Below are 55,860 nucleotides of genomic sequence, written 5' to 3'. Positions count from 1 at the left end.
ATCTACGACTACATGCGCCTGCTATGGGCGCGGGTCGGCATTCCCTATTCGCCCGCGACCGGGCTCCCGATCGAGAGCCAGACCGTGTCGCAGATGGTCGACCGGGTGCTGGCGCTGCCGGAGAAGACCCGGGCGTACCTGCTCGCGCCGGTGGTGCGCGGGCGCAAGGGCGAGTACCGCAAGGAGATCGCCGAGTTCCAGAAGAAGGGGTTCCAGCGGCTGCGCATCGACGGCGAGTACTACCCGATCGACGACATCCCTAAGCTCGACAAGAAGCTGAAGCACGACATCGACGTGGTGGTGGACCGGATCGTGGTGCGGCCCGACATGGCCTCGCGGCTCGCGGATTCCTTCGAGACCGCGCTCGAGCTGGCGGACGGCATCGCGGTGATCGAGCTCGCCGATGCGCCCGAGGGCGAGGCGCCGGAGCCGATCGTGTTCTCGTCGCGCTTTGCCTGCCCGGTCTCGGGCTTCACCATCCCCGAGATCGAGCCGCGGCTGTTCTCGTTCAACAACCCGTTCGGCGCCTGCCCGACCTGCGGGGGCATCGGGCACGAGATGCGCATCGACCCGACGCTGGTGATCGCCGACGAGGCCCTCAGCCTCGACCGCGGCGCCGTCGCGCCCTGGGCGAAGTCCACCTCGCCCTATTACGGTCAGACCCTCGACGCGCTCGCCCGGCACTACCGCTTCCGGACCGACGTGCCCTGGTCGAAGCTGACCGCGGCCGCCCGGCAGGTGGTGCTGTTCGGCTCCGATGGCGACCCGATCCGCTTCTCCTACAATGACGGCCTGCGCGCCTACGAGGTGACGAAGCCCTTCGAGGGCGTCGTGCCGAACCTGGAGCGGCGCTACCGCGAGACCGAGAGCGATGCGGCCCGCGAGGACATCGCCCGCTTCATGGCGGAGACGCCCTGCCACGCCTGCGGCGGCAAGCGGCTGAAGCCCGAGGCCCTCGCCGTGAAGGTGGGCACGCGGGACATCGCCGAGGCGGCCTCGCTCTCCGTGCGGGAGGCCCACCGCTGGTTCTCGGATCTGCCGGAGCGCTTGAGCCCGAAGCAGAACGAGATCGCGGCGCGCATCCTCAAGGAGATCCGCGACCGCCTGACCTTCCTCATCGATGTCGGCCTCGAATACCTGACGCTCGCCCGCGGCTCCGGGTCGCTCTCGGGCGGCGAGAGCCAGCGCATCCGCCTCGCCTCGCAGATCGGCTCCGGGCTGACGGGCGTCCTCTACGTCCTCGACGAACCGTCGATCGGCCTGCACCAGCGGGACAACGAGCGCCTGCTCGGCACCCTCAAGCGTCTGCGCGACCTCGGCAATTCGGTGATCGTGGTCGAGCACGACGAGGACGCGATCCTCCAGGCCGACCATGTGGTGGATGTCGGACCCGGCGCGGGCATCCACGGGGGCCGGATCGTGGCCCAGGGCACGCCGCAGGAGCTCCTCGCCGATCCGAACTCGCTGACGGCCAAGTACCTGACCGGCGAACTCGCCGTCCGCATGCCGGGCTCGCGGCGCAGGATCCGCAAGGACAGGATGCTCCGGCTCGTGGGCGCCCGGGGCAACAACCTCAAGGACGTGACCGCCGAGATCCCGCTCGGCACCTTCACCTGCGTGACCGGCGTGTCGGGGGGCGGCAAGTCGACGCTGGTGATCGACACCCTCTACAAGGCGGTGGCCCGCAGGCTGAACGGCGCCCTGGAGCACCCCGCCCCGTTCGAGCGCATCGAGGGACTGGAATTCCTCGACAAGGTCATCGACATCGACCAGTCCCCGATCGGCCGCACGCCGCGCTCCAACCCCGCGACCTATATCGGCGCCTTCACGCCGATCCGCGACTGGTTCGCGGGGCTCCCCGAGGCCAAGGCCCGCGGCTACCAGCCGGGGCGCTTCTCGTTCAACGTCAAGGGCGGGCGCTGCGAGGCCTGCTCGGGCGACGGCGTCATCAAGATCGAGATGCACTTCCTGCCGGACGTCTACGTGACCTGCGACGTCTGCAAGGGGAAGCGCTACGACCGCGAGACGCTGGAGGTGAAGTACCGCGAGCGCTCCATCGCGGACGTCCTCGACATGACCGTCGAGGAGGCGGCCGAGCTGTTCAAGGCGGTGCCCTCGATCCGCGAGAAGCTCGAGACGCTGGCCCGCGTCGGGCTCGGCTACGTCCATGTCGGCCAGCAGGCGACCACGCTCTCGGGCGGCGAGGCCCAGCGGGTGAAGCTCTCCAAGGAGCTGTCGAAGCGCGCCACCGGCCGCACCCTCTACATCCTGGACGAGCCGACCACCGGCCTGCACTTCCACGACGTCGCCAAGCTGATGGAGGTGCTCCACGAACTCGTCGACCAGGGCAACACGGTCGTGGTCATCGAGCATAACCTCGAGGTCATCAAGACGGCCGACTGGGTGATCGACATGGGGCCCGAGGGCGGCGACGGCGGCGGCACCATCGTGGCGCAGGGCACGCCCGAGGCGATCGCCAAGGCCAAGGGGAGCCATACCGGCCGATTCCTGCGCGAGGTTCTGGCCCGGCGCCCGGCCCGGACCGGCAAGCAGGCCGCAGAGTAGCGGGGCGGCCCGATTCGGCCCGGCCGGAGCCGCGGGGGTCATCGCGAGAGCCCGCCTGCGGTCCGGAGCGCGGCGGCGGCCGATTGCCGGCCAGAATCCAATTTGCCGCGAAAACACCGCCGAATGACGGATTTTTCGGGCACAGCGGCTCCATTCTGACCACAAAGCGGCCGCTTTTCATCAACTTCCGCGGCGGCTGGAGCAGTGCAACCCTGGCCTGCCTGTGTCGGAATTGCGACTTTTGCGCAACGGTTGTGGCGCAAGTGCCTGAGCGGCGGGCATTCCGCTGGCGTTCCGAGCGTGGCTGTAGAAGACTGATTTCGTTCAGACTGTGTCGGGGCTGGAGAGGGCGCTCGAGGCGGCGGCGGCGGAAGTTTGCAGCAAAAGCAGGCGGTGCCGACGACAGGCGCGAGAGGGGCTGAACACCAGCCTGCACCGGCGGGAAGGAAACACTAAATGGTCAAGCAATGGCTCGCCGCGGGGGCGGCTGCTCTGTCCTTGGGCTTCACGGCGACCGGCGCGTTCGCACAGACGACGACGGTGCCGGGTGAGCAGGTTGGTCTGGCAGTCGGTGCGCCGCTGCCGGAAGGTGTCTATGCGATCGACACCTTTACGTACCAGCGGGCCGACCAGCCCGGCGCGGCGGATCTGGGCGTGAACATCCCGGTGCTCGTCTGGTCGACGCCCTGGAAGGTTCTCGGCGCGCGTTTCGAGGCTGTGGTCGCTCCGCCGACCTTGTTCAGCTTCAGCCGCACCGGCGGCCGTGACATCAGCGCGAATGTCGGCACGTTCATCGGCGGCATCTTCGCCTGGGATCTCGGCAACAACGTTGGCGTCAGCTATCTCGCGGGTGTGTACCTCAACGACCTGAATGCCGGCCGTTTCGGTGGTCTTAACCAGCTGGCCTCGAATACGTACCGCCAGGGCTGGGCGATCAGCTACACCGGCGATGGCTGGAACCTGACCGCGAACCTCACCTACAACTTCTATGACGTTCCGGCCCGCTTCGAAGGTCCTGGTCTGATTCCGGCCTTCTATGGCGCACGGTTCCCGTCGGACGCCCTCAACCTCGATCTGACGGCGACGAAGAAGTTCGGCAACTTCGAGTTCGGCGCCATCGGCTATGGCACGACGAACCTGCGCAACAACGCGTTCCGTGCCTTCGGTCCGAGCTGCGTCGGCCTTTCGCCCGCCATCTGCGGCTCGGTCGGCCCGAGCGGCGGCGGCCGCTTCGCCCTCGGCGGCCTGATCGGCTACGACTTCGGCAAGTTCTCGGTGCAGGCTTACGTCGCCCGCGATGTTGCGACCTCGGCTCGTCAGACGATCAATATCGGCGGTGTGCCGGTTGTGACGAATCGCGCGGATTACCGCACCGAGGGCTGGTTCCGCGTCATCGCGCCGCTCTACACGGTGGCGGCGGCGCCGGCGCCCGAGCCCGCTCCGATCATCCGCAAGTATTGATCCGCGTGGACCGGCGCCGCGGCGCCGGCTCCTCGTCCCGATCGGTCCGACCGCCCGGCCTCGCGCCGGGCGGTTTCGTTTTGCGCGTGACCGCCTCGGCAAAAGCCGTCGGGCTCGGGTGTTGCTTGGGATCCGGCGACCTATAACCGCACGAGGCGGGGCGCCGATCGCGCCGCCTGCACGCGAGGAGGCCACGGGATGGCGTCGTCGGGCGATTGGAGGATTCCCGCCGCGGTGCAGCCGCGGCCCGCGGACTACGTCTACGACCTCGACCGTGCGCTGTCCGCCGTCGTCTCGCTCTCGTCCCGGGTGCCGGAGAGGGCCTTCACCGCCGAGGCGCTCGGCACCGAGCGGGCCGGCAACGGTGTGTTGATCGATGATGACGGTCTCGTCCTCACGATCGGCTACCTCATCACCGAGGCCGAGACCGTCTGGCTCACCACCCAGGAGGGCCGCAGTGTCCAGGGCCACGTCGTCGGATTCGACGCCGCCACCGGCTTCGGCCTCGTGCAGGCCCTCGGCCGCCTCGATCTCCCGGCCCTGCGGCTCGGCCGGTCCGGCGATGTCGCAGTCGGGGATTCCGTGGTCGTGGCCGGGGCCGGGGGACGCTCCCACTCCGTCGCCGCCCGCATCGTCGCCCGGCAGGAATTCGCCGGCTACTGGGAATACGTCCTCGACGATGCGATCTTCACCGCTCCGCCGCATCCGCATTGGGGCGGAGCCGGCCTGATCGGCCCCGCCGGCGATCTCCTCGGCATCGGGTCGCTGCAGCTCCAGCAGGGCAGCGGCGAGGCCCGGGCGATCAACATGATGGTGCCGATCGATCTCCTGAAGCCGATCCTGGCCGATCTCACCACCCAGGGCCGTGTCGCTCGGCCGGCGCGCCCCTGGCTCGGGCTCTACGCGACGGAGATCGACGGCAGCGTTGTGGTGATGGGCCTCGCGAGCCGCGGCCCCGCGGCGGCGGCCGATCTGCGGGCGGGCGACACGGTGCTGGAGGTCGCGGACGCGGCGGTGACCGATCTCGCGAGCTTCTTCCGGCGCGTCTGGTCCCTCGGCGAGGCCGGCGTCGCGGTGCCGCTCACCATCCTGCGGGACGGCCGGACGATCTCCGTCACCGTGCACTCGGCCGATCGGGAGCGGTTCCTGGTGACGCCCCGGCTCCACTGAGCCGCCGGTCGCGGCACCGGCTTCTCGCAGCTGCAGCATGCTCCGGGCCGCGGGCGCCACTCCACACACGCATGGCTGATGCCAGGCTGATCACCCTGCTCAATCTCCGGGCAGCACAGAAGGTTGACAAAATCCTGCGCTGACCATGCGAGACGTGCATATCTGGCTTACGGAGTTCCGACTCCTCAGGCGGGCCAGCACCACCATATGGTGCGTTGCAACAGAAACAGGCGCCGGTGCCCCCTTCCTCGGCACGGGTTGCCCGCCAGAAGGTCAGTTCCGATGTTCGTGTCGCTCATCCTGAGCAAGATCCGCTCCTATCTCCGCTACCGGGAGACCGTCACCGAGCTGTCGCGCCTCAGCGACCGCGAGCTCGACGATCTCGGCATCAGCCGCTACGAGATCCCCGGGATCGCCCGCGCCCACGCGGCGTAGTCACCGCCTCAGCGACATCTATCGCTCTTGCGCGCCCGCCCTTCGGCGGGCGCTCGCGTTTTCACGGTCCGCGTTGATTCGCGGTGGACGGATCCGATATGCCAGGGCATGTCCGGAACCTCTCCCATCCACATCATCGGCGGCGGCCTCGCCGGGTCGGAAGCCGCCTGGCAGATCGCCGAGGCCGGCATTCCGGTGGTGCTGCACGAGATGCGGCCTGTGCGCGGCACCGAGGCGCACCGCACGGATGGCCTCGCCGAGCTCGTCTGCTCCAATTCCTTCCGGTCCGACGACGCGGAACTCAATGCCGTCGGCCTGCTGCACCAGGAGATGCGCCGCCTCGGCTCGCTCATCATGCGCTCCGGCGATGCGCATCAGGTCCCGGCGGGCGGAGCGCTCGCGGTCGACCGGGAGGGCTTTTCCCGGGCGGTGACGGCGGCGCTCGAAACGCATCCCCAGGTCACCATCGCCCGCGAGGAGATCGACGGGCTTCCGCCCGCCTCCTGGGACAGCGTGATCGTCGCGACCGGGCCGCTCACCGCGCCGGGCCTGGCGGAGGGCATCCGCGGGCTGACCGGCGCCGACTCGCTCGCCTTCTTCGACGCGATCGCGCCGATCGTGCACCGCGATTCGATCGACATGGGCGTGGCGTGGTTCCAGTCGCGCTACGACAAGGCGGGGCCGGGCGGAACCGGAGCCGACTACATCAACTGCCCGCTCGACCAGGAGCAATACGCGGCCTTCGTGGCGGCGCTGACGGCGGGCGAGACCACCTCGTTCAAGGAATGGGAGGCCTCGACCCCCTATTTCGACGGTTGCCTGCCGATCGAGGTGATGGCGGAGCGCGGCCCGGAGACCCTGCGGCACGGGCCGATGAAGCCCTTCGGCCTGACCAACCCGCACAATCCCACGGTCAAGGCTTACGCGATCGTGCAGCTGCGCCAGGACAATGCGCTCGGCACGCTCTACAACATGGTGGGTTTCCAGACGAAGCTGCGCCACGCGGAGCAGGTCAGGATCTTCCGCACCATCCCGGGCCTGGAGAAGGCCGAGTTCGCACGGCTCGGGGGCCTGCACCGCAACACCTATCTCGATTCGCCGCGCCTGCTCGATGCCACGCTGCGGCTCAAGGCTGATCCGCGCCTGCGCTTCGCGGGCCAGATCACCGGCTGCGAGGGCTATGTCGAGAGCGCCGCGGTGGGGCTGATGGCGGGCCGCTACGCAGCGGCCGAGCGGCTCGGCCGGACGTTGGCTCCCCTGCCCCCGACCACCGCGCTCGGCGCCTTGATCGCCCATATCACGGGCGGGCACGTCTGCGCTGAGGAGGCCGGCGCGCCGCGCTCGTTCCAGCCGATGAACGTGAATTTCGGCCTCTTCCCGCCTCTTGAGCGGGCACCCAAAGCCCCGGACGGCAGGCGGCTGCGCGGAACCGAGAAGGCGCAGGCCAAGAAGCGGGCGCTGACCGACCGTGCCCGCGCCGACCTTGCCGCCTGGCTCGGCGAGCCGGCCCTGCCCGCTGCCGCCGAATGATAGAGGCCCGCCGGAAGGCCGAGGGCCCCGGCGGGTTCGGGCGGAGCCCGACGGCTCAGCGAAAGTCCCGCGATGCGCGCCAGAGCCGCAGGACGCGGCGCCAGCGCGGGATCTCCACCACCGTCCGCAACGGGTCGTAATCCGCCCGCTCCATGGCGCGCAGATAGGGTGCGACGAGAGCCACCGGCAGGAAGGCCGGTCCCGCCGCAGCCGCGATGGCGGCGCGGGCGCCCGCATAGGCGTCGAGGTGCCGGCGGGCGAGCGCCCGCAGATCCGCGCAGGCGCCCTTGAGCCCCGGGCCGCCGCGCCCCGAGACGATGTCCTCACGGGTGACGCCGTGCCGGACGAGGATGTCGCCCGGCAGGTAGACCTGTCCCCGCCGCGCGTGCCAGGGCAGCGCCCGCAGCAGGCCTGTCACCGCGTAGGCCACGCCCGCATGGCCGGCCGCCGCGGCGCCACCCGGCTCGCCGCCATCGGCCAGGACGAGGCCGCCGAGGCGGATCAGGCTGGAGGCGGTCTCCCCGCAATAGCCTTCGAGGTCGCCGGTCGAGGGCATCGGGTCGTCGTAGAGGTCGAAGACGCGGGCATCCACCAGCGCCACGAGGGGCTGGCGGGGCAGCCGGTGCCGCACGAGCGTGTCGTCGAGCGCGGCGGCCACCGGATGGGCGCGGACGTCGCCGCGCGCCTCGCCCTGGAGCGCATCGCGCCACCATTGCAGCCGCAGCTCGCCCGGCATCGGGCTCGACACGGCGTCGCGCACCCGGGCGACCTCCAGGCTGAAGGCGTGGAGCGCGAACAGGTGCGGGCGCTTGGCCGGCGGCGCGAACAGGGTGGCGAAGTAGCGGTCCGGATCCCCGTCCCGCACCAGCGCCTCGCAATGCGCATAGGCCCAATCGAGGCCGCGGCCGGCCGTCTCGGCGCTCATGCCGTCCTCATCATGCCACCGCGATGAGCGCCGCCGCGACCTTGCGGTTCTCAGCCGCCAGGATGTTGTAGGTCCGGGCCGCCGCGCCCGTCTGCATGACATCGAGGCCGATCCCCGCCGCCTTGAGGCGCTGGCGGAGGGCGTCGGGCAGGAAGACGAGCTCGGGGCCGGTCCCGATCAGCAGGAGATCCACCTCGGCCGCGGCGGCGAAGACGGGCGCGAGGCTCGCCGCATCGATCCCGGCGGGCTCGGTGACGTCCCAGGCGTGGATGCCGGAGGGCAGCGCCAGAATCGAGCCGCGATGCGACATCTCGGCGAAGCGGAAGCCCCCGCTCCCATAGGCGTCGATCAGGTGGCGCCCGGGAACGAAGCCTTCGTAGTGGCGGCCGCCCCCGCTCATTCGGCCGCCTGGGGCAGCGCGGTCGATTCACGGCCCGTCGCCCGCAGACCGCCTCCCGCCTGCAGGCCGATATAGATCAGGAAGGGCGAGGAGACGAAGATCGCCGAGTAGGTACAGATCAGCACGCCGATCAGCATCACCACCGAGAAGCCCTTGATCGCCTCGCCGCCGAACAGGACCAGGGCCATGAGCGACAGCGCGGTCGAGGTGGCGGTCATCACCGTGCGCGACATGGTGGTGTTGATCGAGAGGTTGAGGAGCTGCTCGGTCGGCATGGTCTTGTAGCGCCGCATCAGCTCGCGCGTGCGATCGAACACCACCACTGTCTCGTTCAGCGAATAGCCGACGATGGTGAGGATGGCGGCAATCGAGGTCATGTTGAACTCGATACGCGAGATGACGAAGACGCCGACCGTGAGCACGATGTCGTGCAGCGTGCCGACAATGGCGCCGAGGGCAAGTTCCCGCTCGAACCGGAACCAGAGATAGAGCAGCACCGCCACCACCGAGAGCACGACGCCGATCGTGCCGGACTGGACGAGCTCGCCCGAGACGCGCGGGCCGACGGTCTCGACGCGGTCGAAGACGTAGTCCTTGTCGAAGGCCGCGTGCGCCTTCTGCATCACCAGGGTCTGGCCGGTCTCGCCGCCGGCCTGGAGGGGGAAGCGGATCGAGATCGAGCCCTGGTTGCCGAATTCCTGCACCTCGGTCTCGCCGAAGCCGAAGCCGTTGGCGGTGTGGCGCACGGCGGCGACATCGGACTGCCCGGACTTCGGCCGCAGCTCGATCAGGGTGCCGCCCTTGAAGTCGATGCCGAAGTTCAGGCCGATCATCAGGAACAGCACCAGCGTGCCCACCGACATCAGCGCCGAGAACGGGAAGCTGAAGCGCCGGAAGCGCATGAAGTCGAAATGGGATTCGTCGGGCCAGAGGCGGAGGAGGCGCATCGCGGGTCTCGCGGAATTCGGCATCGGGCGGGACGGCGCGGCCGCCCCGGCGGGCGCCGCCCGGGCGGCGGCGCGTGGTCGGGATCAGATCGGCAGAACCTTCGGCCGGAAGCGGTGATACCAGACCGCGATCATCATCCGGGTCAGCGTGACGGCCGTGATCACGGTGGTCATGATGCCGAGGATGAACACCACCGCGAAGCCGCGCACCGGACCCGAGCCGAGGAAGAACAGGATGATCGCGGCGATCGCCATGGTCGAGTTCGAATCGACGATGGTCGCGAAGGCGCGGTCGAAGCCCGCCTGCAGGGCCGAGGGGATGGAGCGGCCCGCCCTCACCTCCTCGCGCACGCGCTCGTAGATGAGCACGTTCGAGTCGACCGCCGTGCCGATGGTGAGCACGATGCCGGCGATGCCGGGCAGCGTCATCGTCGCCTCCAGCACCGACATCAGGCCGAGAATGAGCCCGACATGGACCAGGAGGGCGATGTTGGCGAAGAGGCCGAACACGCCGTAGCAGGCGAACATCATGGTGACGACGAGGAGCGTCGCCGCCAGGGTGGCGTGCTTGCCGGCCTCGATCGAGTCGCGGCCGAGGCCCGGGCCGACGGTCCGGCGCTCGATGATGTTGAGCTTGGCCGGCAGCGCGCCCGCCCGCAGCAGCACCGAGAGGTCGTTGGCCTGCTGGACCGTGAAGCGGCCGGAGATCTGGCCCTGGCCGCCGGTGATCGGCTGCAGGATGCGCGGCGCGGAGACCACCTCGTTGTCGAGGACGATCGCCATCGGCCGGCCGACATTCTCGCTCGTCGCCTGGCCGAAGCGCTGGGCGCCGCGCAGGTTGAACTTGAAGTTGACGATCGGCTCGTTGGTCTTCTGGTCGAAGCCCGGCTGCGCGTCGGTGAGGTCGGCGCCGTCCGCCATCACGCGGCGCTCCACCGGCACCTTCTGGCCGCCGGCATCGCGGGAGGGCAGCATGTCGACGTCGCCCGCCGGGCTGTCGGCGAGCATGCGGAATTCGAGCTTGGCGGTCTTGCCGAGCTGCTCCTCCAGGCGCTGCGGATCCTGCAGGCCCGGCACCTGGACGAGGATACGGTCCGCCCCCTGCTGCTGGATCGAGGGTTCCGTTGTGCCGCCGAGGTCGACGCGGCGGCGCACCACCTCGATCGCCTGCGAGACGGCGCGGCGGATGCGGGCATTGATCCCGGCCTCCGTGAAGGCGAGCTGGATGGAGCCGTTCGGCTCCTCACGCAGCTCGAGCGTGCGGGCGCCGGTCTGGCCGAGCACCGCGTCGGCGACCGGCTGCGACAGGGCCTGGAGCTTCGGCATGGCCTTGGCGCGATTCGCCGCGTCGCCGATGCGCAGCTGCACGCCGCGGGGCGTGAGCTGAATGCCGCCATCGGCCTGGACGCCCTCCTCGCGGAGCGCCCGGCGCACGTCGTCGCGCAGCTGCTGCGCCATGGTGCGCTGCAGATCGGGCCGGTCGACCTCCAGCACGATCTGCGAGCCGCCCTGCAGGTCGAGGCCGAGCACGATCGCGCGGGTCGGCACGATTGCGGTCAGCCAGGAGGGCGCCGAGGCCACGAAGGCCTTGCGCTGCTCGGGCGAGAAGAAGCTCGGGATCGCGAGGGCGAGCCCGACGATGATCACCGCCAGCGTCCCGACGATCTTCGAGGTGGAGAAACGGAGCATCGGCGCGATCCTACCCGTGCGTTTGGCCGTCGCTGGCCCGGTGTCAGGCCGCCTTGACCGGCTCGCCCTTGGCGCGCACCTCGGCGATCATGGTGCGGACCACCTTGACGCGCACGCCCTCGGCGATCTCGACCTCGATTTCGCTCGCATCGTCGGTCACCCTCGCGACGCGCCCGACGATGCCCCCGGTGGTGACGATGGTGTCGCCCCGGCGGACATTCTTGACCATGTCCTGATGCTCGCGCGCCCGCCGCTGCTGCGGGCGCAGGATCAGGAAGTACATGATCACGAAGATGAGGACGAAGGGGACCACCTGCAAGATGATATCCGTGCCGCTGGCCGCGGCCCCCGTTCCCTGCGCGAAGGCGGGCGTGATCACTCTGGAGGTCTCCCGGTTCAAGACGAAAACGGGCCGCGCGGGCATCCGGCGGCCTTGCAAAAGCGGGCGGACTATAGCCAGGGGCGACCCGAAAGCAACGCCGGTGGCGGGCCGCGACGGTTTGGCCACCGGCCGGCGCGCCGCCTGCGGGACGTCGCGCGGCGGCGCGGGATGCATGATGGCCGGGCACGATCCCCCCGCCTTCTCAGGGCTTCTGCCCGCGGAAGGCTTCTGCTAGCTCGCCCGCATGACTGCTTTCGCCGACCCGACCCTCGCCTCCCTTCTCCCCCTCCTGAGCCGGATCGCCGACGCCCTGGAGCGCGCCGCCCCCGAACCCCCGGCCGCGCCGGACTTCACGGTGGCGGACGCCTTCGTGTGGCTCTCCGAGCGGCGCCTTCAGCCGGTGGCGAAGGTGAACCGCGTGGAGATGGGCCTTTTGCGCGGCATCGACCGCATGCGCGACACCCTGTTCGACAACACCGACCGCTTCGCCCGGGGGCTGCCCGCCAACAACGCCCTGCTCTGGGGCGCCCGGGGCATGGGGAAGTCGTCGCTCGTGAAGGCGGTCCATGCCGAGATCAATGCCCGCCGCAGCGGGGGAACCCGCCCGCTCAAGCTGGTGGAGATCCATCGCGAGGACATCGAGGGGCTGCCGGAGCTGATGGGCCTGCTGCGGCCCGATCCGCACCGCTTCGTCGTGTTCTGCGACGACCTCTCCTTCGACGGACAGGACACCTCGTACAAGTCTCTGAAGGCCGCGCTCGACGGCGGCATCGAGGGGCGGCCGGAGAACGTGCTGTTCTACGCCACCTCCAACCGGCGCCACCTCCTCGCCCGCGAGATGGTTGAGAACGAGCGCTCGACGGCGATCAACCCCGGCGAGGCCGTGGAGGAGAAGGTCTCGCTCTCCGACCGCTTCGGCCTCTGGCTCGGCTTCCACAAGTGCTCGCAGGACGAGTATCTGGCGATGATCGACGCCTATGTCACCCGCTACGGCCTGGAACTGGAGCCGGCGCAGCTGCGGGCCGAGGCGCTGGAATGGGCGACGACAAGGGGTTCGCGCTCGGGCCGCACCGCCTTCCAGTACATTCAGGATCTCGCGGGACGGCTCGGCCGGCGCCTCGACGACGCCTGAGGGCGCCAAAGCCCAATCGGCCTCGGCCGGTGGCTAACACATACGACGTCCGTCCGGTTGCTTCCTTCCGAGGCGGGAGGCGCGGGGAACCCCTCTCCCGACGGGAGAGGGGTTCCCCGCGCCCTCTTGTCTCCGAGCGGATTAACCGGACGTCGTATCACTCCGCGACGGCAGCCTCGGCGCGGCGGCGGCGCTTCTCCATGGTGCGGACCGAGATCACCGAGGCCTCGTAGAGGAGGAGCATCGGCACTGCGAGGGAGAGCTGGCTGATCACGTCGGGCGGCGTCAGCACGGCGGCGGCGACGAATACCAGCACGATCGCATAGCGCCGCCGCTCGGCCAGGAACTTGGAGTCGATCAGGCCGATCTGCGCCAGCAGCGTCAGGATCACCGGCATCTGGAAGGCGATGCCGAAGGCGAAGATCAGCGTCATGATGAGCGAGAGATACTCGTCCACCTTCGGCAGAAGCTCGATGGTGGCCTCGCCCGGCTGGCCGATCTGCTGCAGGCTGACCGAGAACTTGATCAGGATCGGCATCGCCACGAAGAACACGACGAGAGCGCCGAGCACGAAGAAGATCGGTGTGGCAATGAGGTAGGGCAGGAAGGCGCGCCGCTCGTTGCGGTAGAGGCCCGGCGCCACGAAGGCGTAGATCTGCGTCGCGACGATCGGGAAGGAGAGGAAGGCCGCCCCGAACACACTCAGCTTGATGTTGGTGAAGACCTGTTCGAGGAAGTGCGTCGCGATCAGCCGCGCCTTCTCGGCCCCCACCACCTGCACATAAGGATGGACCAGCACATTGTAGATGTGCTGGGAGAAGAAGAAACAGACGAAGAACATCACCGCGAAGGCGATGAGCGACTTGATCAGCCGCGCCCGCAATTCGATGAGATGGTCGATGAGGGGTGCGCGCGAGGCCTCGATCTCGGCCTCGTCGGCCTCGGTGGTCATGGCGTCTGGCCTGTGGTGGGCGGTGCCGGGGGAGCGGGGGGCTCGGCGGTCGCTTCCGTCTTGGCTTCCGACGCTTCCGTCTCGGCCTCCGACTTGGGCGGCAGCGCGGGCGGCACCGCGGCCTCGGCCTGAAGCTGCGCGGTTGCGGCGGCGAGCGTCTCGTTCGACGGCGGCGCGGGCGGAGTCTCGACGGCGCTGCGGATCTCGTTGCGGATCGACTGGATCGGGTTGAAGGACGTGCTCGCCGACGAAACGGAGCGGTTGATGCCGTCCACCTCGCGGCGCACCTCGTCGAGTTCCGCCTCGCGCATGGCCTCGTTGAACTGGGCCTGGAACTCGCCGGCCATCCGCTTGAGCCGGGCCGTCATCTGTCCGACGGTGCGCAGCGCGCGGGGCAGATCCTTCGGGCCGATGACGATCAGCGCGACGCCGCCGATCAGCATCACTTCGCCCCAACTCATATCGAACATGGCATCACGGCCCTGCAGCTTGCGCGACAGCCCTGCCCGGGCAGCGCGCGGCGGGCTCTCTCAAGCACGGATGGGCGCAAGAGGCCACGGTTCCGTCCCGAGATCGCCTCGATCCCGCATCCTCTCTCCGGCGCTCCCGCGCCGCTGCCGGCCGTCCCGACGGATCAGCCGACCTTGCGGTCCACAGACGCGTTCGCGGCCGGTGCCGGCTCGCCCTGATGCGGGGGCAGAGTGCGGACCGGCTCCGTCGCCGACACGGGCGGCGGCGATTGGTTCGCGACGGGGGCCTGCGGCTGGTCCTCGTCGGCCATGCCCTTCTTGAAGGCCTTGATGCCCTTGGCCACGTCGCCCATCAGCTCGGACACCTTGCCGCGCCCGAACAGCAGCATGACGATCACGCCAACGACGATCCAGTGCCAGATGCTTGCGCCACCCATGGCTGTCTCCTGCACCGCGCCGAAACAAGGGGCGCGGCGTGGTATTTTTGAAGCTGGCCGGAACCTAAGGAGCGCGGGGGGCGAAAACAAGCGCTTCCTCGGGCCGCCAACAGCCGCAGGGCCTTGTTCAGTCCTCGTCGGGCCCCTCGGCGAGCGGCTCTTCGTCCAGGTGCAGGGCGGTGGCATCGGAGGGCATCGGGATGCTGAAGCCGGCGGGCAGCCGCCCGTCCATCAGGCCGAGGCCCTTGAGCTCGTCGAGGCCCGGCAGGTCCGACACCGCGTCGAGGCCGAAATGCTCCAGGAAGGCGGGTGTCGTCCCGTAGGTGACCGGCCGCCCCGGTGTGCGGCGGCGCCCGCGCAGGCGCACCCAGCCGGTCTCCAGCAGCAGGTCGAGGGATCCCTTCGAGGTCGAGACGCCGCGGATCTCCTCGATCTCCGCCCGGGTCACGGGCTGGTGATAGGCGACGATCGCCAGCGTCTCGATGGCGGCCCGTGAGAGCTTGCGGGGCTCCGGGGCATCGCCGCGCAGGGCCGCGGCAAGATCGGGCGCGGTGCGGAAGACGTAGCCGCCCGCGACCCGCACGAGGTTGATGCCGCGGGGCAGATAGATCCGCCGCAGCTCGGCGAGCACCGCCTCCACGTCGCTGCCGGCAGGCAGGCGCGCGGCAAGCGCCGCGGATTCGACCGGCCGGCTCGCCGCGAAGATCAGCGCCTCGGCGAGGCGCAGGACCTCGGCGTCCGGCGCGGGGGCGGCCTCCGGCAGGAGGGCAAGCGGGGAGCGGCGGGGCATCGGCTCAGCCGAGATCGGTGGGGCGCAGCCAGAGCGGCGCGAAGGGCGCGTCCTGGCGCAGCGCGATGCGGCCCTCGCGGGCGAGTTCGAGCAATGCCGAGAGCGAGGAGGCCCGCACGCTCGCGCGCTGCTCCGGCTCCGCGAGATAGGCTTCCAGACAGGCGTCGAGGGTGGTCCAGTCGTCGCGCGGGCCGATCAGGCGCTCCAGCGCCGCCCGCGCCTCGACCAGCGACCAGACCTGGCGCTGGCGCAGGGAGACCCGGGCCAGCGCCCGTTCCTGCCGCTGGCGCGCATAGGCCGCCAGAAGATCGTGCAGCGTCGCCGTGAACGGGCCGCCGCCCGCCGGGCGCGGGGGGGCCTCCGGCTCACCGCGCGCAAAGACCTCGCGGCCGAGTTGCGCGCGGGCGAAGAGCCGGCCGGCCGCGGCGCGGATCGCCTCCAGGCGGCGCAGGCGTAAGGCGAGCACGGTAGCGAGTTCGTCGGCGCTGGGCTCCGGGCCGCGGGGCGGCGCCGGCAGGAGCAAGCGCGATTTCAGATAGGCGAGCCACGCCGCCATCACGAGGTAGTCGGCCGCGAGTTCGAGGCGCAGCCGCCGCGCCTCCTCGATGAAGGCAAGGTACTGCTCGACGAGCGCCAGGATCGAAATCCGGGAGAGGTCGACCTTCTGGCGGCGGGCCAGTTCGAGCAGGAGATCGAGGGGCCCCTCGAAGCCGTCGACGTCGACCACCAGCGTCGGCCCGTCCGGCACGGCATCCCCGTCGAAGGCGCTTCCCTGCCCTGCTGCCATGGCCGGGTGATCAGGCTGCAGCGATGGACCGCGCCAGCCCGGCCTCGAAGCGGGCGCGGGCTTCGTCTGCGTCGAACCCGGTCGCGGGACGCAAGGAGGCGAGCGCCGCCTCGGCGCGGCGGAGCGCCTCGCCCGCAAGGGCGGGGGTGCTAGACGCGACCTCCTCCATCTCGCTTCGGTCGCCGTTGCAGTGGAGCGCCACGTCGATGCCCGCCCGGAACGCGGCCTCCGTCCGGGCGCGGAAGCTGCCCGTGAGGGCTTTCATCGACAAATCGTCGGTCATCAGCAGGCCGTCGAAGCCGATCGCCCCGCGCACCACCTCGCGGATCACCCGCGCGGAGGTCGTTGCCGGATGGTCGGGGTCGAGGGAAGTGAAGACCACATGGGCCGACATGCCGAGGGGCAGGTCCGCCAGGGCCCGGAAGGGCCGGAAGTCGTGGGATTCGAGGCTGTCGCGGTCCGCCTCGACCACCGGCAGCGCCAAGTGGCTGTCGGCATTCGCGCGGCCATGGCCGGGCATGTGCTTCATGACCGGCAGGACCCCGCCCTCCATCAGCCCCTCGGCGACGGCGCGGCCGATCGCCGCCACGGCCTCGGGCTCGGTGCCGTAGGCGCGGTCGCCGATCACCTCGTTCGCGCCCGCCACCGGCACGTCGAGAACCGGGGCGCAGTCGACGTTGACGCCGACCGAGGCGAGATCATGCGCCATCAGCCGCGCGCCGAGACGGGCCAGGGCCGGGCCGTTCTCGCGGCCGCCCACCTGCAGGTAGCGGCTGCCGGACGGGTAGGCGCGCCAATGCGGCGGCCCCATGCGCTGCACGCGCCCGCCCTCCTGGTCGATCAGGATCGGCGCCTCGGCGCGGCCCACGGTCTCGCGCAAGGCGGCGGTGAGGGCCCGCACCTGCTCGGGCGATTCGATGTTGCGCTTGAACAGAATGAAGCCCCAGGGCCGGGTGTCCCGGAAGAAGGCGGCCTCCTCGGGGCTCAGGGTCGGTCCGGTGCAGCCGAGGATCAGGGCAAGGCTCGTCATCGACGGCGGGTCTCGTCTGTTCGCGGTGGGCTCGAATCCGTCCGGAGGGAGAACCGGATTCCGTTTCTCCGGGACGGGCTCCGGGAGGAGGCCGGTCCGATCCGGCGCCTCCCGGGGCGTCAGTTCTTCGCCACGAAGCAGGTGCCGCCGGACGCCTGCAGCTTGCTGCAGAGGCTGTTGGCGCTCTCCTTCGACATCGGGCCGACGCGGACGCGGAAGATCGTCTTGCCGTTCACCTCCGCCTGACGAATCAGCGCGGACTGGCCGGCGAGTTCCGCGTGGTAGCGCTCCTGCGCCTGAGCGAAGGCCGCGCGGGCCTCCTTCTCGGTGGCGCGGACCGAGAGCTGCACCGAGAAGCCGCCGACCGGAGCCTGCGCGTCGGGCGTGGCGGCCGGTGTCGGCTTGGCGGGAGGCGGCTCGGCCGAGGCGACCCGCTGCGGGGCGGGGTTGGATTTCGGCGCGGCGACGGTGGTCGAGGCGACCGTGTCGGGGGCCTGCGGCTCCGGAGCCGGAGCCGGAGCCGGGGTCGTGGCGGCCTGGATCGAGCGGCTCGCCGAGCGCGGCGTCGCGGCGGCGGGCGTCGCCTCGGGCAGCGTCATGGTCGGGATCGGCGCGGCCTCCGGCCGGGCCGGGGCCGGCCCGCCCTGCGTGCCCTGCGCGGCCCGCTGGGCCTCGACGGGCGGCGGCTCGGGCCGCACGCTGACCGTGCGGACCCGGCGCGGTTCGCCGAGGGATTCGGTGAGGAGATTGACCGGCGCGCCCGGAGCCGGGCCGGGCGTCCCGGCGGTCGGGGCCTCGCTGGTGAGCGCGCGGGCCGCCTGCTTGACGTCGAGGGGCTGCTCCTCGCGGTTGACGATCTTGATCTGGCCGTCCTTGGCGTTGCGCTCGTAGATCTGCTTGTTCTGATCCGGGATCTCGACCCCGCCGGCATTCTGGGGCGCGATCTTCAGCGGCGCCTGATCGGCCATCACGACGATCGGCGTGCCGGAGCCGCGATGCGGATGCAGGGCCTTCCAGGTCAGCGCGCCGCCGACCGCGACGGCCACGATGCCGAGCGCGGTGCCCACGAGGGCGAGCCGGCTGCGGCCGCGCGGGCGCTCCGGCGCGACCTCCCCGGCCGGTTCATCCAGCGGTTCCGGCTGCGGCTCGGGCGCAGGGTCCGGCTCCGGCACGGATTCCCGCTGCACGGCGGAAAGATACTGGTTGAAGGCATCCATCGACGGGCCGGGAGCCGGCTCAGCCGGCGCGCCGGCATAATCCGGCAGCTGCGGCTCGACCCGCCCGCCCCCGCCCTCCGGGCCGCCTGCCCGGCGCGAATCCTTGGCGGCGAGCAGGGCCCGGAACGGATCGTCCTGCCCGACGATGCGGGCGAGTTCGGCCAGAGGGTCGCTCCTCGCCTGGTCGCCCTTGGCCTGATCGCTCCTTGCCTGATTGCTCTTGGCTTGGCTCGGGCGCTCGGCGGGCTGCTGCTGGTCCGGCTCGTACCCGTCATAATCGACGGGGATCCGGGAAGCGTTGGTCGTCATGGCAGCCCCATCCTGTTCACGCCTGCGTCACCTCACCGCGATCCCTCGATCCCGGCGCGGCGTCACAGGCCGCCGCTCCCCTCCGGGTCGTGGCGTATCCTACCATGCCGGCGTCCGGCCCCGCATCGCGGCGGGGGCCCGACGGGTCACCGCATCTCGTCGGGCGCAGTGACTCCGAGGATCCCGAGGCCGGAGGCGAGAACGCCTCGCAGCGCCGCGACGAGGGCCAGCCTCGACAGGGTGGACATTCGGTCGGTTTGATTAACAAACCGTAATTGCGGCAAGTCTTTGCCCTTGTTCCAAAAACTATGGAAGGCGCTGGCGAGTTCGTAGAGGTAGAAGGCCAGCCGGTGCGGCTCGTGGGCGCTGCCCGCCGATTCGACGACGCGCGGATACTGCGCGATGAGCCGCATGATCTCGGCCTCGCCCGAATCGGTGAGCAGCGACAGATCGGCGCCCGCGAGCGCCTCCGCCGACAGATCCTCGCCCGGAAAGGCCTCCCGGGCCTGCCGGAACACCGAGGCCGTGCGGGCATGCGCATACTGCACATAGAAGACCGGGTTGTCCTTCGACTGCTCCACCACCTTGGCGAGGTCGAAATCCAGGGTCGCGTCGTTCTTGCGGTAGAGCATCATGAAGCGGACGGGGTCGCGCCCGACCTCGTCGATGACCTCCCGCAGGGTGACGAACTCGCCCGCGCGCTTGGACATCTTCACCGGCTCGCCGCCGCGCAGAAGGCGCACCAGCTGGCAGAGCTTGACGTCGAGGCTGGCGCGGCCGTCGGACACGGCGCGCACCGCCGCCTGCATGCGCTTGACGTAGCCGCCATGATCGGCGCCGAGAACGTCGATGAGCTCGGTGGCGCCGCGCTCCACCTTGGAGGCGTGGTAGGCGATGTCCGACGCGAAATAGGTGTAGGAGCCGTCGGACTTCAGCAGCGGCCGGTCGATGTCGTCGCCGAAGGCCGTGGAGCGGAACAGCGTCTGGTCGCGATCCTCCCAGTCCTCCGGGAGCTGGCCCTTCGGCGGGGGCAGGCGGCCGACATAGACGAGGTCCCGGGCCCGCAGCGCCTCGATCAGGCGCGCGACGGCGCCGCCCTCGCCGCCCTCCTTGCCGCCCTCTTGGAGCGTGCGCTCGGAGAAGAACACGTCGTGACGGATGCCGAGCGCCGCCAGATCCTCGCGGATCCGCTCCATCATGGCGCCGATCGCCGCCTCGCGCACCAGGGGCAGCCACTCGGCCTCCGGCTTGCCGAGGAGCGAGCGGCCATGCGTCTTTGCGAGCATCGCCCCGACCGGCTTGAGGTAGTCGCCCGGATAGAGGCCCTCAGGGATCGTGCCGATCTCCTCGCCCAGGGCCTCCCGGTAGCGCAGGAAGGCCGAGCGGGCGAGCACGTCGACCTGGGCGCCCGCATCGTTGATGTAGTACTCGCGCACCACCTCCCGCCCGGCCGCGACGAGGAGATTCGCGAGCGCATCCCCGAACACGGCGCCGCGGCCGTGGCCGACATGCATCGGCCCGGTCGGGTTCGCCGAGACGTATTCCACGTTGACGAGGCCCGGCTGTTTTGCGCCGCGCCCGAAGGCCTCGCCCGCGCGCAGGGCCGCCCGGACCACGTCGCCGTAGACCTGCGGCGCGAGCCGCAGGTTGAGGAAGCCCGGCCCGGCGACGCTCGCCTCCGTGACCCGGGGATCGCTGCGCAGCTCCGCGGCGAGGCGCTCGGCCAGCGCCTTCGGGTTGGTGCGCGCCTCCTTGGCGAGCACCAGCGCGGCGTTGGTGGCGAGGTCGCCGTGGCTCGGATCGCGCGGCGGCTCGACCACCACGCGGCCGAGATCCAGGCCCTCGGGCAGCTGCCCGGCGCGTGTGAGGCTGGCGAGCGCCTCGCCGATGCGCTCCTCGAAGGCGGCGAAGATGTTCATGATGCGACCGAAGATGGGACCGGGCTGGGCCGGCGCGCGAAGGATCGCGGCGTCGGCGCTTAAAGCCGGGCTCATCTCACGGCGCGGCCCCTCCCCGCAAGCGTGAGGGGACGAGGCATTTTCGTGACCTCAGCTCTCCCGGTGCATCTCGCGCAGGTACCGGATGATGCCCGAGAAGTCGGTGCCGCCCTGGCCCGCCGCCTCGAAGGCCGCATAGAGCGCCTCCGCATGCGCCCCGAGCGGCGTCGCGGCCCCGGCCGCCTGTGCGGCCTCCTGCGACAGGCGCAGATCCTTCAGCATCAGCGCGGCGGCGAAACCCGGCCGGTAGTCGTTGTTGGCGGGCGAGGCCGGGACCGGCCCCGGAACCGGGCAGTAGCTAGTCAGCGACCAGCACTGGCCCGAGGAGGTGGAGGCAACGTCGAACAGGGCCTGATGCGAGAGGCCGAGCTTCTCCGCGAGCACGAAGGCCTCGGCGACGCCGATCATCGAGATGCCGAGGATCATGTTGTTGCAGATCTTGGCCGCCTGCCCGGCCCCGGCCTCGCCGCAATGCACGACCTTGCGGCCCATCCGGGCGAGGAGCGGCTCGGCGCGGGCGAAGGCCTCCGGGCTGCCGCCGGCCATGAAGGTGAGCGTCCCGGCCCTTGCGCCGCCGACCCCGCCCGAGACCGGGGCATCGAGGCTCGCCAGGCCCCGCTCCGCCGCCTTCGCATGCGCCGCGCGGGCGCTCGCGACATCGATCGTCGAGCAGTCGATGACGAGGGCTCCCGCCGGCACCTGCGGCAGGATCTCGTCGAGCAGGCCGAGCACGTGCCGGCCGGCCGGCAGCATGGTGATCACCGCCTCGGCCCCGGCCAGAGCCGCGACGGCGGATTCCGCGATGCGCACCCCCTCCCCCTGCGCGGCCTCGCGGGCCGCCGGAACGAGGTCGTAGCCGGCAACCGTGTGCCCGGCCTTCACGAGATTGGCCGCCATCGGCCCGCCCATGTTGCCGAGGCCCAGGAAGGCGATCTGTGTCACGTCCGCTGCTCCCTCGATCGATTGGAATGGTGATGCGGCCTGCTTTGAGGCCGCGGTCACGGCTGCACCAGCCCCCGCGCCACGATGAGGCGCATGATCTCGTTCGTCCCCTCCAGGATCTGGTGAACGCGCAGATCCCGGACGATCTTCTCGACGCCGTATTCCGACAGGTAGCCGTAGCCGCCATGGAGCTGGAGCGCCTCGTTGGCGACCTTGAAGCCGACATCCGTGGCGAAGCGCTTGGCCATCGCGGCGCGCTGCGTCGCATCCGCGTCGCCGCGGTCGAGGCTGGACGCGGCCGCGTAGATCATCAGGCGGGCCGCCTCCAGCTCCGTTGCCATGTCGGCGAGGCGGAACTGCAGGGCCTGGAATTCGTCGAGGCGTTTCCCGAAGGCGCGGCGCTCGCGCGTATAGGCGAGAGCCTTGTCGAGGGCGCTCTGCGCACCACCGAGCGAGCAGGCGCCGATGTTGAGCCGCCCCCCGTCGAGGCCCGCCATGGCGATCCTGAAGCCGGTTCCCTCCTCGCCGAGGCGGTTGGCCACCGGCACCCGGCACTCCCCGAAGATCACCTGCCGGGTCGGCTGGGCGTTCCAGCCCATCTTGCGCTCGTTCGGGCCGAAGGAGAGGCCGGGCGTGGTCGCCGGCACCACGAGCGTCGAGATGCCCCGCGGGCCCGCCTCGCCGGTGCGCGCCATCACCACGTAGAGGTCGACGGCGCCGGCCCCCGAGATGAACTGCTTGGTGCCGTTGAGGACGTAGTCGTCGCCCTCGCGCCGGGCGGTGGTGCGCAGAGCCGCCGCATCGGAGCCCGATCCCGGCTCGGTGAGGCAGTAGGCGGCCAGCGTCTCGGCCCGGCAGAGTTCCGGCAGCCAGCGCTCCCGCTGCTGGCCGGAGCCGTAGCGGTCGATCATCCAGCTCGCCATGTTGTGGATCGACAGGAAGGCCGAAACCGTGGGGCATCCCGTCGCCAGCGCCTCGAAGATCAGGGCCGCGTCGAGCCGCGTGAGCCCCGAGCCGCCGTGCTCCTCGCGGATGTAGATGCCGCCCATGCCGAGCGCCCCGGCCTCGCGGAGGACGTCCACGGGAAAGTGCTTGTCGGCGTCCCAGTCGAGGGCGCGGGGGGCGATGCGCTCCGCCGCGAAGTCCCGCGCCATGTCGCGGATGGCGATCTGGTCCTCGGGCAGCGTGAACAGGCTCACGGCGGCCTCCCCTCGTCCGGCGGTTTTTCGTCCCGGCTGTCGTGGTGTGGCGCCATCCCGCACGGGGCGCGGGGATCCCCTCTCCCGCACGGGAGAGGGGTTTTCCGCGCTTCGGCGTGCGGCGCCGGCGGCCTCAGTGCATGATCGGCATCGAGAACTGCGCGCCTTCCTTGACACCCGAGGGCCAGCGCGCCGTGACGGTCTTGGTCTTGGTGTAGAATCGGACCGAATCCGGGCCGTGCTGGTTCAGGTCGCCGAAACCAGAGCGCTTCCAGCCGCCGAAGGTGTAGTAGGCGAGCGGAACCGGGATCGGCACGTTGATGCCGACCATCCCGACATTGACCTTCGCGGCGAAGTCGCGGGCGGCGTCGCCGTCGCGCGTGAAGATCGCGACGCCATTGCCGTATTCGTGCGCGGAGGGGAGCCGCAGCGCCTCCGCGTAGTCCTTCGCGCGCACCACGGACAGGACCGGCCCGAAGATCTCCTCCTTGTAGATGCGCATCTCGGGCGCGACGTGATCGAACAGGCAGCCGCCGAGATAAAACCCGTTCTCGTAGCCCTGCATCTTGAAGCCGCGCCCGTCCACGACGAGCTTGGCGCCTTCGCGCACGCCGATATCGACGTAGTTGCGCACCCGCTCCAGCGCCGCCCTGGTGACGAGCGGGCCGTAATCGGCGCTCGGATCCGTCGAGGGGCCGATCTTGAGGGATTCGACCCGCGGCACGAGCTTGCTCATCAGCGCATCGGCGGTGTTCTCGCCGACCGGCACCGCCACCGAGACGGCCATGCAGCGCTCGCCGGCCGAACCGTAGCCCGCGCCCATGAGCGCGTCGACCGCCTGGTCCATGTCGGCATCCGGCATGATGATCATGTGGTTCTTGGCGCCGCCGAAGCACTGGGCGCGCTTGCCGCTCGCCGTCGCGCGGGCATAGACGTACTGGGCGATGTCGGAGGAGCCGACGAAGCCCACCGCCTGGATCAGGTCGTCGTCGAGGAGCGCGTCCACCGCCTCCTTGTCGCCGTTGACGACGTTGAGGATGCCGGCCGGCAGCCCCGCCTCGATCATCAGCTCGGCGAGCCGCATCGGCACGCCCGGGTCGCGCTCGGACGGCTTCAGGATGAAGGCGTTCCCGCAGGCGATGGCGGGCGCGAATTTCCACATCGGGATCATGGCGGGGAAGTTGAACGGCGTGATGCCGGCCACGACGCCGAGGGGCTGGCGCATCGAGTAGATGTCGATGCCCGGCCCCGCCCCCTCGGTGAACTCGCCCTTGAGGAGGTGCGGGATGCCGCAGGCGAACTCCACCACCTCGACGCCGCGCTGGATGTCGCCCTTCGCGTCGGGAATGGTCTTGCCGTGCTCGCGCGCGAGCAGGTCGGCGAGGCTGTCGATCTCCCGGGCGACGAGGTCGAGGAAGCGCATCATCACCCGGGCGCGGCGCTGCGGATTCGTGGCGGCCCAGGCGGGCTGCGCCCGGGCGGCGTTCTCGATCGCCCCCCGCACCTCCGCGGTGCTCGCCAGCGCGAGGCGCCCCACCACCTCGCCGGTCATCGGCTGGAAGATGTCCGAATGACGGCCCGAGCGGCCCGCGACCTGCTCGCCCCCGATGAAATGCCCGACCTCGCGCAGCACCATGGCGCTCTCTCCCTGGACAGTGGTTTACAGGCAGCTTGCCCTGCTTTTATGCGGGGAGGAATGGGTGTGAACGCGGAACGGATGCGCGCGGATGCGGGAGCCTGGCGGCAGCCGCCGGGACGATGACCGCTTCTCCCTTGCCGAGTTGCAGATGGAGATGCTCTTCGGCGGGCGCCGGTAGGACCGCCCGCGCCATCGGCGTCAGTCGGGGTCCCGGTCCGGTTCTCGCCGCTCCCGGCCCGCCGCCCTCATCGCGAGGGTTGCGCCTCCTGGGCCGGCGGTGCAGGAAATCTCAAGGCCGGTCCGGGCTCCGGCCGGCGTGGTCTCGCCGCCGCGGCTCGGCCCAGGCGCGCGATGCGAGGGGAGAACGCGGTGAGCGAGACGATTTCTGACGACCTCAAGAGCGGCGCGCTGTTCTATCACCGCAATCCGCGCCCCGGTAAGCTGGAGATCCAGCCGACGAAGCCGCTCGGCAACCAGCGCGACCTCGCGCTGGCCTATTCCCCGGGCGTTGCCGCCGCCTGCGAGGCGATCGCCGCCGACCCCGAGGAGGCCGCGACCCTCACCTCCCGCCAGAACCTCGTCGCCGTGGTCTCGAACGGCACGGCGGTGCTCGGCCTCGGCGCCATCGGCCCGCTCGCCTCCAAGCCGGTGATGGAGGGCAAGGCGGTCCTGTTCAAGAAGTTCGCCGGCATCGACGTCTTCGACATCGAGGTGGCGGAGAAGGAGGTTTCGCGGCTCGTCGACGTCGTGGCGGCGCTGGAGCCCACCTTCGGGGGCATCAACCTGGAGGACATCAAGGCGCCGGAATGCTTCGAGGTCGAGGAGCAGTGCCGGGCGCGGATGAACATCCCGGTCTTCCACGACGACCAGCACGGCACCGCGATCATCGTGGCGGCGGCGGTGCTCAACGCCCTCGAACTCGCCGGCAAGCAGCTCTCCGACGTCCGAATCGTCACTTCGGGCGCGGGCGCGGCGGCGCTCGCCTGCCTCAACCTGCTCGTGTCGCTGGGCGCGCGGCGCCAGAATATCACCGTCACCGACATCGAGGGTGTGGTCTACGAGGGGCGCGAGGCGCTGATGGATCGCTGGAAGGCGGTCTACGCGCAGAAGACCGACGCCCGTACGCTCGCCGAGGTCATCCCGGGCGCGGACATCTTCCTCGGCCTCTCGGCGGGCGGCGTGCTCAAGCCCGAATACCTCGACAGGATGGCGGAAAAACCCCTGATCCTGGCGCTCGCCAATCCGTATCCGGAGATCATGCCGAATCTCGCGGAGGAACGGCGCCCGGACGCCATGATCTGCACGGGCCGGTCGGACTTCCCGAATCAGGTCAACAACGTCCTGTGCTTCCCCTACATCTTCCGCGGCGCGCTCGACGTCGGCGCGACGACGATCAACGAGGAGATGAAGGCGGCGGCCGTGAAGGCGATCGCGGGGCTTGCCCGCGAGACCCCCTCGGACGTGGTGGCGCGCGCCTATGGCGGCGAGGCGCGGCCCTTCGGCCCCCACTCCCTCATCCCGAGCCCCTTCGATCCGCGGCTGATCCTGCGCATCGCGCCCGCAGTCGCCAAGGCGGCGATGGAGACCGGCGTCGCCAAGCGGCCCCTGCCGGACATCCAGGCCTACGCCGAATCCCTCGACCGCTTCGTCCATCGCTCCGGCTTCATCATGAAGCCGGTCTTCACCCAGGCGAAGCAGGATCCCCGCCGCGTCGTCTACGCGGAGGGCGAGGACGAGCGGGTGCTGCGCGCCGTGCAGGCCATCGTCGAGGAGGGGCTGGCCAAGCCCATCCTGGTCGGGCGCCCGAACGTGGTCGAGACGCGCCTCAAGCGCTTCGGCCTCTCGATCCGCCGCGGGGAGGATTTCGAGCTCATCAATCCCGAGGACGATCCGCGCTACCGCCACTATGTCCAGACCTACATGGATCTCGCGGGCCGGCGCGGCATCACGCCGGACGCCGCGCGCACGCTGGTGCGCACCAACACCACGGTGATCGGCGCCCTGATGGTGCAGCGGGGCGAGGCGGACGCGCTGATCTGCGGGCTGGAGGGCCGGTTCGAGAGCAAGCTGCGCACGATCCACGACATCATCGGCCTCGCGCCGGGCTCCAAGGACTTCGCGGCGCTGAGCCTGATCGTGACCGCCCAGGGGGCCTATTTCCTCGCCGACACCCATGTGCGGCCGGACCCGAGCGTCGAGGAAATCGCGGACGTCGCCATCGCCTGCGGCGACACGGTGCGGCGCTTCGGCCTCACCCCGAAGATCGCCCTCGTCAGCCACGCCGATTTCGGCTCCTTCGACACGCCCTCGGCCCGCAAGATGCGCAACGCCCTCACGCTCATCCGCGAGCGGGCGCCGGACCTCGAGATCGACGGCGAGATGGGCGCCGATACCGCCCTCTCCCAGGTGGTCCGCGACAGGGTGCTGCCGAACTCGCGCCTCAAGGGCGAGGCGAACGTCCTGATCATGCCGAACCTGGACGCGGCCAACATCGCCTTCCAGATGGCCAAGATGCTGGCGAATGCGCTGCCGGTGGGCCCGCTGCTGATCGGCCCGGCCAAGCCCGCCCACATTCTCACCCCGTCGGTGACGGCCCGCGGCATCGTCAACATCACGGCGGCGGCGGTGGTGGAGGCGCAGGCGAGTTCGGGCACCGCCCCCCCTGTGCCGGAGACGAGCGCGGAGACCGGTACGCCGCTGATCTCGGGCTGAGCGGAGCCGTTCGCCCTCCGTCCCCGCCGCCGTCGAGGCGGCGGGAGACGAGGCGCATGGGCCTGGGCGACGAACCCAATCGCCGGCCGATCTCGCCATGCGGCGACGCCTTCCGCAAGAAGCGCCGCTTCCGGGAGCCTGTCGGGCGCCCGATCGACCTCGACAGGCCCTGAGCCCGGCTCCTACTCCGCCGTCGCCGTCACGTTGAGCCGGTCGAACAGCTTGCCGGGGCTCGCGGCCGTGCTCAGGTCGAGGAAGCCGAGGCCGGCCGGATCCTTGGCAGCCGCCGTGATGGTGAGGCGGCCGGGCTTCGTCACGAAGCGGGCCACGGCCTGACCCAGCGCCTTGGCGCCCGCGGAATTTCCGAGCACCGCCGGGATGCCGAGCATGGCCGCGGTGCTGTATTCCCGCTGCAGCTCGGCCGGCTTGAGGCTCTGGGCCTTGGCCTGATCGGCCACGAAGCGGTCGAACAGCCCGGTATTCTCGACCGTTAGCGCCAGCGCCTTGGCGGTCGCTCCGAGGAGGGCGAGGGACGAGACCGCCACGTCCGGGCTGAACACCTCGCGGCCGATCCCGCCGAGCGTCGCGGTCAGCCGGGCGCGGCCCATGTCCTTGCCGGTGAGCGAGAATTCGCGCACCGAGACCTCGCGCGCCTCCTCGTTCCAGCTCGAATCGAGCACGCCCGAGACGTCCACATTCCTGTAGCCGAGGGAGGCGAGGGCGGCGAGTGCCGGAGCATCGACCGGCACCGGGAAGGCAAGGCCGTCGAGGTTGAGGCGGGCCGCGGTCGGGATGCCGTCGCGCGGTGCGCTCATCTCGAGGGAGGCGGCGCGCAGGGCCACGCGCAGCGGCGCCTCGGGCTTCGCCGGATCCTTGGCGGGATCCTTGGCAGGGCCGCGCTCCGGGCCCGGCGGGATATCCACCTCCAGGCCGTCCACCGCGACTCGCCCGATCAGCGGCGCGTAGCGGCGCAGTTCGGCTGGGTCGAGGCTGCCGGCCGCATTGCGGCGCAGGCCGTCAAGCGTCGGCTTCAGAGACAGGCCCGAGAGCGTGAGCGCCTTGAGCCCGAGGCGCAGGGCCGGCCCGTCGAGGGCCAGCGCCTCCGTGCGGACCGTGCCCGTGCCGGCCTCGCTGCCGTAGGAGAGGCGCGCCAGCGTGAAGCGGGTCGGCGTGCCCTCCCCCGGATCCGTCACGGAGAGATCGCGCATCTCGACGGGGCCGATCGCGACCGCGTCGAGAAGGTCGGCGGCAAGCGCCGTCCCCCGGTCCCGGTCGGCCGGGGCCGCCTTCGCCGGATCGCCCGCCGTGAGCGCGCTTAACGCCTCGCCCCAGGGAGTCGCGGTCGGGCGTCCGCCGAAATCCCGCCCCTCCACATGGCCGATGCGGAAGGCTTCGCCCTTCGGGCCGCTGAGCGCGATGTCGTCGACGGCGACGGATCCGTAGACCCGGATGCTCGGCGCGTCCGGTCCCCCCGCCTCGGTCAGAAGCCGGGCGAGGCCGGTCAGGTCGAGGTCGCTCGCGGCCATGTGGCCGTAGGCGCCCGCGCCGGAATCCGGCCCGCTTCCCTCGACGGTCAGCACGGCGCCGGCCGCCTCCAGGCTGCCGATCCGGCCTTCCGTCAGGCTGCGGGCGACCAGGTCGCGATAGACCACCACCTGCACCTTGTCGCCCACCGCCTGCTCGACCCGCAGCAGCGGAATCGCGAGGCTGCCGCCCGAGAGCCGCTTGAGCCGCGCGGGCCAGGGCTCGGTGCTGGCGGGATCGAGGATCGCCTGCAGGTCGGCGCGCGACAGCGCGGTGTCGCGCAGTTCGAGGCGCGGCACCTTCACCAGGGTGGTGCCGAACCGGAACGAGACGTCGTCGAGGGCGACGGTCCCGGCCTGCTGCGCCAGCGCCGGTCCGATGAAGCCGAGGGATCCTGCGGCGGGCAGCCCGCCGAGCAGCGCCGCGCAGGCAGCGGTGCGGAGCAGGGCTCGGGCCATGCCCGTTCGAGTCCAGCGGGTCATGGCGTCGGGTTCCTGCACGAAACGATGGGATCAGAGCGAGAAGGAGGTGCCGCAGCCGCAGGATGCGGTCGCCTGCGGGTTCTCGATCTTGAAGGATTGGCCGATCAGGTCGTTGACGAAGTCGATGGTCGAGCCGCGCATGTATTCCAGCGACAGGGGATCGACCAGCACGGTCGCCCCGTCCCGCTCCACGGCGATGTCGTCGCCGGCGCGGTCGCGCGCGATGTCGAAGGCGTACTGGAATCCGGAGCAGCCGCCGCCGTTCACGCTGATGCGCAGCATGGAGCCGGGCGGCTCGGCGCCCATGATCTCGTTGATGCGGCGTGCGGCGCGCGGCGTAAGGGTGATCTCGGTCATCGACAGCCCTAGCTAAAAGGCCGGTTTGGTGCTTCGCAAGATAGGAACCGACGGCCCCGACCGCAACCGGAACGGCGCGGGGCATCGGGGGAGGGATTGGTCGTGCGGGGACGGAACGGGGAGCGCTGGCGGGCGCCCTATGCCAGCGATCCGGCGGCGTCGCGAGGGCGCCTCATCGGCGAGCCGCCCTCGCCGACCCGGTCGGATTTCCAGCGCGACCGCGACCGCGTGGTGCATTCGGCGGCGTTCCGGCGCCTCAAGCACAAGACCCAGGTCTTCGTCCATCACGAGGGCGATCACTACCGCACCCGCCTCACCCATACGCTCGAGGTGAGTCAGATTGCCCGCGCGCTGGCGCGGGCGCTCGGCCTCGACGAGGATCTGGCGGAAGCCCTCGCCCTCGCCCACGATCTCGGCCACACGCCCTTCGGCCATACGGGCGAGGACGCCCTGCATGCCTGCATGGCGGCCCATGGCGGCTTCGACCACAACGCGCAGGCGCTGCGCCTCGTCACCCGGCTGGAGCGGCGCTACGCCGCCTTCGACGGCCTCAATCTCACCTGGGAGACGCTCGAAGGCCTCGTCAAGCACAACGGCCCGCTCCTCAGGGCCGACGGCACGCCGATGCCCCGCTTCGCCGAGAGCGGCGTCCCGGCGGCGATCCTCGAATACAACGCCCTGCAGGATCTCGCCCTCGACACCCATCCGGGCCTCGAAGCCCAGGTCGCGTCGCTCGCCGACGACATCGCCTACGACGCCCACGACCTCGACGACGGCCTGCGCGCCAGCCTGTTCGACCTCGGCGACCTGCGCGAGGTGCCCTTCCTGGCGGGGCTCCTCGACGAGATCGCGGCGCTCCATCCGGGCCTCGACCGCTCGCGCGTGGTGCACGAGCTCACCCGCCGGGTCATCACCCGTTTCGTCGAGGACGTGATCGCCGAGACCGGGCGGCGGCTCGAGGTGCTTCGGCCCGGCGATGTCGCGGCGATCCGCGGGGCCGGCACGGCCGTGGCGGCCTTCTCGGAGCCGATCGCGGCGGCCGACCGGGCGATCAAGACCTTCCTGTTCGCCCGCATGTACCGGCATCCGGGGGTCATGGCGGTGCGGGACCGGGCCGCCCGGATCCTGTGCGACCTCTTCGATGCCTTCATGGCCGATCCGGCGCGGATGCCGGAGGAGTGGCAGGCGGGCCTGCGCGGCCCGGACGATCCCCGCACCCCTCGGCGCGTCGCCGACTTCATCGCCGGAATGACGGACAACTATGCGGTGAGCCAGCACCGCCGCATGTTCCCTGTGACGCCGGACCTGCACTGGGTGATGTGGCCGGACGGGCGGGTGTGAGAGCCGGTCTTAGGCCGCGGGCTCGATCACTTTCTGGAGACAGACGGTGCGCGTGTCGTGGTAGCCGAGGCGTTCGTAGAAGCCGACCGCCCCGGCATTGTCCGCCCGCACGAGGAGTTGCAGCTTCCAGATGCCGCGGCGGAGGAGCCAGATCTCGGCCGCCTGCATGATCGCCCGGCCGAGCCCGGTCTTCTGCCGCTCGGGCGCCACGGCCACGTAATAGGCCCAGCCCCGGTGCCCGTCCTCGCCCACCATCGCGGAGGCCACGAGGACATCGCCGGCCTGCGCCACCAGGATCGTCGCGTGCGGCGAGCCGCGCGCGAAGGCGATGTCCCGCTGCGGGTCGTTCCAGGGGCGCGAGACGCCGGCGGCATGCCAGAGGGCGATCAGCGCCGCCTCGTCGCCGTCGCGGATCTCGCGGATGACGCCCGGGTCGCTCACGCGTGCGACGAGGCTCGGCACGGGTCGGAGGTCAGGCCGACTTCTCGGGCAGGTTGAGCCGGATGTGCAGCTCGCGCAGCTGCTTGGCCGTCACCTCGGAGGGGGCGCCCATCATCAGGTCCTCGGCCCGCTGGTTCATGGGGAAGAGCACCACCTCGCGGATGTTCGGCTCGTGGCAGAGCAGCATCACGATGCGATCGACCCCCGGCGCGATGCCGCCGTGGGGCGGCGCGCCCATGCGCAGCGCGTTCAGCATGCCGCCGAACTTCTGCTCCAGCACGTCCCGGCCGTAGCCGGCGATGGCGAAGGCCTTCTCCATCACGTCCGGGCGATGGTTTCGGATCGCGCCCGAGGACAATTCGATGCCGTTGCACACGATGTCGTACTGGAACGCCTTGATCCCCAGGATCGTGTCCGCATCCGCCGGGTCGAGGGCCAGGAACGCCTTGTGGTCGTAGTTCGGCATCGAGAACGGGTTGTGCGAGAAGTCGATCCGCTTCTCGTCCTCGTTCCACTCGTACATCGGGAAGTCGGTGATCCAGCAGAAGGCGAACTGGTCCTTGTCGGACAGGCCGAGGTCGTCGCCGATGCGGATGCGCGCCTTGCCGGCGAGGCCCGCCGCCTTCGCCTCGGTGCCGGCCGAGAAGAACACCGCGTCGCCCGCCTTGAGGCCGGCCTTGCCCGCGATCGCCGCCTGGACCTCGGCGGGCACGAACTTGGCGATCGGCCCGCGGCCGATGAGCTGCCCGCCCTCCTCCTCGAACACGATGTAGCCGAGGCCCGGCGCGCCCTCGCTGCGCGCCCAGTCGTTGAGCTTGTCGAAGAAGGAGCGCGGCTGCGAGGCGGCGCCGGGGGCGGGGATCGCCCGCACCACGCCGCCCGCCCTGATCAAGTTCTTGAAGGCGTTGAAGGTCACGGCCTCGGCCGAGAATTCCTCCGTCACGTCGACGATGAGGAGCGGGTTGCGCAGGTCCGGCTTGTCGACGCCGTATTTCAGCATCGCCTCGGCGTAGGGGATGCGCGGGAAGCTCTGCGTGACGCGCCAGCCGTCCGCGAATTCCTCGAACACGCCGCGCAGCACCGGCTCCACCGCCTGGAACACGTCCTCCTGCGTGACGAAGCTCATCTCGATGTCGAGCTGATAGAACTCGCCCGGCGAGCGGTCGGCGCGGGCATCCTCGTCGCGGAAGCAGGGCGCGATCTGGAAGTAGCGGTCGAAGCCCGCGATCATCGTGAGCTGCTTGAACTGCTGAGGCGCCTGCGGCAGGGCGTAGAACTTGCCCGGATGCAGCCGCGAGGGCACCAGGAAGTCGCGCGCGCCCTCCGGCGAGGAGGCGGTGAGGATCGGCGTCTGGAACTCGAAGAACCCGCCCTCGCGCATGCGGCGGCGCAGGGAATCGATGATCGCCCCGCGCTTCATGATGTTGGCGTGCAGCTTCTCCCGGCGCAGGTCGAGGAAACGGTAGCGCAGCCGCGTCTCCTCCGGGTAGTCGAGGTCGCCGAAGACCGGCATCGGCAGCTCGACCGCATGGCCCAGCACCTCGAGATCGGCGATGTAGACCTCGACGGCGCCGGTCGGCAGGTCCGGGTTCTCGGTGCCGGCGGGCCGCTGGCGCACGCGGCCATCGATGCGGATCACCCATTCCGAGCGCACGGCCTCGGCGGCCCGGAAGGCCGGGGAATCGGCGTCGACCACGCATTGCGTGAGCCCGTAATGGTCGCGCAGGTCGATGAACAGCACGCCGCCATGATCGCGGACGCGGTGGCACCAGCCGGAGAGCCGGACCGTCGAGCCGACGTCGGACGGGCGGAGCGCGCCGCAGGTATGGGAACGATAGCGATGCATGGTTGGCTTCTTCGGGCGGCTTCTTGGTCGAGTGCCGCGGGAGCGGCCGGCGACGGCGCAACCTCCCGGGCAGAGGTCGGCGCACCCATTCACGCACGGGTGCGCAAGTCAAGCGCGGGCTGGCTCCGCACCGCGCGGGCCGCCGCCTGATCCGCGGTCCGTCACCGCCCCTGGCCGGACCACAGCAATCGGCCGACGGCGAAGGAGCTGACGATGATGGTCAGGCACAGCATCTTGATGATGGCCGTGGCGACGCCGATCCCGATCGACCCGAGGCTGAACAGGACGGCAAGGACCGCATAGGAGATCAGCAGCATCAGGCTCAGGAAGACCGAGACGACGACCGACACGACCAGCGTCGTGGCGATGAGCAGCGGTGCCATTGCCCGGGCGATGGTGGTGCTGGACATGGACAAGCCCCCATTCCTGGGTTGTCCTCGTCATCTGCCGCTTGGGCCGAAGCATTCTTGCGCTGAATGCAAGACCTTCCGCAGTGCGCCGTCCCCGGCCGGCCCGCGGCATCCCGGGATGGCCGGGATCGGCCGGTTCTCAGTGGTCGATCGGTCTGGCGGTCCCGGCCGCGGCGGCACTCAGCAGCTGCGCGAGACGCTCGGAATCGAAGGCCGGATCGCGCGCCGCCTCGGCCTTCGCGGGTTTGGCCCGCGGCTTGGAGGGAACCGGAGCCGGCGCGATCGAGCCCGTCGCCGCCGGCTCCGCGGGCGCGGCGCGCACGGCAGCCACCTGCGGGATCGGCGCGGAGGCCGAGGGCAGGCGGTCGAGATTCACCGCCGACACGGCGCAGACCGTGCCGAAGCCGAGCACCGCGAGAGTTCCGGTGGCGAGGTTGAGACGCAGGGACACGGCCGCCCCCCAATCGTTGAGACAGCCTTCACCCTAGGAGGCGGATCCTTAACGATCTGCTGCCGCGCCGGCGCGGTCCTCACGCATGGGCGCGGCCGTCACTCGGGCGATGAGGCCGAGGGCGTTGCGGCCGCGCAGTCCGGGACACGGCCGGCTGCCGAAATGGCATACGATCCGGGCGCCCTCCGGATTCGCATCCTCCCTGCAGGAGACCCGTCATGACTCGACCCGATCCCACCCAGGCGGCCGCGGAGGCCGCCCGCATCGTCGATGCCTTCCTCGAAGCCTCGATGCGGCCGGATCCCGTTGCGGCGGCGGCCTTCATGACGCCGGACGTGCGCATCGTGTTCACGGGCGGGCGCGTCTTCGGCCATCCGGGCGAGGCGACGGCCTTCAACGCGAAGCGCTACCGCTGGGTGAAGAAGCGCATCCTGCGCAATGACGTGGTGCCCGGGCCCGACGAGACCATCGTCTACAATCTCGGCACGCTCTACGGCGAATGGCCGGACGGCACGCCCTTCGAGGGCAACCGCTACATCGACCGGTTCGTCGTGCGCGACGGCCTGATCGTCTCGCATGAGGTCTGGAACGACAGCGCCGAGCGCATCCTCGACCCGGGCCTCGGGGCCTGACGGCCATGGCGGTCGATCGCCTCTTCACCAATGCCCAGCCGCCCGGCCGGGAGGACTGCCTCGACCTCGTGACCGTCTCGGCGGCACGGATCATGCGGCAGGCCGATTACGGCATCGCCCCGGGCTGCGCGGCGGATCTCGTCGTGCTCGACGCGAGGGACGCGGCCGAAGCGGTGTGCACCCTGGCCCAGCCGCTGTTCGGGGTGAAGCGCGGGCGGCTGAGCTTCATGCGGCCCGCGCCGCGCCTCGCGCCGCCGGAGGCCGGCGAGCGCAGGCCGCTCGCCCTGCTCGCCTGAAGCGCAGCCTTCCTCGTCCCGGTCCCTTTCTCCCTCAATAGGCGTTGCGGAAGGCGCTGCGCGCCACCAGGGTCATCACCAGGATCTGCAGGTCGAACCAGAGCGACCAGTTGTCGATGTAATACAGGTCATGCTCGACGCGGCGCTGCATGTCGGCGTCGGTCAGCGTCTCGCCGCGCAGGCCGTTGACCTGCGCCCAACCGGTGATGCCGGGCCGCACGTTGTGGCGGCGGGCGTAGCGGGCGATCCGCCGCTCGAAGCTGCGGTCATGGGCGAGCGCGTGCGGCCGCGGGCCGACCAGCGACATGTCGCCCCGGATGACGTTGAGGAGCTGGGGCAATTCGTCGAGGTTGGTGCGGCGCAGGATGCGGCCGATGCGGGTGATGCGGGAATCGTTGCGCGTCGCCTGCCGGAAGGCACCCTCGGGCTCCGCCCGCATGCTGCGGAACTTGTAGACCGAGAACGCCTCCTGGTTGAAGCCGTAGCGCTTCTGCCGGAACAGGCAGGGCCCCGGGCTGTCGAGGCGGATCAGGATCGCGATCATCGCCAGGACGGGCGACAGCACGACGAGCGCGAGGCTCGCCGCCGCGAGGTCGAAGCTGCGCTTGAGCGCGATCTCGAGCGGGCTCAGAGGGGCGCGGCCGACATTGAGGCCGGTGAGGCGTCCGACCCGGACGAGGCGGATATCCGTGAAGCGGTCCATCACCTGCCCGGGCCGCAGGTGGAGGGCGGCCGGGACCCGCAGGAACGCATCGACGCAGAGCTCGACATCCTCGACATCCGTCCAGGGGACGAGAACGAAGATGTCGTCCGGCCGCAGGAAGCGGACCACCGAGACCGCGAGGTCGAGATCCTCCCCGAGCTGGCGCCGCCGCTCCGCCGCACCGGCCCCCAGCGGTACCGGACGCAGGTAGCTCGCCCCGATCACCCGCACGCCGAGCGCTTCGGCATCGTGGCCGGAATAGAAGCCCGCAATGTCGGTCTCGTAGCCGATGAGATGGACGCGGCGCGCCGATCCCGAACGGGGGGTGATCAGCCGCCGCACCAGGGCGAGCGACAGGGCCCGCGTCGCCCAGAGGACCGGAAGCCCCGCCACGAAGGCGGTGACCGCCGCCACGCGCGAGACCTCGCTGGTGGTCTTGGTGAGGAACCCAATCGTCAGGAGCAGCGTCCAGGCACCGAGCCACAGGCTCGCGCTCCGGCGCAGGTGCGGCCCGCGCGACAGGTAGTTCTCGATGCTGTAGTCGCCCCGCGCGACGTTCGGCAGCACGACGAACGATCCGAGGAGCAGCCCGACCTGCAGCGCGGAGGCGACCGGAACCTCGGTGCGCAGGACCGCCGCGTGGTAGAGGGTCTGGGCCACGAGCACCGTGGCGAGCACGGCGAGGAACTCCGCCGCAGCCGCCCCGATGCCGATGGCGAGCCGCAACGCGCCGCGGCGCCGCCGCGGCAGCAGGGCGGCCCAGATCGCGCGCCGCTCGGCGCCGGTCGCGGTCGCGGCGCCCTCGATGGTGAACCGTTCGTGTCGCATGCCTTAAAGCTGTTCCGGCTTGTCCCGCCGAGGAGCCGGTGCGGCCCCCGTCGGTTCGGTCTCACGGGCTGTCCGTGCCGGAATGGGACGCTTACGCGCCCCGTCCGGACGGATGTCCGTGACACAGCAAAGGAGGGACCGCAGCGACCTGTCCCACGGGTGCAACCCGGCCTTGCGGCGAAGCCGGATCCGCCCCGACGGGATGGTGCTAGAAGACCTGCCGGCAACCCGGAGAGCACTCATGGATGCGCGCGCGAGCGAGGGCGGTTTGGCGGGCGCTGCGGCGCGCCCGGCTGCGGGGCCGACGGCTGCCGTGCTCGCGGCCTTAAGCCTGTCGCATCTCCTCAACGACCTGATCCAGTCGCTGCTGCCGGCGATCTACCCCCTGCTCAAGCAGAGCTACCGGCTCGATTTCGGCCAGATCGGCCTCCTCACGCTGGGTTTCCAGCTCACCTCGTCGCTGCTGCAACCCGTGGTGGGTCTTTCCACCGACAGGCGGCCCCAGCCCTTCTCCCTGGCGGCGGGCATGCTGCTCTCGCTTGCCGGCCTCCTCCTGCTCTCGCAGGCGTGGAGCTTCGCGAGCCTTCTCGTCGCGGCGGGGCTCGTCGGGACCGGATCGGCGATCTTCCATCCGGAAGCCTCGCGGGTCGCCCGCCTCGCCTCCGGCGGCCGCTACGGGCTCGCCCAATCGGTGTTCCAGGTCGGCGGCAATGCCGGGACGGCGATCGGCCCGCTGCTGGCGGCCTTCATCGTCGTCCCGCACGGGCAGGGCAGCGTCGCCCTCTTCGCGCTCGCGGCCTTGGCCGGCTTCGTCGTGCTGAGCCTCGTCGGCCGCTGGTACCGGGAGCGGCTCGCCCTCGGCGCGGCACGGCCCCGCCGGACGGGCCCGGGCAGCGGCGCGCCGCTGTCGCGCCGGCGGATCGTGCTCACGGTGGCGATCCTGCTGGTGCTGATCTTCTCCAAGTACTTCTACATGGCGAGCTTCACGTCCTACTTCACCTTCTACCTGCTGCACCGGTTCGGGGTCTCGGTGCAGGAAGCGCAGGTGTTTCTCTTCGTGTTCCTGGGCGCGGTGGCGGTCGGAACCGTGATCGGCGGCCCGATCGGGGACCGGTTCGGGCGCAAGGTGGTGATCTGGAGCTCGATCGTCGGCGTGCTGCCCTTCACGCTCGCGCTGCCGCATGCGAATCTGTTCTGGACGGTCGTCCTCACGGTCCCGATCGGCCTCATCCTGGCATCCGCGATGCCGGCGATCCTGGTCTATGCTCAGGAGCTCCTGCCGGGCCGGGTCGGACTCGTGGGCGGGCTGTTCTTCGGCTTCGCCTTCGGGATGGGCGGCCTCGGCGCGGCGGTGCTCGGCGAACTCGCCGACCGCACGGGCATCGAGTTCGTCTATGCGCTCTGCGCCTTCCTGCCCGCGATCGGCCTCCTCGCGGTCTTCCTGCCCCGGCTCGGCGGGCCGCTGCGGAGCGCGTGATACGGTTTCCGGTTGATCTGTTCCGAGATGAGTCCACGCGGGATCCCCTTTCCCAATCGGGAGAGGGGATCCCGCGCATCCTCGTCTTGGAGGGAATCAACCGGAAGCCGTATCATACCAACGGCCCAGGCTGCTGGCGCAGCGGGCCGTTGATCCATCTCGAATTTCCGACATCAAGCCAAAGGCTTGGCGAAAATTCGAGAGCGGAACCACCGGTCATTTTCAATGACCGGTGGTATCACTCCGCCGCTTCGGCCCGGCCCAGCGTCTGCACCGCCTCGAATCCCTCGAACTGGGGATGCGAGAGGTAAAGCGGCTTCGTCCCGGGCGCCCGGCTATGGGCCTTCCGGAATTGCTCGGAGCGGGTCCAGGCTTCGAAATCCGCCCGCGACGACCACACGGTGTGGGAGGCATAGAGGATGTGATCCTCATGCTCGGGGCCCCGCAGGAGATGAAACGCGACGAAGCCCTTCATCTCGTCCAGATGGCTGTCTCGCCCGAGCCAGACCCGCTCGAACTCGGCCGCGGCATCTTTGTAGACCTTGAACCGGTTCATGGCGATGAACATGGGGCAATTCCTTGTCGGTGCGGGCACGGCCGGACGCGGCCGCCGCGGCGTCGACGCCGACAGAAGGCGATTTCGTTGCCGCAATCAAGGCGGGTCCGGGCGGGCCGCCGATCGTCCAGGCCCCTCCGGGCTGCTGATCCGCCGGCCGCCTCGGCTGCGCTTTCTTCTGCATTCCTCTTGGGAATTCATGTTCTACGTGTAGACGCAGGTCCGGTTGCATGGCAGATCGATGGGGCGCAGCTTGGCGCTCCAAGCCCCGCTTTGTCCGGCGGGCGGCATCCGATCGCGCAGCGTGGCAGCGCTGTCATGTACCGGCCTCCGCGGGATCCGCGGGGCCGCAGGATGTCACGGCGTCCGGGACACGCGGAGTGTCCGCGTCCGGCACGTCAGGGCGATGGCCGCGGGGCGGCCGGGGCGTCGTGCTCCGGGGGCTGCCGCTTGGGGAGGGAGGCCGCGCGGCCCGAGCCCGGCACGATGCCAGGGGCCGGAGCGGGATGTGAGACAGAGTGTCGAGGACACATGCCTAAGCAGACTACCGAGGTCGATCGCCTCGTCGGCATCCGGATCACTGCACTGCGCAAGGCGAAGGGCCTGAGCCAGACCGCGCTCGGCAATGCCGTCGGCGTGACCTTCCAGCAGGTGCAGAAATACGAGAAGGGGCAGAACCGCGTCGGCGCGGGCCGCCTGCGCGAGATCGCGCGCCTCCTCGAAGTGCCGGTCTCGGCCTTCTTCGAGGAGCCGAACGATGCGGCGGGCCGCGACGACAACGTGTTCGGCTTCCTGAGCACGCAGGGCGCCGTCGACATCCTGCGCGCCTATGTCCAGATCGAGGACGACCAGCTCCGGCGCGAGGTGCTCGCCATCGTCCGCTCGGCCGCCCGGCTGAGCCGGTCGACGGGGATCGCCAACGGCAGCGCCGACTAGGGCGCTCCCGCCGAAGCGGACACCGGTTCGGCGCAAGGGAGCGCGTGAGAACAAGGCTTGAGAGCCGTGCCCGACCCGGTCGGGCACGGCTCTGGAGCTGGTCCGGCAGAAGCGGGCATCGCTTCTCCGGCACCTTTTCTCCGTCCGGATGGTCGCGAGGCCGGTCGGGCGCTCAGCGCGGGCCGATCAGGTGAAAGAAGCTGCCGCTGACCCGGCCGCGCCGATGGCCTGCGACGCCGAGCAGGCGCCCTTCCCCATCCGTCACCCGGGCGAGCGCCGCGGATTCGTCCGGCGCCGCGGTGAGCTCGCTGGCATAGTGGAATTCATGCCCGACGCGGACGGCGCCGGCGGGTCCGAGCGGTCCGTCGGCGAGGAGCGTGGCGACCCGGTAGCCGAGATGCAGCTTGCGCCGGGCATAGGAGGTCGCCACGGGCAACAGGCCCGCCATGGCGTGCCGCCGGCCCTCGGCATCCTCCAGCCCCTCGCCCAGCACCATGTAGCCGCCGCATTCCCCGTGGACCGGCCGGGTGCGGGCGAAGTCCCGCAGGCCCGCGAGGAAGCGGCCGGCCGCCGCCAGCTGGCCGGCATGCAGCTCCGGATAGCCGCCCGGGAGCCAGCAGGCGTCGCAGCCCTCTGGCGGCGGCTCGTCGGCTAGCGGCGAGAACGGCACGAGTTCGGCGCCGGCGGCCCGCCAGCCCGCTGCCATATGCGGGTAGATGAACGAGAACGCGGCGTCCCGCGCGAGCGCGATTCGCTGTCCGGGCGGTTCCGGGAGGGGACTCAAGCCTGCCGGCGGCACCCGGCCGGCGGCCGCCGCCACGATCGCGTCGAGGTCGAGAGCCGTCTCGGCGAGATCGGCCAGGCGGTCGAGCCGGGCGGCGAGGTCGCCGGTCTCCTCCGCCTGGACGAGGCCGAGATGGCGCTCGGGGAGTGCCAGGGCGGTATCGCGGGCGAGCGCGCCGAGCACGGGCAGGCCCGTCCGGGCGAGCCCCGCCTCCACGAGCCGCCGGTGCCGCGGGCTCGCGACCTTGTTGAGGATCACGCCTGCGACCTGCAGGCGCGGGTCGTAGAGCCGGCAGCCGAGCGCCACCGCCGCCGCCGATTGCGCGGCGCCGGACACGTCGAGCACCAGGATCACCGGCCAGCCGTAGCGTGCCGCGATATCGGCATTCGCGCCGCTGCGGCCCTCCTCCGCCACCACCCCGTCGAACAGGCCCATGGAGCCCTCGGCGATCAGGAACTCGGCCCCCTGCCCGGCCGTGCCCGCCACCGCATCGAGCAGCGTCTCCGTCATCGCGAAACTGTCGAGATTGAAGCTCGGCCGGCCCGTCGCCGCGGCATGGAACGCCGGGTCGATGTAGTCCGGCCCGCATTTCGCCCCCGCCACCGCGACACCCCGGCGGGCGAGCGCCCGCAGGATCGCGAGGGTCACGGTGGTCTTGCCGGAGCCCGAGCGGGGGGCGGCGACGAGAAGGCCGCGGGCGGCACGATCGGTCACGATTGGTCCTCCTGGCGCGCCGCCTTTTACCCGGACGCGGCCGGGTGATACCACGCGCCATGGACGACACCCGACCGAGCGGCCCTCTCCGGCGCGGCTGGACCACCGGCGCCTGCGCGGCGGCGGCGGCCAAGGCCGCTTTCGCGGCCCTGCGCACCGGCGCGTTCCCGGATCCGGTCGAGATCCCGCTGCCCGGGGGCCTGCGCCCCGCCTTCGCCCTCGCGACGACGGAGAGGCTGCCGGAGGGCGCCCGCGCCGGGGTGATCAAGGATGCGGGCGACGACCCGGATGTCACTCACGGCGTCCTCGTGCTGGCGACGGTGCGTCCGGGGCCGCCGGGCACGGGCGTCGGGTTCCGGGCCGGGCCGGGCGTCGGCAGGGTGACCCGTCCCGGCCTGCCCCTGCCAGTCGGCGAGCCCGCCATCAACCCGGTGCCCCGCCGCATGATCGCGGCAGCCCTCGCCGAGGTGGAGGGAGGCGTGCCGGACGTGGTGGTCGAGATCGCGATTCCGGGCGGCGAGGCGATCGCGCAGAGCACCCTCAATCCGCGGCTCGGCATCCTGGGCGGACTCTCGGTTCTGGGGACCACAGGCGTGGTCGTGCCCTATTCCTGCGCGGCCTGGATCGACACGATCCACCGGGGCATCGACGTGGCACGGGCCTCCGGCCTGACCCATGTGGCCGGGGCCACCGGATCGACCTCCGAGGAGGCGGTTCAGCGCCTGCACGGGCTGCCGCCCGAGGGGCTGATCGACATGGGCGATTTCGCCGGCGGCATGCTGAAATACCTGCGCCGCCACCCGGTGCAGCGGGTCACGGTGGCGGGCGGCATCGCCAAGATGACGAAGCTCGGCCACGGGCTCCTCGACCTGCATTCCCGGTCCGGGCCGGTGGACCTCGCCTGGCTCGCCGAGCGGGTTTCCGAGGCCGGCGGCGGGCAGGATCTCGCCGCGCGGGCGGCGCGGGCCAATACCGCGCTCGAAGTCCTGCGGCTCGCTCAGGCGCAGGACCTCCCCCTCGGCGATCTCGTCGCCCGCTACGCCTGGACGACGGCCGCTTCGTCGCTTGCCGGATCGGGAATCGCCCTCGAAGTGGTGGTGTTCGACCGCGACGGCGGCGTGGTCGGGCATGCGCCGTTTCGAGCGGCGGGGTAGGTCATGGGCCGCAGCGCAGAGAAGTAGCGCAGAGACATCGTGACCTGGCGCAGGAACCCCTCTCCCGTTTGGGAGAGGGGCAGGGGTGAGGGTGCTACATTTCCGCAAGAATCCAGAACCGCACTGCTGCCAGCTCAACGCGCAGTGTTTAAACCTGAAGCGTCTCCACCCTCACCCCCTACCCCTCTCCCACTCGGGAGAGGGGTTCCCGCGCCTTACTGGACTTAACTGGACTTCATCGCCCAACACCCTCGTCCCGCCGCCCGGCCGGAACCGGCGGTCGTAGCCGGCCGAATAGAGCGCGCTCTCACGGAAATCGCCGGCCGCAAGCGCCCGCCCGACCAGGATCAGCGCCGTCCGCTCAAACCGCGCCGCCGCCACCTGCTCGGCGATGTCAGCGAGCGTGCCGCGCAACACCCGCTCGTCCGGCCAGGAGGCCCGGTAGACCACGCCGACCGGGCAGTCGGGCCCGTAATGCGGAATCAGCTCCGCCGCCACCTCGGCGATCACATGGATCGAGAGATGGATCGCCAGCGTCGCCTGCGTCTGCGCGAACAGGGCGAGGCGCTCGGGCGCGGGCATGGCGGAGGCCCGCCCGCTGGTGCGCGTGAGGACGACCGATTGCGCGACCTCCGGCACCGTCAGCTCCCGCCCGAGCGCCGCCGCCGCCGTCGCGAAGGCCGGCACGCCCGGCGTCAGTGTGTAGGGAATGCCGAGCGCCTCGAGCCGCCGGGTCTGCTCGGCTACGGCGCTGTAGACCGACAGGTCGCCCGAATGCAGCCGGGCCACGTCCTCGCCCCTGGCGTGGGCCGCCCGCATCTCGGCCAGGATCGCGTCGAGATCGAGGGGCGCCGTGTCGACGAGCCGCACGCCCGGCGGGCACCAAGCCAGGATCTCCGGCGCGACGATCGACCCCGCATAGAGGCAGACCGGGCAGCGGGCGATCAGGTCGCGCCCGCGCAGAGTGATGAGGTCGGCCGCGCCCGGCCCCGCGCCGATGAAGTGGATGGTCACGACGGATCTCCGGATGCGGCAAGCGCGCAGGTGGCGCCCGGGCTCGCGATGCGGGCCAGCACGAGCCGGCCCTCCGGCCCGGCCGCCGCCAGCGCCGCGGCCTCCGCGAGCGAGCCGACGCCCCGCAGGGTTTCGATGCGCGCCGAGCGGGTCACGGCGCGCCGTCCCGCCGCCCGTAAGTCCTCGACGGCGATGCCGATGACCGGCACGCCGAGCGAAGCGGCCGCTTCCTGCAGGGCCGCCTCGCCGGCCCGGTCCTCCGCGGTGGCAAGGCCGCCGAGGCGCGCGCCGGCGAGCCGGGCCTGCCCGAGCGCGTCGCGCACCAGCGCCGCGATCTCGTCGGGCGTCGTCGCGTGACGGAATCCGACGCCTGCGATGACCGGGCCGCGGGCGGGCACCGCCGACACGTCGGTGCCGGCCGGATCGCTGCCGCTCGCCGCGCCGGACATTCCGTCGGGCACACCCCTGGCGATCCACGCAGCCGCGGCCGCCGGAGCGGAGTCCCAGGCCCGCGCCGCAGGGCTGCGGCCGATGAGCTCCGCCCCCCTCACGGCTTCGTCACCGCCCACTGCGTCACCGGCATGGCCGGTCGCCATCCCTGCATCCGCCCAACGGGCTCGGCGCGGGCGACCGCGATCCGCCGCAGCATCCCGCCATGCCGGCGATGCGCCTCGATCAGCACCGGCTCGCTCTCCAGCGTCACCGCATTGCACACCAGTCGGCCGCCCGGCGGCAGAGCTGCCCAGACCGCCGCGATCAGCGCCGGGTCCGACACGCCGCCCCCGATGAAGGCCGCATCCGGCCGGCTCAGCTCCCGCAGCGCCTCCGGCGCCCGGCCGCGCACCACCGCGAGGTCCGGCACCCCGAGCGCCCGGGCGTTGCGGCCGATCCGCTCCGCCCGTTCCTCCCGGGCCTCGATCGCCACCGCCCGGTTCGCCGGGTGGCGCAGGCACCATTCGATCGCCACGGAGCCGGAACCGGCGCCCACATCCCACAGCAGCTGCCCGGCCCGGGGCCGCAGCGCCGCGAGGGTAACCGCCCGGATCTCCGCCTTGGTGAGCTGCCCGTCGCTCTCGAACCAGGCATCGTCGAGGCCGGGGCTGAGCGGGATCACCCGTGCCGACGGGTCCGCCACGACCGCGATCGCGACCGTGTTGAGCGGGTCGATCCCGGCCTCGTCGAACCCGGCCGCGACACTATCCCGGCGCCGTTCGCGCGGGCCCCCCATCGCCTCCAGCACCGTGAGGCGCGACGCCGGGAATCCCCGTTCCGCGAGCAGCGCGGCGAGCCGGCCCGGCGTTGACCCGTCCCAGGACAGCACCAGCAGCCGCGCCCCGGGCTGGAGATGCGGGATCACCCGCTCGATCGCACGCCCGTGCACGGTCAGGCAGGCACATTCCGCGAGCGGCCAGCCGAGCCGCGCCGCCGCGAGGCTGAAGGCCGAGGGCTGCGGGTAGCAGGCGATCTCCGCCGCGGGCACCAGCCGCGCCAGTTCGGCCCCGACGCCGTAATGGAACGGGTCGCCCGTCGCGAGCACGCAGGTCGGCTGGCCGCGCCGGGCGAGGATCGCCGGATAGGCGGCATGGATCGGGCTCGGCCAAGCCAGCGTCTCGGCCGCGAGCGGCGCCGCGAGCGCGAGGTGCCGCCGCCCCCCGACGACGAGGCTCGCCCCATCGAGGGCCCGCGCGGCCGCGGGCGACAGCCCGGCCCGGCCATCCTCTCCGATTCCCACGATCGCCAGCCACGGCCCGGCGCTCGACAGGCGCAGAGGGTCAGGCGAGAAGGCGTCCATGCGCATCCTCCTCCTCGGCGGCACCACCGAGGCGACGGGCCTCGTCCGCCGCCTCGCGGAGCACCCGTCCTTCCGCCCCACCCTCTCGCTCGCCGGCCGCACCGCGGCGCCGGTCGCGGCGCCCTTCGACACCCGAATCGGCGGCTTCGGCGGCCCCGAGGGCCTCGCGCGCTGGCTTGAGGCGGAGGGCGTTGCCGCCGTGGTCGATGCCACCCATCCCTTCGCGCAGCGCATCTCGCACAACGCCGCGCAGGCCTGCGCGCGCCTGAAGCTCCCGCTCGTCGCCCTGCGCCGCCCGGCCTGGACCCCGCAGGCAGGCGACCGCTGGCACGAGGTCGAGAGCGTCGCCGCCGCCGTGCCGGCCCTCGGCGTCGCACCGCGGCGCGTGTTCCTCACCGTCGGGCGCCTGGAACTCGCGGCCTTCGCGGCCGCCCCGCAGCACGCCTATCTGGTGCGCACCATCGAGCCCGTGGGCGAGGCTCTGCCGGTACCTGATCTCGTCGCCATCGCGGCCCGCGGCCCCTTCTCCGAGGCGGACGAATTGGCGCTGATGCGGGACCATCGCATCGAGGTGCTGGTGACCAAGAATTCCGGCGGCAGCGCCACCTACGGCAAGATCGCGGCCGCCCGCGCCCTCGCGCTTCCGGTGGTGATCGTGCGCCAGCCCGCCCCGCCCGCGGTCGAACAGGTCGGCACGTTGGAGGCCGCGCTTGCCTGGCTGGAGGCTCATCGCGCCGCCTCCACCCGCCGGGGCGTGTAGACGAAGGGCGGCGCGCCCTCCCTTTCCACCAGCCGCGTCGCCGAGGCGCCGATGATCACGAGCGTCGCCATGTCGGCCGGTGCCTCCCGCGCCTCGGCGAGCGGCAGGATCCGCACCGCCTCGTCCGGCCGCCCGATTGCGCGAGCCAGGATCACCGGGGTATCCGGCGCCCGGTGCTCCGCCGCGAGCCCCAGCGCCGCGCCGAGCTGCCAGGGCCGCGCCTGCGAGATCGGGTTGTAGAGCGCGATCACCAAGTCCGCCCGCAGCACCGCTTCGAGCCGAGCCGTGATCACCTCCCAGGGCTTCAGGTTGTCCGACAGCGACAGCGCGCAGAAATCGCCCCCGAGCGGGGCGCCGACCCGGGCGGCGGCGGCGAGCATCGCCGTGATGCCGGGCTCGACCGTGATGGCCAGCGACCGCCAGGCCGGATCACCGTGCTCCAGCGCCTCGAACAGGGCCGCCGCCATCGCGAACACGCCCGGATCGCCGCCGGACACCACTGCGACCCGCCGGCCCTGCGCGGCGAGTTCGAGGGCGTGCCGCGCCCGCTCCACCTCGACCCGGTTGTCGGAGGCGTGGCGCGTCAGGCCCGGACGCTCCGGAACGCGGGCAACATAGGGAGCGTAGCCGATCAGGTCCTCGGCTTCCGCCAGCGCCGCCGCCGCGGCAGGCGTGAGATAGCGCGGGTCCCCGGGGCCGAGGCCGATCACGCAGACTGAACCGCCAGGGCTCCGCCCTGGACCCGCCGGGGCTCCGCCCCTGGACCCGGCAGGGGCCGCGGGCCCCTGCACCCCATGAGTTTTCATGGGCGGCGGCCCTCGCCGGGGATGAGGACCATCGAGAAATACGGGGCCTCGTCGTCGGGCTTGTCGGCGAGCGGCACGATGCACTCGCCCGCCATGGTGCCGCGCTCCACATAGACCGCCCGCGCCAGCAGCCCGGCCTGCGCCAGGGCGGCCCGGACCTTGGGCAGGTGGCGCCCGAGCTTCATGATCACCGCCGCATCCGTCCCGGCGAGGCGTTGCGCCAGCACCGGGCCCGGCAGCGTCGCGGGCAGCACGGTCAGCACGTCGTCGCCCCAGGTGATCGGCGTGCCGGCCCGCGTCCAGCAGCCCGACATACCGGTGACGCCCGGCACCACCTCCACCGGGAAACGGTCCTTCAGGCGCCGCCACAGATGCATGAACGAGCCGTAGAAGAACGGGTCGCCCTCGGACAGGATCGCCACGTCGCGCCCCGCCCCGAGCGCGCCGGCCATCCGCTCCGCCGCCTCGTCGTAGAACCGCGCCAGCGCCGAGACATAGGTCGGGTCATCCGGCGGCAGCTCGGTCGTGTACGGATAGGCGAGCGCCCATTCGCGGGCGGGGTCGCGCACCACCGCGTCGGCAATCGTCCGGGCGTTGCCGCGCCGGCCCGCCTTGCAGAAATGCACGATGTGATGCGCCCGCTCCAGCACCTGCACCGCCCGCACCGTGAGATAGTCGGGGTTCCCCGGCCCCATCCCGACGCCGTAGAGCGTTCCGGTCGCGGCAGCCGCCGGGCGCTCCGCGCCGCCGGCCGGCTCCGCGGGCGCAAGTACGCTTAAGCCCTCCATCACTCGGCCTCGCTCGCGAGCGCGTTGACCGCCGCCGCCGCCATGGCACTGCCGCCGCGCCGGCCGCGCACAATCAGGAAGGGCACCCGGCCATCCTCGGCCAGCGCCTCCTTCGATTCCGCCGCGCCCACGAACCCGACCGGCACGCCGATGACCGCAGCCGGCGGCGCCACACCCTCGTCGAGGAGTTCGAGCAGCCGAAAAAGGGCCGTCGGCGCGTTGCCCACCGCCACGACGGAGCCGGGCAGCCGCTCGCGCCACAATTCCATCGCCGCCGCCGTGCGGGTCGTCCCCAGTTCCGCCGCGAGCCCTGGCACCCGAGGATCCGCGAGCGTGCAGATCACCGCGTTGTCCGCCGGCAGCCGCGCCCGCGTCACCCCATCCGCCACCATGCGGGCATCGCACAGGATCGGCGCGCCCTCCCGCAGCGCCGCCTCCGCGGCTTCCGCGAAGCCGGGCGAGACGACGACATCCGCCGGCAGGTCGGTCATGCCGCAGGCATGGATCATCCGCACCACGACCCGCTCGGCCGCACCCTGGAAGCGCGACAGGTCGGATTCGGCGCGGATGATCGCGAAGGAGCGCGCATAGATCGCGGCGCCGTCGCGGATATAGTCGAGGCGCGTGCTCATGCGGGCTCCCGAAACGCGTCGATGAGGTCGGTGGCGGTCACGGGGCTGTTTAGCCGCTCAAGCACCGCCTCGAAAGTGAGCGTGAGGCGGGTGTCCGCCCCCGCGTGTCCGCCGCGCACCACCCCGTAGCGCCCGTCCGGCCGGCCGACGAGGGTGAGGTCGGCCGGGGCCGGATGCGCGCAGCCCTTCGGGCAGCCCGAGACATGGACGGTCAGGCCAAGCCTCGCGAGGTCCGCCCGCTCTGCGGCAAGGCGCGCCGCATGCGCCTGGGCCGGCGTGCCGCCGGAGGCGCAGGCGGGCGCGCCCGGACAGGCCGCGACGGCGCGCCGCGGATCCGCCGGGCCGACGATCAGGCTGCTCTCTTGTGCCGCGTCCCACAGCCGCGCGGCGCCGGCTTCATCCGCCGCGACCATCATCACCCCGCGCCAGGGCGTCAGCCGGAGGAGGCCATCGCCGTTCCGCGCGCCGGCCTCGGCCAGACGGACGAGCCGGGCGGCGTCGCAGCGGCCGAAGGGGAGTTCGGCGACGAGCGCGACCCGGCCGTCGCCGAGCGGTCGCAGGCCCGGAGCGGGCGGCTGCGCGGCCGCGGGGGGTGACCCGCCCGAATCGAGATCCGCGGCGGCAAGGAGTCCGCACCGCGCCGCCGGGTCGAGTTCCCGGACACGGCGTGCGCCGGTCCGGGCGAAGCCCGTCAGGATTGCGGTGACGGCGGGCTCGACCCGCTCGGCCGCGACCGGCTCCGCCCAGACCGGCCCTTCCGCCCCGGCCACCGCCAGGGCGAACATCTCTGAACCCGCCGCGGGGAACCCCTCTCCCGTGCGGGAGAGGGGCAGGGGTGAGGGTCCGGGTGGTTCAGCAGGAAGACTGAACCGTCCCGCTGCCAGCACAACGCTTAGTGATTCATGGCGGAAGGGTCCGGGACCCTCACCCCTACCCCTCTCCCGCACGGGAGAGGGGATCCCGCGCATCCCGCCGATCCGCCGGATCCAGATATCAGCCTCGACCGGCCCGAGCCCGCACGCATCACCCTCCACGGCCACCAGCGTCTTCGCCGGCAGCCCCGCCACCGCCCGGCCGGCCGCCTCCACCGCCTCGATCAGCCACGCCAGCCCGGGATCGAGGCCCGCCAGTGGCGAACTCAGCGTCAGCCGCTGCGGGCCGCCATCGCCGCGCCGGTCGCCGAGCCCCGCCGCAGCAATCCGGGTGGCGAGCGCCTCATGTGTCTCCGGCCGCACGCCGCGCACCTGCAGGTTGCCCCGCGCCGTCACATCGATGAGCCCGTTGCCGTTCTCCCGCGCCCCCTCCGCCACCGCGCGGGCCTGCGCGGCAGTGAGCAGGCCGGCCGGCGGGTGGACGCGCACCAGCAGCCCGTCGCCGGTCGGCATCGGCCGGGCGACACCGGGGCACCATCCGCGGCGGGGAGCCGGGGTCATTCCGCCGCCTCCCGGGCCTGCGCGGCCATCGCGTCGAGCGCCGCCAGCGAGTTGCGCCGGCTGCGCCACAGCCCGCGGCGGCGCAACTCTGCGAATCGGTCGAGGATCGCCCGCGCCACCGCCGGATTCGTCGCCTCGATACGCTCCAGCACCGCGAGGTCGCCCACATAGGCATCGTACAGCCGGTCGAGGTCGGCGTCGCTCACGGCCTCCGTGGTCGCGGCAAGCACGAAGACCGCGTCGAGCCCCTGCGCGAGTTCCTGCGCCCCGCGCCAGCCATGGCCGAGCTGCGCCGCGATCCAGCGCGGATGCGCGAGGCGTCCGCGCACCAGCCGCGCCACATCCTCCTCCGCCCTGCGGGCCCGGGGCGCTTCGGGCCGGCTGACGTCGAGGCTGTAGAGCGCGGGCGCGGCACCCGCCAGCGCTGCCGCCGCCGCGAAGCCGCCGAGCGCATCGGCCGCCGCATCCCCGTCGAGGAGATCCCGCTCGGCGACGTCGAAGGCATGCACGAAGGCATCCGCCCCCGCGACCCGCTCGGCGAAATCCGCCTCCTCGCTGGTCGCTGCTGTGGTGGCGGCGAGATAGGCCCGGGCGAGCTCGGCCCGCTCCTGCCACGCGCCGTCGAGGGCGAGTTCCGCCGCGCCGGCGCCGTAGCGGCCGGGTGCGGCACCGAATACGCGCGCCACCGTCTCACCCCGCCGCCGGGCGGCTGCGAGCGGGTTGTCCGCATCCTCCTCCTCGCGCGCCGCCACCGCGCGGGCGGCCCGGTCGAGGAGCGCCAGCGCCTCCGGGAAGGTATCGCGAAAAGCCCCCGACACCCGCACCGTCACGTCGATGCGCGGCCAGTCGAGGAGGGCAAGCGGCAAGATCTCGAACCCGGTCACCCGCGTGGTGGCGTGGTCCCAGGTCGGGCGCACGCCCATCAGGGCGAGCGCATGCGCCAGATCCTCGCCCCCCGTGCGCAGGGTCGGCGAGGCCCAGAGATCCATGACGATCCGGCGCGGATGCTCGCCCTCGTCCTGGAGGTAGCGGCGCACCACCTCGGCAGCGGCCTTCTCTCCGAGAAGCGTTGCGGCGCGGGTCGGCAGCGCCCGCGGATCGAGGGTGGTGAGGTTGCGCCCCGTCGGCAGCACGTCCCGCCGCCCGCGCGAGGGCGAGCCGGCCGGGCCGGGCACCACGAAGCGCCCGTCGAGGGCCGCAAGCAGACCTGCCCGCTCACCCGCCGCCGAGGCCTCGTCGCCGGCCGTCTCCCGCCCGAACACGTGCAGCCCCTCGCGGATCACCACCTCGGCGAGATCGCACAGATGCGCGTCGAGGGCGGTGAGGGCCTCCTCCATGGGCGTCGCCCGGTCGATGCCGGCCGCCCCGAGCAGACCCGCCTGCTCCGCCTGGTCGAGGATGCCACGCGCGATGAGCCCGGCCCGCCGGGGATCGAGCACGCTCGCCGCCGCGTATTCCTCCACCCGTTCGCGCAAGGCACCCACTTCCGGATCGAGCCCGGCGGCGCCGGTCTCCGGCGTGCGGTGCCCCACCGTGACGGCGCCGAGCCGCCGCTTGGCCGGCGCCGCCTCGCCCGGATCATCGACGATGAAGGGGTAGATCACCGGCAGCGCCCCGATCGCCAGCGAGGGCCAGCACAGGGCCGAGGGCGCGACGGCCTTGCCGGGCAGCCACTCGGTGGTGCCGTGGGTGCCGAGATGGATCAGCGCATCGAACCCCTCGCGCAGGGCGAGATAGAAGGCGAGGTAGGCATGCGAGGGCACCGCATCGGGGTCGTGGTAGCCCGCCTTGCGTGCCTCGCTTATGTCCGCGCGCCCGCGGTCGGGCTGCAGCGCGACCAGCACCTGTCCGGCCCGCACCGCGCGGAAGCGAAAGGCGCCATCGCGCAGCAGCGGATCCGCCGCCGGCTCGCCCCAGGCCGCGTTGAGCGCCGCGCGGGCCTCCGGCGGCAATCGCCGGAACCAGGTCCGATACGCTTCGAGCGGCACCGCGAAGCCCGGCTCGTCCTCGGTGAGCGCGCGCATCAGCGCCTCGGGCGCCGGAATGCCCTCGACCGAAAATCCCTCAGTCGCCAGGAGATCGAGGATCGCGACCGCGCTTGCGGGCGTGTCGAGCCCCACCGCGAAGCCCGCCCGCCCGCCGCGGGCCGGATAGTCGGACAGGACGAGCGCCAGGCGCCGCTCGGTGCGGGGCGTCCGGGCGAGCCGGACCCAGGCGGCGGCGCGGGCGGCGAGCGCGGCGCATCCGGCGACATCCGGCACGGCCCGGCGCTCCGCGTAACCCTCGATTGCGGCGACCTCCTCCTTGAACGAGATCGGGAAGCCCGAGAGCCGCCCGTCGAATTCCGGCAGCGCCACCTGCATGGCGAGATCGGCGGCGCCGAGGCCCCGCCCGGACGCCGCCCAGGCCGCCTGCGGCGCCCCAACCGTGAAGGCCTGGATCACCGGGCAGCCCGCCGCATCGAGCACGAAGCCGGCATCCTCCCGCGCCGAGAAGGCCGTCGCCGCCACGATCACGTCCGGCGGATGCGCCGCGATCGCCGCGCGCACGGCCGCGACGGCCTCCGGCTCCTTGAGGCTCGACACCGCGACGATCACCGGAGCGAGGCCCCGCTCGGTCAGCGCCGCCGCGAGCATGGCCGCGGGGGCGGTGTCCCCGCCGAGGATCGCCGACCGGTAGACGAGGATCAGGGCCCTGCCGCCGAGGCTATGCTTCGGAAGCGGCGCCGGCACCCGTGAGAGATCCGCCACGCCGCAGCCCGGGCACCACACGAATCCGCGCGGCAGGGGAAGCGGCGGCTCGGCCTCGACCCGGTGGCCGAGTTCGCCCGCGATCCGCACGAGCAGCCAGCGCAGGTTGTCGACGCCGCCCGCTTGAAAATAGCCGTCGAGGCGCTCGCGTAAGTTCGCCGACACCGTCCCGAAGGCGTCGAGCCGCGGGTCCGGCCGGTCGTCCCCGGGCAGGATGGCGAGCGGGATCGCCTGCCTTCGGCAGGTCTCCGCCAGCCGCTCGATGCCGTAGCGCCAGTAATCGAGCCCGCCGAGGCAGCGCACCAGCACGAACCGCGCCCGCGCGATCACTTGGCTTACATAGAGATCCACCGACAGCGGATGGCGCAGGCGCGCGAGCTTGGCGAGGCGCAGGCTCGGCATCGGCATCAGCCGGCTCGCCTCCGCCTGGGCCGCGGCGAGGCCCACCAGATCCGAATCGGTGAAGGACAGGGCCACGACATCGCCGGGCGCCTGGCCCAGATCCACCGCCGCCTCGCCCTCGTCGAGGGACACCGTATCGACGCGCAGGAGATGCATCAGGCGCCACCCTGTCCCAAGGCCCGGGGCGCCGCCCCGGGACCCCGCCAGAGGGCTCCCGCCCTCCGGACACCCGTGATCCTAGCCCTGCAGGGCTGCCGTGACCGCATCCCGGTCGAAGCCCGACAGGCCGATCACCATCAGCCGCCCGTCGCGCGGCTCGCCCGCATGCCAGGGCCGGTCGTAGTGATGCGCGATGCGCCGGCCAACCCCCTGCATCACCAGCCGCATCGGTTTCCCGGCCACGGCGCAGAAGCCCTTGATGCGCAGCACGCCCGGCACCTCCGCGGCCCGGGCCACCCGGGCCGCGAGGTCGTCCGGCGAGCCCGCCGCCCCGACCGGGATCGCCACGCTCTCGAAATCGTCATGGTCGTGGTCCTCCTCGGTCTCGTGATGCGAGGGCCGGGAGGCGAGATCGCTCTCCGCTTCGGCCTCGAGGCCGAGCAGCACCCGCGGGTCGATCGCGCCATGCGCCGTCTCGACGAGCTTCACCGCCCGCGGCAACTGCGCCTCGATCTCCGCCCGCACCCGCGCCCGGCTCTCCGGGTCGAGAAGGTCGCCCTTGTTCACCACGACGAGGTCGGCGCAGAGGAGCTGGTCCTCGAACACCTCCTCCAGCGGGTTGTCGTGATCGACGGATCGGTCGGCGGCGCGCTGCGCGGCCAGCGCCTCCGGATCCTCCGCGAAGGCGCCTGACGCCACCGCCGGCCCGTCCACCACCGCGACCACGCCGTCCACCGTCACCCGCGAGCGGATCGCCGGCCAGTTGAAGGCCTGGACCAGGGGCTTCGGCAGGGCGAGGCCCGAGGTCTCGATCAGGATGTGCTCCGGGGGTTCCGGCCGGTCGAGGAGCCGGTTCAGGGCCGGCACGAAGTCGTCCGCCACCGTGCAGCAGATGCAGCCGTTCGGCAGTTCCACCACCGCATCCTCGTCGCAGCCCGGCACGCCGCAGGAGGCGAGCAGGGAGCCGTCGAAGCCGACATCCCCGAACTCGTTGACGATGATCGCGAGGCGCCGCCCGTCATTGTGCTCCACCACGTGGCGCACCAGCGTGGTCTTGCCCGCCCCGAGGAAGCCGGTGACGATCGTACAGGGAATCTTCTGAAGCAGATTCATGCGGAAAACGGGGGGATGCGGGCGATGACGCCCTTGCGAAAGGCTTCCGGCCGCTCGCGCCAGGGCACGAGACCATCCGGCGCGGCAGTGTAGCGCGACAGCCCGTCGCGCAGGATGGCGGGGGCGCTCGCCGGGTCGAGGTCGCCATAGACGTAGGTCCAGCGGCCAGGCGAGGAGACCGCCACCGTGCAGGGCCGCTTGCAGACCGACAGGCACTCCACCGGCTCGACCCGCACGCCCTCCCCGGCCAGGGTTTCGGCAAGCGTAGCGTGCAGGCGGGCGCCGGCCCGTGGCCCGTCGGGCGGATCGGATTCCGCCCGACAGGTGGTGCAGACATAGAGGGTGACGGCCATGCGCCCGGTCCTCACGCCGCAGGCTTGCGGGCGACCGCATCCCAGGCCCAGCCGAAGGCGAGGCCCAGCACCGCCCAGAAGGCGAAGGCGACAGCGATCGAGCGGGCCGCGAACTGCGCCGCGACTGCGGCCGGCAGCGCGCTGCTCTCGGCCACGTGCGGCGCCCCCCAGACATGCGGGGCCACGATCAGCGCGAGCCCGGTCGCCACCGCCAGTGCGCCGCCCCGGATCGCGACGAGATAGAGGCCCGCCGCCGTGGCCAGCGCGGTGGCGATCCACCAGGTCTGCCGGAGCGCCAGCGCCTCCCCGCCCATCCCGGGCAGTTCCGGCGGCAGGCCGATTGCCGGCGCGAGGCTCGCGGCGAGGAAGCCGCCGATGGCGAAGCGCAGGGCCTCCCCGCGCGTCACCGGGCGGCCCGTCGCCAGCAGCACCGCCCCGAGGAGCAGCGCATAGCCGACCCCGCTCACCAGCGTGGCGAGCGCCGTGAAGGCGAGCCGCGGCAGACCGGGCGCCGGCTGCCACTCCTCGGTCTCCGCGCCGGCCCCGTGGCCGGCCCCGTGCTCCGACCCCGCATGGGCGAGCACGATCAGCGACGAGGCCTGCACGGGCTCCAGGCTCGCATGGGTCTCGTACTTCTCCGCTTCCAGGATCAGCGGCGAGGTCAGGGCGAATTGCAGCCCGGACGCCACGCAGGCGGCCAGGAATCCCGCGACGAGGGCCGCGGAGAGCAGTCGGATCGTCATGGCGGCAAATCCCGCATGGGCGAACGCCCGCGCGGCGCCGAAGCACCGGGCGGGGCGAGCACCGATGTGAGCGAGCGGTCGCTCAGTGGCAGGGGAAGTTATGCGCGTGGCGCCAGTCGTGCGCGGCATTGTGCAGCGCGGCCGCCGGCGAGAAGCCCGACATGAAGAGCAGGCCGAGCCCGAGGATGGCGGCGACGAGCACCGCATTCAGCCGTTCGCCGGCGAGCACGGGAGAAAGGGTACGAGTGACAGCGACCATGACGAACTCCTGCCGCCCCGCCGGCGGCGTCGAGAGGAAGCGGGTGACGGCAGGTCTCCTGGCTCGCGGCATTGCGAGAGGTGCCCGCCGCCTTCCCGGATCGCTCCAGTGGCCGATGGCGGGCCCGCGCCGCTCACAGTTGCGGGGGCAGCCGCGGCTTTCGGGGATCAGCCCCGTCCCGCGTTCCCTTTTCACCTCGTTGCCGAGGCACCGTCGCGGGAGACCGTAGCGGGTCGGGCCCGGGCTTGCAATCCGCGCGAGGGCGGCCGAAGGGGAGCACGGCTTGGATTTATGGAGGAGGGGCTTTTTGTGGCGGGTGAGGCGACGAGGGGGCCGCGGCTGACCCTGGTTCTCGGTGGCGCCCGCTCGGGCAAGAGCGCCTATGCGGAAAGCCTTGTCCAGGCGGAGCCGGCGCCCTGGATCTACGTCGCGACCGCGCAAGGCTACGACGATGAGATGCGGGCCCGCATCGCCGATCACCGGGCCCGCCGGCCCGCCGGCTGGGAGACGCGCGACGCCCCGCGCGACCTCGTCGGGGTGCTCGGTGCGACACCGCCCGGACGGCCTGTCCTCGTCGACTGCCTGACCCTGTGGCTCAGCAACGCCCTGCTGGACGAGGCCGATCTCGCCGCCAAGACCGGGGCTCTCGTCGCGGCCTGCACGCGCCATCCCGGGCCTCTGGTCCTGGTCTCGAACGAGGTCGGCTTCGGCATCGTGCCAGACAACGCGCTCGCCCGGCGCTTCCGCGACGAGGCCGGGCGCCTGCATCAACGGCTCGCCGCCATCGCCGACCGGGTCGTCCTGGTG

At 71.7% G+C, this 55,860-nt stretch carries 52 protein-coding genes and 1 riboswitch (2 of these 53 cut by a window edge); of the genes, 15 read left to right on the top strand and 37 right to left on the bottom strand.

The window, feature by feature from the left end:
• The 5 genes from uvrA to trmFO all read left to right on the top strand — a co-directional run.
• Positions 1-2,565, top strand: the 3' portion of a protein-coding gene (uvrA, locus tag MNOD_RS10595; protein ID WP_015928864.1) for an excinuclease ABC subunit UvrA. It extends 348 nt beyond the left edge of the window; 2,565 of the gene's 2,913 nt are visible here — the last part of the coding sequence; its start codon lies off the left edge, out of view; the stop codon is at positions 2,563-2,565.
• 456 nt (positions 2,566-3,021) lie between these two features.
• Positions 3,022-4,026, top strand: coding sequence for a transporter family protein (locus tag MNOD_RS10590; RefSeq protein ID WP_015928863.1), 1,005 nt, complete (start codon positions 3,022-3,024; stop codon positions 4,024-4,026).
• Between the two features lie 198 nt (positions 4,027-4,224).
• Positions 4,225-5,196 carry a S1C family serine protease gene (locus MNOD_RS10585; RefSeq protein ID WP_015928862.1) on the top strand — a complete coding sequence of 324 codons (972 nt, stop codon included), beginning with the start codon at positions 4,225-4,227 and terminating at the stop codon, positions 5,194-5,196.
• A 282-nt stretch (positions 5,197-5,478) separates the two neighbouring features.
• Positions 5,479-5,631: a DUF1127 domain-containing protein gene (locus MNOD_RS42875; protein WP_015928861.1), complete on the top strand. Its 153-nt coding sequence runs from the start codon at positions 5,479-5,481 to the stop codon at positions 5,629-5,631.
• Positions 5,632-5,739: 108 nt separating this feature from the next.
• Positions 5,740-7,161 (top strand): methylenetetrahydrofolate--tRNA-(uracil(54)-C(5))-methyltransferase (FADH(2)-oxidizing) TrmFO, encoded by a 1,422-nt coding sequence (gene trmFO, locus MNOD_RS10580; protein ID WP_015928860.1) that lies wholly within the window; start codon positions 5,740-5,742, stop codon positions 7,159-7,161.
• A 55-nt stretch (positions 7,162-7,216) separates the two neighbouring features.
• On the opposite strand, the gene MNOD_RS10575 is transcribed toward trmFO, so the two are convergent.
• The 5 genes from MNOD_RS10575 to yajC all read right to left on the bottom strand — a co-directional run bounded on the left by MNOD_RS10575 (position 7,217) and on the right by yajC (position 11,501).
• Complete coding sequence (locus MNOD_RS10575; RefSeq protein WP_015928859.1) at positions 7,217-8,086, bottom strand: phytoene/squalene synthase family protein; 870 nt, start codon at positions 8,084-8,086, stop codon at positions 7,217-7,219.
• A 10-nt stretch (positions 8,087-8,096) separates the two neighbouring features.
• Positions 8,097-8,486 carry an Mth938-like domain-containing protein gene (locus tag MNOD_RS10570; protein ID WP_015928858.1) on the bottom strand — a complete coding sequence of 130 codons (390 nt, stop codon included), beginning with the start codon at positions 8,484-8,486 and terminating at the stop codon, positions 8,097-8,099.
• Complete coding sequence (gene secF, locus MNOD_RS10565) at positions 8,483-9,433, bottom strand: protein translocase subunit SecF (protein ID WP_015928857.1); 951 nt, start codon at positions 9,431-9,433, stop codon at positions 8,483-8,485. Before secF ends, MNOD_RS10570 begins: the two co-directional genes overlap by 4 nt.
• Before the next feature lie 84 nt (positions 9,434-9,517).
• Complete coding sequence (gene secD, locus MNOD_RS10560) at positions 9,518-11,122, bottom strand: protein translocase subunit SecD (RefSeq protein WP_015928856.1); 1,605 nt, start codon at positions 11,120-11,122, stop codon at positions 9,518-9,520.
• Positions 11,123-11,165: 43 nt separating this feature from the next.
• On the bottom strand, positions 11,166-11,501 hold the full coding sequence (yajC, locus tag MNOD_RS10555) for a preprotein translocase subunit YajC (RefSeq protein ID WP_015928855.1): 336 nt from the start codon (positions 11,499-11,501) through the stop codon (positions 11,166-11,168).
• A gap of 247 nt (positions 11,502-11,748) precedes the next feature.
• On the opposite strand from yajC, the gene MNOD_RS10550 reads away from it, so the two are divergent.
• Positions 11,749-12,636 carry an ATP-binding protein gene (locus MNOD_RS10550; protein WP_015928854.1) on the top strand — a complete coding sequence of 296 codons (888 nt, stop codon included), beginning with the start codon at positions 11,749-11,751 and terminating at the stop codon, positions 12,634-12,636.
• A 157-nt stretch (positions 12,637-12,793) separates the two neighbouring features.
• Here the strand turns inward: MNOD_RS10550 and tatC are convergent, their stop codons facing one another.
• The 11 genes from tatC to MNOD_RS10495 form a co-directional block, all read right to left on the bottom strand.
• Positions 12,794-13,588: a twin-arginine translocase subunit TatC gene (tatC, locus tag MNOD_RS10545; RefSeq protein ID WP_015928853.1), complete on the bottom strand. Its 795-nt coding sequence runs from the start codon at positions 13,586-13,588 to the stop codon at positions 12,794-12,796.
• Positions 13,585-14,058: a Sec-independent protein translocase protein TatB gene (gene tatB, locus MNOD_RS10540; protein WP_015928852.1), complete on the bottom strand. Its 474-nt coding sequence runs from the start codon at positions 14,056-14,058 to the stop codon at positions 13,585-13,587. The genes tatC and tatB overlap by 4 nt, the downstream gene beginning before the upstream one ends.
• Positions 14,059-14,222: 164 nt before the next feature.
• The gene (locus MNOD_RS10535) at positions 14,223-14,495 is read right to left on the bottom strand and encodes a twin-arginine translocase TatA/TatE family subunit (protein ID WP_015928851.1); all 273 of its coding nucleotides are present in this window, start codon (positions 14,493-14,495) and stop codon (positions 14,223-14,225) included.
• A 127-nt stretch (positions 14,496-14,622) separates the two neighbouring features.
• Positions 14,623-15,285 carry an SMC-Scp complex subunit ScpB gene (gene scpB, locus MNOD_RS10530; RefSeq protein ID WP_015928850.1) on the bottom strand — a complete coding sequence of 221 codons (663 nt, stop codon included), beginning with the start codon at positions 15,283-15,285 and terminating at the stop codon, positions 14,623-14,625.
• 4 nt (positions 15,286-15,289) lie between these two features.
• Complete coding sequence (locus tag MNOD_RS10525; protein WP_015928849.1) at positions 15,290-16,072, bottom strand: segregation and condensation protein A; 783 nt, start codon at positions 16,070-16,072, stop codon at positions 15,290-15,292.
• Between the two features lie 10 nt (positions 16,073-16,082).
• The gene (gene nagZ, locus MNOD_RS10520; RefSeq protein ID WP_015928848.1) at positions 16,083-17,102 is read right to left on the bottom strand and encodes a beta-N-acetylhexosaminidase; all 1,020 of its coding nucleotides are present in this window, start codon (positions 17,100-17,102) and stop codon (positions 16,083-16,085) included.
• A gap of 119 nt (positions 17,103-17,221) precedes the next feature.
• Complete coding sequence (locus tag MNOD_RS10515) at positions 17,222-18,628, bottom strand: SPOR domain-containing protein (RefSeq protein WP_015928847.1); 1,407 nt, start codon at positions 18,626-18,628, stop codon at positions 17,222-17,224.
• Positions 18,629-18,774: 146 nt separating this feature from the next.
• Positions 18,775-20,547 (bottom strand): arginine--tRNA ligase, encoded by a 1,773-nt coding sequence (gene argS, locus MNOD_RS10510; RefSeq protein WP_015928846.1) that lies wholly within the window; start codon positions 20,545-20,547, stop codon positions 18,775-18,777.
• A 129-nt stretch (positions 20,548-20,676) separates the two neighbouring features.
• Positions 20,677-21,567, bottom strand: coding sequence for a 3-hydroxyisobutyrate dehydrogenase (gene mmsB / locus MNOD_RS10505; RefSeq protein ID WP_015928845.1), 891 nt, complete (start codon positions 21,565-21,567; stop codon positions 20,677-20,679).
• A gap of 56 nt (positions 21,568-21,623) precedes the next feature.
• A complete protein-coding gene (locus MNOD_RS10500; RefSeq protein WP_050783502.1) occupies positions 21,624-22,721 on the bottom strand; it encodes an acyl-CoA dehydrogenase family protein in 1,098 nt (365 codons plus the stop codon).
• 178 nt (positions 22,722-22,899) lie between these two features.
• The gene (locus tag MNOD_RS10495; RefSeq protein WP_043750830.1) at positions 22,900-24,396 is read right to left on the bottom strand and encodes a CoA-acylating methylmalonate-semialdehyde dehydrogenase; all 1,497 of its coding nucleotides are present in this window, start codon (positions 24,394-24,396) and stop codon (positions 22,900-22,902) included.
• A 378-nt stretch (positions 24,397-24,774) separates the two neighbouring features.
• Between MNOD_RS10495 and MNOD_RS10490 the strand changes: the two genes are divergently transcribed.
• Complete coding sequence (locus MNOD_RS10490; RefSeq protein ID WP_043748481.1) at positions 24,775-27,117, top strand: NADP-dependent malic enzyme; 2,343 nt, start codon at positions 24,775-24,777, stop codon at positions 27,115-27,117.
• A 182-nt stretch (positions 27,118-27,299) separates the two neighbouring features.
• On the opposite strand, the gene MNOD_RS10485 is transcribed toward MNOD_RS10490, so the two are convergent.
• Positions 27,300-29,123 carry a hypothetical protein gene (locus tag MNOD_RS10485; protein ID WP_015928840.1) on the bottom strand — a complete coding sequence of 608 codons (1,824 nt, stop codon included), beginning with the start codon at positions 29,121-29,123 and terminating at the stop codon, positions 27,300-27,302.
• A 30-nt stretch (positions 29,124-29,153) separates the two neighbouring features.
• A complete protein-coding gene (locus MNOD_RS10480) occupies positions 29,154-29,480 on the bottom strand; it encodes a HesB/IscA family protein (RefSeq protein WP_015928839.1) in 327 nt (108 codons plus the stop codon).
• Between the two features lie 102 nt (positions 29,481-29,582).
• Here MNOD_RS10480 and MNOD_RS10475 point away from each other — a divergent pair, with 102 nt between their 5' ends.
• On the top strand, positions 29,583-30,821 hold the full coding sequence (locus MNOD_RS10475) for a deoxyguanosinetriphosphate triphosphohydrolase (RefSeq protein ID WP_015928838.1): 1,239 nt from the start codon (positions 29,583-29,585) through the stop codon (positions 30,819-30,821).
• A gap of 9 nt (positions 30,822-30,830) precedes the next feature.
• On the opposite strand, the gene MNOD_RS10470 is transcribed toward MNOD_RS10475, so the two are convergent.
• The 4 genes from MNOD_RS10470 to MNOD_RS10455 form a co-directional block, all read right to left on the bottom strand.
• Positions 30,831-31,283 (bottom strand): GNAT family acetyltransferase, encoded by a 453-nt coding sequence (locus MNOD_RS10470; RefSeq protein ID WP_015928837.1) that lies wholly within the window; start codon positions 31,281-31,283, stop codon positions 30,831-30,833.
• A 10-nt stretch (positions 31,284-31,293) separates the two neighbouring features.
• A complete protein-coding gene (aspS, locus tag MNOD_RS10465) occupies positions 31,294-33,108 on the bottom strand; it encodes an aspartate--tRNA ligase (RefSeq protein WP_015928836.1) in 1,815 nt (604 codons plus the stop codon).
• 161 nt (positions 33,109-33,269) lie between these two features.
• Positions 33,270-33,518 carry a hypothetical protein gene (locus tag MNOD_RS10460; RefSeq protein WP_015928835.1) on the bottom strand — a complete coding sequence of 83 codons (249 nt, stop codon included), beginning with the start codon at positions 33,516-33,518 and terminating at the stop codon, positions 33,270-33,272.
• A gap of 139 nt (positions 33,519-33,657) precedes the next feature.
• Positions 33,658-33,969, bottom strand: coding sequence for a hypothetical protein (locus MNOD_RS10455; protein WP_015928834.1), 312 nt, complete (start codon positions 33,967-33,969; stop codon positions 33,658-33,660).
• A gap of 218 nt (positions 33,970-34,187) precedes the next feature.
• Here MNOD_RS10455 and MNOD_RS10450 point away from each other — a divergent pair, with 218 nt between their 5' ends.
• Together MNOD_RS10450 and MNOD_RS10445 are read left to right on the top strand one after the other, a co-directional pair.
• A complete protein-coding gene (locus tag MNOD_RS10450) occupies positions 34,188-34,601 on the top strand; it encodes a nuclear transport factor 2 family protein (RefSeq protein ID WP_015928833.1) in 414 nt (137 codons plus the stop codon).
• Positions 34,602-34,606: 5 nt separating this feature from the next.
• Positions 34,607-34,897, top strand: coding sequence for a hypothetical protein (locus tag MNOD_RS10445; RefSeq protein WP_043748479.1), 291 nt, complete (start codon positions 34,607-34,609; stop codon positions 34,895-34,897).
• 34 nt (positions 34,898-34,931) lie between these two features.
• Here the strand turns inward: MNOD_RS10445 and MNOD_RS10440 are convergent, their stop codons facing one another.
• Positions 34,932-36,428, bottom strand: a complete 1,497-nt coding sequence (locus tag MNOD_RS10440) for an exopolysaccharide biosynthesis polyprenyl glycosylphosphotransferase (protein ID WP_015928832.1) — start codon at positions 36,426-36,428, stop codon at positions 34,932-34,934.
• Between the two features lie 241 nt (positions 36,429-36,669).
• On the opposite strand from MNOD_RS10440, the gene MNOD_RS10435 reads away from it, so the two are divergent.
• The gene (locus tag MNOD_RS10435; protein ID WP_015928831.1) at positions 36,670-37,905 is read left to right on the top strand and encodes an MFS transporter; all 1,236 of its coding nucleotides are present in this window, start codon (positions 36,670-36,672) and stop codon (positions 37,903-37,905) included.
• A 238-nt stretch (positions 37,906-38,143) separates the two neighbouring features.
• On the opposite strand, the gene hmuQ is transcribed toward MNOD_RS10435, so the two are convergent.
• Positions 38,144-38,473: a heme-degrading protein HmuQ gene (hmuQ, locus tag MNOD_RS10430; RefSeq protein ID WP_015928830.1), complete on the bottom strand. Its 330-nt coding sequence runs from the start codon at positions 38,471-38,473 to the stop codon at positions 38,144-38,146.
• A 519-nt stretch (positions 38,474-38,992) separates the two neighbouring features.
• Here hmuQ and MNOD_RS10425 point away from each other — a divergent pair.
• Complete coding sequence (locus tag MNOD_RS10425; RefSeq protein WP_015928829.1) at positions 38,993-39,397, top strand: helix-turn-helix domain-containing protein; 405 nt, start codon at positions 38,993-38,995, stop codon at positions 39,395-39,397.
• 172 nt (positions 39,398-39,569) lie between these two features.
• Here MNOD_RS10425 and MNOD_RS10420 read toward each other — a convergent pair whose 3' ends face one another.
• Positions 39,570-40,895 carry a cobyrinic acid a,c-diamide synthase CobB gene (locus MNOD_RS10420; RefSeq protein ID WP_015928828.1) on the bottom strand — a complete coding sequence of 442 codons (1,326 nt, stop codon included), beginning with the start codon at positions 40,893-40,895 and terminating at the stop codon, positions 39,570-39,572.
• 59 nt (positions 40,896-40,954) lie between these two features.
• On the opposite strand from MNOD_RS10420, the gene MNOD_RS10415 reads away from it, so the two are divergent.
• On the top strand, positions 40,955-42,049 hold the full coding sequence (locus tag MNOD_RS10415; protein WP_015928827.1) for a cobalt-precorrin-5B (C(1))-methyltransferase: 1,095 nt from the start codon (positions 40,955-40,957) through the stop codon (positions 42,047-42,049).
• A gap of 171 nt (positions 42,050-42,220) precedes the next feature.
• On the opposite strand, the gene cobM is transcribed toward MNOD_RS10415, so the two are convergent.
• The 3 genes from cobM to MNOD_RS10400 all read right to left on the bottom strand — a co-directional run bounded on the left by cobM (position 42,221) and on the right by MNOD_RS10400 (position 44,855).
• Positions 42,221-43,063 carry a precorrin-4 C(11)-methyltransferase gene (gene cobM / locus MNOD_RS10410; protein WP_015928826.1) on the bottom strand — a complete coding sequence of 281 codons (843 nt, stop codon included), beginning with the start codon at positions 43,061-43,063 and terminating at the stop codon, positions 42,221-42,223.
• Positions 43,060-43,524, bottom strand: a complete 465-nt coding sequence (locus MNOD_RS10405; protein ID WP_244424700.1) for a cobalamin biosynthesis protein — start codon at positions 43,522-43,524, stop codon at positions 43,060-43,062. The genes cobM and MNOD_RS10405 overlap by 4 nt, the downstream gene beginning before the upstream one ends.
• An 86-nt stretch (positions 43,525-43,610) precedes the next feature.
• Positions 43,611-44,855, bottom strand: a complete 1,245-nt coding sequence (locus MNOD_RS10400; RefSeq protein ID WP_015928824.1) for a bifunctional cobalt-precorrin-7 (C(5))-methyltransferase/cobalt-precorrin-6B (C(15))-methyltransferase — start codon at positions 44,853-44,855, stop codon at positions 43,611-43,613.
• On the opposite strand from MNOD_RS10400, the gene MNOD_RS10395 reads away from it, so the two are divergent.
• Positions 44,854-45,615: a cobalt-precorrin-6A reductase gene (locus tag MNOD_RS10395; protein ID WP_015928823.1), complete on the top strand. Its 762-nt coding sequence runs from the start codon at positions 44,854-44,856 to the stop codon at positions 45,613-45,615. The two genes, MNOD_RS10400 and MNOD_RS10395, sit on opposite strands and share 2 nt — an antisense overlap.
• Here the strand turns inward: MNOD_RS10395 and cobJ are convergent.
• The 9 genes from cobJ to MNOD_RS10350 all read right to left on the bottom strand — a co-directional run bounded on the left by cobJ (position 45,582) and on the right by MNOD_RS10350 (position 55,053).
• The gene (gene cobJ / locus MNOD_RS10390) at positions 45,582-46,421 is read right to left on the bottom strand and encodes a precorrin-3B C(17)-methyltransferase (RefSeq protein WP_015928822.1); all 840 of its coding nucleotides are present in this window, start codon (positions 46,419-46,421) and stop codon (positions 45,582-45,584) included. The genes MNOD_RS10395 and cobJ overlap by 34 nt on opposite strands.
• Complete coding sequence (locus tag MNOD_RS10385) at positions 46,418-47,209, bottom strand: precorrin-2 C(20)-methyltransferase (RefSeq protein ID WP_015928821.1); 792 nt, start codon at positions 47,207-47,209, stop codon at positions 46,418-46,420. Before MNOD_RS10385 ends, cobJ begins: the two co-directional genes overlap by 4 nt.
• On the bottom strand, positions 47,209-47,841 hold the full coding sequence (locus MNOD_RS10380; protein ID WP_015928820.1) for a precorrin-8X methylmutase: 633 nt from the start codon (positions 47,839-47,841) through the stop codon (positions 47,209-47,211). The genes MNOD_RS10385 and MNOD_RS10380 overlap by 1 nt, the downstream gene beginning before the upstream one ends.
• A complete protein-coding gene (locus tag MNOD_RS10375) occupies positions 47,838-49,274 on the bottom strand; it encodes a nitrite reductase (RefSeq protein ID WP_015928819.1) in 1,437 nt (478 codons plus the stop codon). Before MNOD_RS10375 ends, MNOD_RS10380 begins: the two co-directional genes overlap by 4 nt.
• The gene (gene cobN, locus MNOD_RS10370; protein WP_015928818.1) at positions 49,271-52,582 is read right to left on the bottom strand and encodes a cobaltochelatase subunit CobN; all 3,312 of its coding nucleotides are present in this window, start codon (positions 52,580-52,582) and stop codon (positions 49,271-49,273) included. The genes MNOD_RS10375 and cobN overlap by 4 nt, the downstream gene beginning before the upstream one ends.
• 81 nt (positions 52,583-52,663) lie before the next feature.
• On the bottom strand, positions 52,664-53,698 hold the full coding sequence (gene cobW / locus MNOD_RS10365) for a cobalamin biosynthesis protein CobW (protein ID WP_015928817.1): 1,035 nt from the start codon (positions 53,696-53,698) through the stop codon (positions 52,664-52,666).
• Positions 53,695-54,051, bottom strand: a complete 357-nt coding sequence (locus tag MNOD_RS10360) for a DUF1636 family protein (RefSeq protein ID WP_015928816.1) — start codon at positions 54,049-54,051, stop codon at positions 53,695-53,697. Before MNOD_RS10360 ends, cobW begins: the two co-directional genes overlap by 4 nt.
• 11 nt (positions 54,052-54,062) lie before the next feature.
• Positions 54,063-54,794: a CbtA family protein gene (locus MNOD_RS10355; protein WP_015928815.1), complete on the bottom strand. Its 732-nt coding sequence runs from the start codon at positions 54,792-54,794 to the stop codon at positions 54,063-54,065.
• 82 nt (positions 54,795-54,876) lie between these two features.
• Positions 54,877-55,053 (bottom strand): CbtB domain-containing protein, encoded by a 177-nt coding sequence (locus tag MNOD_RS10350; RefSeq protein WP_015928814.1) that lies wholly within the window; start codon positions 55,051-55,053, stop codon positions 54,877-54,879.
• Between the two features lie 31 nt (positions 55,054-55,084).
• Positions 55,085-55,283, bottom strand: a riboswitch (cobalamin riboswitch).
• Between the two features lie 79 nt (positions 55,284-55,362).
• Between MNOD_RS10350 and cobU the strand changes: the two genes are divergently transcribed.
• A protein-coding gene (gene cobU, locus MNOD_RS10345; RefSeq protein WP_015928813.1) for a bifunctional adenosylcobinamide kinase/adenosylcobinamide-phosphate guanylyltransferase crosses the window boundary here: on the top strand, positions 55,363-55,860 show its 5' portion. 36 nt of this gene lie beyond the right edge of the window; the window shows 498 of its 534 coding nt (coding positions 1-498); it begins with the start codon at positions 55,363-55,365; its stop codon lies beyond the right edge, outside the window.

This window comes from Methylobacterium nodulans ORS 2060, assembly GCF_000022085.1.
Lineage (GTDB): Bacteria > Pseudomonadota > Alphaproteobacteria > Rhizobiales > Beijerinckiaceae > Methylobacterium > Methylobacterium nodulans.
Note: the sequence above shows the minus strand (reverse complement) of the source record. Positions and strands in the feature narration are given on the sequence as shown.

Coding starts and splice junctions, on each gene's coding strand:
- MNOD_RS10590 (WP_015928863.1), top strand. CDS start 3,022: ATGGTCAAGCAATGGCTCGCCGCGGGGGCGGCTGCTCTGTCCTTGGGC.
- MNOD_RS10585 (WP_015928862.1), top strand. CDS start 4,225: ATGGCGTCGTCGGGCGATTGGAGGATTCCCGCCGCGGTGCAGCCGCGG.
- MNOD_RS42875 (WP_015928861.1), top strand. CDS start 5,479: ATGTTCGTGTCGCTCATCCTGAGCAAGATCCGCTCCTATCTCCGCTAC.
- trmFO (WP_015928860.1), top strand. CDS start 5,740: ATGTCCGGAACCTCTCCCATCCACATCATCGGCGGCGGCCTCGCCGGG.
- MNOD_RS10575 (WP_015928859.1), bottom strand. CDS start 8,086: ATGAGCGCCGAGACGGCCGGCCGCGGCCTCGATTGGGCCTATGCGCAT.
- MNOD_RS10570 (WP_015928858.1), bottom strand. CDS start 8,486: ATGAGCGGGGGCGGCCGCCACTACGAAGGCTTCGTTCCCGGGCGCCAC.
- secF (WP_015928857.1), bottom strand. CDS start 9,433: ATGCGCCTCCTCCGCCTCTGGCCCGACGAATCCCATTTCGACTTCATG.
- secD (WP_015928856.1), bottom strand. CDS start 11,122: ATGCTCCGTTTCTCCACCTCGAAGATCGTCGGGACGCTGGCGGTGATC.
- MNOD_RS10550 (WP_015928854.1), top strand. CDS start 11,749: ATGACTGCTTTCGCCGACCCGACCCTCGCCTCCCTTCTCCCCCTCCTG.
- tatC (WP_015928853.1), bottom strand. CDS start 13,588: ATGACCACCGAGGCCGACGAGGCCGAGATCGAGGCCTCGCGCGCACCC.
- tatB (WP_015928852.1), bottom strand. CDS start 14,058: ATGTTCGATATGAGTTGGGGCGAAGTGATGCTGATCGGCGGCGTCGCG.
- MNOD_RS10535 (WP_015928851.1), bottom strand. CDS start 14,495: ATGGGTGGCGCAAGCATCTGGCACTGGATCGTCGTTGGCGTGATCGTC.
- scpB (WP_015928850.1), bottom strand. CDS start 15,285: ATGCCCCGCCGCTCCCCGCTTGCCCTCCTGCCGGAGGCCGCCCCCGCG.
- MNOD_RS10525 (WP_015928849.1), bottom strand. CDS start 16,072: ATGGCAGCAGGGCAGGGAAGCGCCTTCGACGGGGATGCCGTGCCGGAC.
- nagZ (WP_015928848.1), bottom strand. CDS start 17,102: ATGACGAGCCTTGCCCTGATCCTCGGCTGCACCGGACCGACCCTGAGC.
- MNOD_RS10515 (WP_015928847.1), bottom strand. CDS start 18,628: ATGACGACCAACGCTTCCCGGATCCCCGTCGATTATGACGGGTACGAG.
- argS (WP_015928846.1), bottom strand. CDS start 20,547: ATGAACATCTTCGCCGCCTTCGAGGAGCGCATCGGCGAGGCGCTCGCC.
- MNOD_RS10500 (WP_050783502.1), bottom strand. CDS start 22,721: ATGGCGCGGGACTTCGCGGCGGAGCGCATCGCCCCCCGCGCCCTCGAC.
- MNOD_RS10485 (WP_015928840.1), bottom strand. CDS start 29,123: ATGACCCGCTGGACTCGAACGGGCATGGCCCGAGCCCTGCTCCGCACC.
- MNOD_RS10480 (WP_015928839.1), bottom strand. CDS start 29,480: ATGACCGAGATCACCCTTACGCCGCGCGCCGCACGCCGCATCAACGAG.
- aspS (WP_015928836.1), bottom strand. CDS start 33,108: ATGCATCGCTATCGTTCCCATACCTGCGGCGCGCTCCGCCCGTCCGAC.
- MNOD_RS10460 (WP_015928835.1), bottom strand. CDS start 33,518: ATGTCCAGCACCACCATCGCCCGGGCAATGGCACCGCTGCTCATCGCC.
- MNOD_RS10450 (WP_015928833.1), top strand. CDS start 34,188: ATGACTCGACCCGATCCCACCCAGGCGGCCGCGGAGGCCGCCCGCATC.
- MNOD_RS10445 (WP_043748479.1), top strand. CDS start 34,607: ATGGCGGTCGATCGCCTCTTCACCAATGCCCAGCCGCCCGGCCGGGAG.
- MNOD_RS10440 (WP_015928832.1), bottom strand. CDS start 36,428: ATGCGACACGAACGGTTCACCATCGAGGGCGCCGCGACCGCGACCGGC.
- MNOD_RS10435 (WP_015928831.1), top strand. CDS start 36,670: ATGGATGCGCGCGCGAGCGAGGGCGGTTTGGCGGGCGCTGCGGCGCGC.
- hmuQ (WP_015928830.1), bottom strand. CDS start 38,473: ATGTTCATCGCCATGAACCGGTTCAAGGTCTACAAAGATGCCGCGGCC.
- MNOD_RS10425 (WP_015928829.1), top strand. CDS start 38,993: ATGCCTAAGCAGACTACCGAGGTCGATCGCCTCGTCGGCATCCGGATC.
- MNOD_RS10415 (WP_015928827.1), top strand. CDS start 40,955: ATGGACGACACCCGACCGAGCGGCCCTCTCCGGCGCGGCTGGACCACC.
- MNOD_RS10395 (WP_015928823.1), top strand. CDS start 44,854: ATGCGCATCCTCCTCCTCGGCGGCACCACCGAGGCGACGGGCCTCGTC.
- MNOD_RS10400 (WP_015928824.1), bottom strand. CDS start 44,855: ATGGACGCCTTCTCGCCTGACCCTCTGCGCCTGTCGAGCGCCGGGCCG.
- cobJ (WP_015928822.1), bottom strand. CDS start 46,421: ATGAAAACTCATGGGGTGCAGGGGCCCGCGGCCCCTGCCGGGTCCAGG.
- MNOD_RS10385 (WP_015928821.1), bottom strand. CDS start 47,209: ATGGAGGGCTTAAGCGTACTTGCGCCCGCGGAGCCGGCCGGCGGCGCG.
- MNOD_RS10380 (WP_015928820.1), bottom strand. CDS start 47,841: ATGAGCACGCGCCTCGACTATATCCGCGACGGCGCCGCGATCTATGCG.
- MNOD_RS10375 (WP_015928819.1), bottom strand. CDS start 49,274: ATGACCCCGGCTCCCCGCCGCGGATGGTGCCCCGGTGTCGCCCGGCCG.
- cobN (WP_015928818.1), bottom strand. CDS start 52,582: ATGCATCTCCTGCGCGTCGATACGGTGTCCCTCGACGAGGGCGAGGCG.
- cobW (WP_015928817.1), bottom strand. CDS start 53,698: ATGAATCTGCTTCAGAAGATTCCCTGTACGATCGTCACCGGCTTCCTC.
- MNOD_RS10360 (WP_015928816.1), bottom strand. CDS start 54,051: ATGGCCGTCACCCTCTATGTCTGCACCACCTGTCGGGCGGAATCCGAT.
- MNOD_RS10355 (WP_015928815.1), bottom strand. CDS start 54,794: ATGACGATCCGACTGCTCTCCGCGGCCCTCGTCGCGGGATTCCTGGCC.
- MNOD_RS10350 (WP_015928814.1), bottom strand. CDS start 55,053: ATGGTCGCTGTCACTCGTACCCTTTCTCCCGTGCTCGCCGGCGAACGG.